Annotated in this window: 46 protein-coding genes (2 of these 46 cut by a window edge); 32 read left to right on the top strand and 14 right to left on the bottom strand. The window is 65.4% G+C overall.

Features of this window, described 5'->3' with window-relative positions:
- The 3 genes from GT590_RS07555 to GT590_RS07545 all read right to left on the bottom strand — a co-directional run.
- Nucleotides 1-33, bottom strand: the start of a protein-coding gene (locus GT590_RS07555; protein ID WP_009305051.1) for a peptidylprolyl isomerase. It extends 396 nt beyond the left edge of the window; 33 of the gene's 429 nt are visible here — the first part of the coding sequence; its start codon is at nt 31-33; the stop codon falls past the left edge of the window.
- A 205-nt stretch (nt 34-238) separates the two neighbouring features.
- Nucleotides 239-673, bottom strand: coding sequence for a peptidylprolyl isomerase (locus GT590_RS07550; RefSeq protein WP_009608716.1), 435 nt, complete (start codon nt 671-673; stop codon nt 239-241).
- Nucleotides 670-1953: a glutamate-cysteine ligase family protein gene (locus GT590_RS07545; RefSeq protein ID WP_161170986.1), complete on the bottom strand. Its 1284-nt coding sequence runs from the start codon at nt 1951-1953 to the stop codon at nt 670-672. The genes GT590_RS07550 and GT590_RS07545 overlap by 4 nt, the downstream gene beginning before the upstream one ends.
- Nucleotides 1954-2090: 137 nt before the next feature.
- Here GT590_RS07545 and GT590_RS07540 point away from each other — a divergent pair, with 137 nt between their 5' ends.
- The 23 genes from GT590_RS07540 to feoB all read left to right on the top strand — a co-directional run bounded on the left by GT590_RS07540 (nt 2091) and on the right by feoB (nt 33543).
- A complete protein-coding gene (locus GT590_RS07540) occupies nt 2091-3941 on the top strand; it encodes a nucleoside-diphosphate sugar epimerase/dehydratase (protein WP_114551493.1) in 1851 nt (616 codons plus the stop codon).
- A gap of 187 nt (nt 3942-4128) precedes the next feature.
- Nucleotides 4129-4404: a type II toxin-antitoxin system prevent-host-death family antitoxin gene (locus GT590_RS07535; protein ID WP_009305047.1), complete on the top strand. Its 276-nt coding sequence runs from the start codon at nt 4129-4131 to the stop codon at nt 4402-4404.
- A complete protein-coding gene (locus GT590_RS07530; protein WP_114551492.1) occupies nt 4379-4702 on the top strand; it encodes a type II toxin-antitoxin system RelE/ParE family toxin in 324 nt (107 codons plus the stop codon). The genes GT590_RS07535 and GT590_RS07530 overlap by 26 nt, the downstream gene beginning before the upstream one ends.
- A 271-nt stretch (nt 4703-4973) precedes the next feature.
- The gene (argC, locus tag GT590_RS07525) at nt 4974-6038 is read left to right on the top strand and encodes an N-acetyl-gamma-glutamyl-phosphate reductase (protein ID WP_114551491.1); all 1065 of its coding nucleotides are present in this window, start codon (nt 4974-4976) and stop codon (nt 6036-6038) included.
- 55 nt (nt 6039-6093) lie between these two features.
- Nucleotides 6094-7371, top strand: a complete 1278-nt coding sequence (gene argJ, locus GT590_RS07520) for a bifunctional glutamate N-acetyltransferase/amino-acid acetyltransferase ArgJ (protein ID WP_114551490.1) — start codon at nt 6094-6096, stop codon at nt 7369-7371.
- The gene (gene argB / locus GT590_RS07515; RefSeq protein ID WP_114551489.1) at nt 7368-8354 is read left to right on the top strand and encodes an acetylglutamate kinase; all 987 of its coding nucleotides are present in this window, start codon (nt 7368-7370) and stop codon (nt 8352-8354) included. Before argJ ends, argB begins: the two co-directional genes overlap by 4 nt.
- Before the next feature lie 21 nt (nt 8355-8375).
- Nucleotides 8376-9647: an aminotransferase class III-fold pyridoxal phosphate-dependent enzyme gene (locus GT590_RS07510; protein WP_114551488.1), complete on the top strand. Its 1272-nt coding sequence runs from the start codon at nt 8376-8378 to the stop codon at nt 9645-9647.
- A 361-nt stretch (nt 9648-10008) separates the two neighbouring features.
- Nucleotides 10009-10437, top strand: a complete 429-nt coding sequence (locus GT590_RS07505) for an arginine repressor (protein WP_009305040.1) — start codon at nt 10009-10011, stop codon at nt 10435-10437.
- A 265-nt stretch (nt 10438-10702) separates the two neighbouring features.
- Nucleotides 10703-12097 carry an argininosuccinate synthase gene (locus GT590_RS07500; protein WP_086414817.1) on the top strand — a complete coding sequence of 465 codons (1395 nt, stop codon included), beginning with the start codon at nt 10703-10705 and terminating at the stop codon, nt 12095-12097.
- A gap of 10 nt (nt 12098-12107) precedes the next feature.
- The gene (gene argH / locus GT590_RS07495) at nt 12108-13502 is read left to right on the top strand and encodes an argininosuccinate lyase (RefSeq protein WP_086414816.1); all 1395 of its coding nucleotides are present in this window, start codon (nt 12108-12110) and stop codon (nt 13500-13502) included.
- A gap of 281 nt (nt 13503-13783) precedes the next feature.
- Nucleotides 13784-16039: a transglycosylase domain-containing protein gene (locus GT590_RS07490; RefSeq protein ID WP_161170985.1), complete on the top strand. Its 2256-nt coding sequence runs from the start codon at nt 13784-13786 to the stop codon at nt 16037-16039.
- 111 nt (nt 16040-16150) lie between these two features.
- Nucleotides 16151-16657 (top strand): hypothetical protein, encoded by a 507-nt coding sequence (locus GT590_RS07485; protein WP_009305036.1) that lies wholly within the window; start codon nt 16151-16153, stop codon nt 16655-16657.
- A 225-nt stretch (nt 16658-16882) separates the two neighbouring features.
- Nucleotides 16883-17488, top strand: a complete 606-nt coding sequence (locus GT590_RS07480) for a hypothetical protein (RefSeq protein ID WP_086414814.1) — start codon at nt 16883-16885, stop codon at nt 17486-17488.
- A 99-nt stretch (nt 17489-17587) separates the two neighbouring features.
- Entirely contained in the window at nt 17588-18673 is a 1086-nt protein-coding gene (locus tag GT590_RS07475; RefSeq protein ID WP_035586491.1) for an isocitrate/isopropylmalate dehydrogenase family protein, read from the top strand.
- A gap of 22 nt (nt 18674-18695) precedes the next feature.
- Nucleotides 18696-21359 (top strand): aconitate hydratase AcnA, encoded by a 2664-nt coding sequence (acnA, locus tag GT590_RS07470; RefSeq protein ID WP_114557575.1) that lies wholly within the window; start codon nt 18696-18698, stop codon nt 21357-21359.
- 96 nt (nt 21360-21455) lie between these two features.
- Nucleotides 21456-23381, top strand: coding sequence for a Tat pathway signal sequence (locus GT590_RS07465; RefSeq protein WP_161170984.1), 1926 nt, complete (start codon nt 21456-21458; stop codon nt 23379-23381).
- A gap of 248 nt (nt 23382-23629) precedes the next feature.
- Nucleotides 23630-24151 carry a 50S ribosomal protein L10 gene (gene rplJ, locus GT590_RS07460; protein ID WP_009305031.1) on the top strand — a complete coding sequence of 174 codons (522 nt, stop codon included), beginning with the start codon at nt 23630-23632 and terminating at the stop codon, nt 24149-24151.
- 90 nt (nt 24152-24241) lie between these two features.
- Nucleotides 24242-24619, top strand: coding sequence for a 50S ribosomal protein L7/L12 (gene rplL / locus GT590_RS07455; protein WP_009305030.1), 378 nt, complete (start codon nt 24242-24244; stop codon nt 24617-24619).
- A gap of 190 nt (nt 24620-24809) precedes the next feature.
- Entirely contained in the window at nt 24810-25742 is a 933-nt protein-coding gene (locus tag GT590_RS07450) for a DUF4013 domain-containing protein (RefSeq protein WP_161170983.1), read from the top strand.
- 106 nt (nt 25743-25848) lie between these two features.
- Nucleotides 25849-27909, top strand: a complete 2061-nt coding sequence (locus tag GT590_RS07445; RefSeq protein WP_161170982.1) for a YgiQ family radical SAM protein — start codon at nt 25849-25851, stop codon at nt 27907-27909.
- A gap of 105 nt (nt 27910-28014) precedes the next feature.
- The gene (locus GT590_RS07440) at nt 28015-29421 is read left to right on the top strand and encodes a uracil-xanthine permease family protein (protein ID WP_161170981.1); all 1407 of its coding nucleotides are present in this window, start codon (nt 28015-28017) and stop codon (nt 29419-29421) included.
- Between the two features lie 16 nt (nt 29422-29437).
- Nucleotides 29438-29812: a VOC family protein gene (locus tag GT590_RS07435; protein ID WP_161170980.1), complete on the top strand. Its 375-nt coding sequence runs from the start codon at nt 29438-29440 to the stop codon at nt 29810-29812.
- A gap of 1154 nt (nt 29813-30966) precedes the next feature.
- Entirely contained in the window at nt 30967-33543 is a 2577-nt protein-coding gene (gene feoB / locus GT590_RS07430; RefSeq protein ID WP_161170979.1) for a ferrous iron transport protein B, read from the top strand.
- Here the strand turns inward: feoB and GT590_RS07425 are convergent.
- Together GT590_RS07425 and GT590_RS07420 are read right to left on the bottom strand one after the other, a co-directional pair.
- Nucleotides 33540-34448, bottom strand: a complete 909-nt coding sequence (locus tag GT590_RS07425) for an NAD(P)/FAD-dependent oxidoreductase (protein WP_009305024.1) — start codon at nt 34446-34448, stop codon at nt 33540-33542. The two genes, feoB and GT590_RS07425, sit on opposite strands and share 4 nt — an antisense overlap.
- 144 nt (nt 34449-34592) lie before the next feature.
- Entirely contained in the window at nt 34593-35759 is a 1167-nt protein-coding gene (locus tag GT590_RS07420) for an MFS transporter (RefSeq protein WP_009305023.1), read from the bottom strand.
- 307 nt (nt 35760-36066) lie between these two features.
- On the opposite strand from GT590_RS07420, the gene ahpC reads away from it, so the two are divergent.
- Nucleotides 36067-36630: an alkyl hydroperoxide reductase subunit C gene (gene ahpC, locus GT590_RS07415; protein ID WP_009305022.1), complete on the top strand. Its 564-nt coding sequence runs from the start codon at nt 36067-36069 to the stop codon at nt 36628-36630.
- A gap of 86 nt (nt 36631-36716) precedes the next feature.
- Here ahpC and GT590_RS07410 read toward each other — a convergent pair whose 3' ends face one another.
- From GT590_RS07410 to GT590_RS07390, 5 genes are all read right to left on the bottom strand, one after another.
- Nucleotides 36717-37373: a DUF6320 domain-containing protein gene (locus GT590_RS07410; RefSeq protein ID WP_009305021.1), complete on the bottom strand. Its 657-nt coding sequence runs from the start codon at nt 37371-37373 to the stop codon at nt 36717-36719.
- Nucleotides 37370-38752 carry a hypothetical protein gene (locus GT590_RS07405; RefSeq protein ID WP_015761072.1) on the bottom strand — a complete coding sequence of 461 codons (1383 nt, stop codon included), beginning with the start codon at nt 38750-38752 and terminating at the stop codon, nt 37370-37372. The genes GT590_RS07410 and GT590_RS07405 overlap by 4 nt, the downstream gene beginning before the upstream one ends.
- The gene (locus GT590_RS07400) at nt 38725-39747 is read right to left on the bottom strand and encodes an alpha/beta hydrolase (protein ID WP_009608742.1); all 1023 of its coding nucleotides are present in this window, start codon (nt 39745-39747) and stop codon (nt 38725-38727) included. Before GT590_RS07400 ends, GT590_RS07405 begins: the two co-directional genes overlap by 28 nt.
- 115 nt (nt 39748-39862) lie before the next feature.
- Nucleotides 39863-40891 (bottom strand): LCP family protein, encoded by a 1029-nt coding sequence (locus tag GT590_RS07395; RefSeq protein WP_161170978.1) that lies wholly within the window; start codon nt 40889-40891, stop codon nt 39863-39865.
- A 114-nt stretch (nt 40892-41005) separates the two neighbouring features.
- The gene (locus GT590_RS07390) at nt 41006-41476 is read right to left on the bottom strand and encodes a C-GCAxxG-C-C family protein (RefSeq protein WP_161170977.1); all 471 of its coding nucleotides are present in this window, start codon (nt 41474-41476) and stop codon (nt 41006-41008) included.
- Nucleotides 41477-41597: 121 nt separating this feature from the next.
- Between GT590_RS07390 and GT590_RS07385 the strand changes: the two genes are divergently transcribed.
- The 4 genes from GT590_RS07385 (at nt 41598) to GT590_RS07370 (ending at nt 45066) form a co-directional block, all read left to right on the top strand.
- Nucleotides 41598-42311 carry a response regulator transcription factor gene (locus tag GT590_RS07385; RefSeq protein ID WP_161170976.1) on the top strand — a complete coding sequence of 238 codons (714 nt, stop codon included), beginning with the start codon at nt 41598-41600 and terminating at the stop codon, nt 42309-42311.
- A 109-nt stretch (nt 42312-42420) separates the two neighbouring features.
- Nucleotides 42421-43341 (top strand): ABC transporter ATP-binding protein, encoded by a 921-nt coding sequence (locus tag GT590_RS07380; protein ID WP_009305015.1) that lies wholly within the window; start codon nt 42421-42423, stop codon nt 43339-43341.
- Nucleotides 43338-44111 carry an ABC transporter permease gene (locus GT590_RS07375; RefSeq protein WP_009305014.1) on the top strand — a complete coding sequence of 258 codons (774 nt, stop codon included), beginning with the start codon at nt 43338-43340 and terminating at the stop codon, nt 44109-44111. Before GT590_RS07380 ends, GT590_RS07375 begins: the two co-directional genes overlap by 4 nt.
- A 25-nt stretch (nt 44112-44136) precedes the next feature.
- Nucleotides 44137-45066, top strand: coding sequence for a sensor histidine kinase KdpD (locus tag GT590_RS07370; RefSeq protein WP_139912413.1), 930 nt, complete (start codon nt 44137-44139; stop codon nt 45064-45066).
- Nucleotides 45067-45194: 128 nt separating this feature from the next.
- Here GT590_RS07370 and GT590_RS07365 read toward each other — a convergent pair whose 3' ends face one another.
- Together GT590_RS07365 and GT590_RS07360 are read right to left on the bottom strand one after the other, a co-directional pair.
- Nucleotides 45195-46892, bottom strand: a complete 1698-nt coding sequence (locus GT590_RS07365) for an FAD-dependent oxidoreductase (protein WP_009305012.1) — start codon at nt 46890-46892, stop codon at nt 45195-45197.
- Between the two features lie 162 nt (nt 46893-47054).
- Complete coding sequence (locus GT590_RS07360; RefSeq protein ID WP_009305011.1) at nt 47055-48536, bottom strand: helix-turn-helix transcriptional regulator; 1482 nt, start codon at nt 48534-48536, stop codon at nt 47055-47057.
- Between the two features lie 705 nt (nt 48537-49241).
- Between GT590_RS07360 and GT590_RS07355 the strand changes: the two genes are divergently transcribed.
- The 4 genes from GT590_RS07355 (at nt 49242) to cysK (ending at nt 56009) form a co-directional block, all read left to right on the top strand.
- The gene (locus tag GT590_RS07355; RefSeq protein WP_114555398.1) at nt 49242-51779 is read left to right on the top strand and encodes a ribonucleoside-diphosphate reductase subunit alpha; all 2538 of its coding nucleotides are present in this window, start codon (nt 49242-49244) and stop codon (nt 51777-51779) included.
- Between the two features lie 364 nt (nt 51780-52143).
- Nucleotides 52144-53187 (top strand): ribonucleotide-diphosphate reductase subunit beta, encoded by a 1044-nt coding sequence (locus GT590_RS07350; protein WP_114551858.1) that lies wholly within the window; start codon nt 52144-52146, stop codon nt 53185-53187.
- A 429-nt stretch (nt 53188-53616) separates the two neighbouring features.
- Nucleotides 53617-54729, top strand: a complete 1113-nt coding sequence (locus GT590_RS07345) for a DUF3810 domain-containing protein (protein ID WP_229116982.1) — start codon at nt 53617-53619, stop codon at nt 54727-54729.
- Nucleotides 54730-55079: 350 nt separating this feature from the next.
- On the top strand, nt 55080-56009 hold the full coding sequence (gene cysK / locus GT590_RS07340) for a cysteine synthase A (protein ID WP_114551856.1): 930 nt from the start codon (nt 55080-55082) through the stop codon (nt 56007-56009).
- A 152-nt stretch (nt 56010-56161) separates the two neighbouring features.
- Here cysK and proC read toward each other — a convergent pair whose 3' ends face one another.
- Entirely contained in the window at nt 56162-56962 is an 801-nt protein-coding gene (proC, locus tag GT590_RS07335; protein WP_114551855.1) for a pyrroline-5-carboxylate reductase, read from the bottom strand.
- A 140-nt stretch (nt 56963-57102) separates the two neighbouring features.
- Nucleotides 57103-57671, bottom strand: partial view of an AAA family ATPase gene (locus GT590_RS07330; RefSeq protein WP_114551854.1) — the 3' end only. The gene runs 1837 nt beyond the window's last position; 569 of the gene's 2406 nt are visible here — the last part of the coding sequence; the start codon falls outside the window, past its right edge; the stop codon is at nt 57103-57105.

Genomic DNA, 57671 nt, shown 5'->3' with positions numbered 1-57671 from the left:
GTGGACCTTGACCTTCTTACCTTCGTTGCTCATCAAGAGCTCCTTTCGAGAGAATGCAATGCCCATCAGTCTACCCGAGGCGTTCCGGCTTTCCCGTTCGCGGCGCGAAACTTGCTCCAAGTCGCCACAAGTCCGTAACCGAGCCTTCTGCCATCCTGGAAGGAGGTTGCGAGGCCCCTGCTCCCTTCGCCGCTGCGCTCAGGATGACAACTCGCCCCAGCTCCAGTCTCCCGCGGTGCTACCGTTTCGGGAGATCGCGCACGTCGAGCAGCGTGATCTCGAAGTTCAGCGCCTTGGCGATGGCATCGTGGTTGAGGTCGAACACGGCGCGTTCCTCGTCCAGCTCCACGAGTCGTGCCGGATACGTCTGCCCGTCCGGCCGTTCGAGGCTCATCACGTCGCCCACGGCGAGCTTGATATCGGCGGGGATCTTCGCGCGCTCCACTTCGATGACGCGCTCTTCGGTGCGCTTCTCGTACGCCTCGTCGGCTCCTACGCGGACGCGTTTCGTTTCGCCCACGGCCATGTCGCGCACCGCGTCGACGAACGCGGGCGGCATCCACCCGTCCGCGCAGGGAAACTCGATGGGCTGCCTCGTCTGATCGATGAAGGTGGCGCCGTCGTCGAAGTAGCCGCGGTAGGCCACCTTCACCATGCGATCCTCGTTGCTCACGCCCGTTCGCTCCGTTCCGCGAGGCCGGCCAGCGTCACGCGGCGCGCGACGAGGTCGGCGAGCGGCTCCAGGAAGCCCTGCTCCTCGTCGGCAAGGCCGTCGCGCGCGATCTTCACGATGCGGTCGCACAGCTCGGCGACGGGCCGTCCGTACACATCGGCTTCGTAGCCGCTCTCCATGAGCGCGTCCTGCGCCGCCAGGTAGTCGTCGCGCCGCACGTCGGCGAACAGCCCGTCCATCGCGTCGAGGCTCGTCGGCGCGTAGAACAGCCCCTTGATCAGCGCCGCGTAAGCGATGACGTAGGGGATGGGCATGGCGTCGGCGGGGCGGATCTCGATGTAGGTCTTGAGGCGCACGTCGGTGAAGAACATGGACACCGCGTGCTCCACCTCGGCGCGCGTCATCGTGCGCGCGGCGTAGATATCGCCGAACGTGCGGTCGGAGTAACACCACCGCTGCTGCTGGCAGGGGATGAGGATGGCCACGGTGTCCAGGATGTACTCAGCGTAACGGCGCAGGTCGAACGAGGGGTCCAGCACGTCGGGCACGAGGCCGCATCGATCGTTGTCCACATGCTGCCAGATGTCCGTGCGCACCAGCTGATGCTCGCGCGGCTTGCCCTCGAACACGGGTGCGTTGTCGCACATAAGCGAGAGCATCGGCACCAGCGCGAACGCCAGCCGCAGCTTGCGCAGGCAGTCGGCCGTGCTGGTGTAGTCGATGGACACCTGCGTCGAGGCGCTGCCGCGCATCATGCAGGGGCCGTAGATGTCGCGCTCGCCCAGATAGAGGTTCATGAACTGGTAGCGGCGCTTCGGGATGAGCTCCAGCGAGCGCGCCGTGGCGGAGGGATGGTAGCCGATCGCCAGCGCCTTCTCTCCCGCGGGCTCCAGCACGTCGGAAAGGCGCTGCGCGAACCCTTCGAACGTGTCTCGCGCGGTCGCGAGATCGGCGAAGGGGCCGGCGGACAGCTCGATCTGCGCCGCGGGCTCGATGGTGACCGCCTCGCTCGGGCGGGCGACTCCCAAAAGGTCGCCGTGCTCGTCGGTGGTGGTGCGAGGATAGTCCGCCTCCAGCTGGCGCAGCACCCACGCCACGCCGTGCTCGCCGCTGTACGAGACGGGGCTCATGTCGTCGTGCACGATGATCTGCTCCAGCTCGATGCCCAGCTCACCCGGGCCGCCGAAGGCTTTGATGCCGCTTTCGAAGTAGCTGACGATGGCGTTGATGTTGCTTTCGCGTGCAGGCTGCCCCTGCCCGGCTGCGGCTGTTTTATTCATGTAGCAAGCTCCTGAACTTCGCGTGTCCTGTGCAATCGTGCGTTACTTTGTATACAATACCGCTTTGGTCGCCGCGCATGGCGACATGTCGGCAAATCCATATCGTTTCGCTGCCCTACTCGAAGACGAGGCCCGGTTTGGACGCTCATATCACAAAACGCACAGCGATTCTGCTGCTGCTCGATATCGTTGCGACGTACGCCGCGTACTGGCTCGCATCGCTGCTCACCGACGTTGAGGGCGAAGTGTTCGTCAACAACGAGATCTACTTCATGCTGGGCATCCTCGCGCTCATCAACGTGGCCGTGTTGGGCTTGTTCCACCTGTACAACAACCTCTGGGAATACGCCAGCGTCGACGAAGCCATCCAGATTGTGCTGGCCGTGGTGCTGTCCACCCTGGTGGGAGCTGTGTTCTTATGGATCATCGACGTGCGGCTTCCCATCCGCGTGTTCTTCGTCTCGTGCTTCATGCTCATATTCTTCATGGGCGGCATCCGTTTGATCTTCCGCGTCATGCGCCAGAAAAGACGCGCGCTCGTCTCCACGCAGCGCATGTGCGACCGTCCGCGCACGCTCGTGGTGGGCGCGGGGGAGACGGGCTCGCTGGCAATCGGACGCATGGCCTCGAAGGACCCGCTCATGCCGGGCATACCCATCGTGGCCACTGACGACGACCCCACCAAGCGCGGTTCGCGCATCCACGGCGTAAGGGTGGCCGGTTCCACGGACGACATCGTCGACTTGGTGGACAAGCACAACATCGACCAGATCGTCGTGGCCATCCCGTCCTCCACGCCCGAGGAGCGTAAGCGCATCTACGGAGAATGCACGAAGACCGACTGCAAACTGCGCACCCTGCCCAACGTGCGCGAGCTGTCGCTCGACGAGATCGGCGACGTGCGCCTGCGCGACGTGGACGTGGCCGACCTTCTGGGCCGCGAGGAGATCATCCTCAACACGCGCGCCGTGTCGGGCTACATCGCCGGCGAGACCGTGCTGGTCACGGGCGGCGGCGGCTCCATCGGCAGCGAGCTGTGCCGCCAGCTGTGCAAGGTGGCGCCCGCGCGCATCGTCATCTTCGACATGTACGAGAACGACGCCTACATGCTGCGCAACGAGCTGCTGGCCGAATACGACGACATCGACCTCGTCATAGAGATCGGCAACGTCTGCGACGAGGCGCGCCTCAACGAGGTGTTCTCGAAGTACCGACCCGGCGCCGTGTTCCACGCGGCCGCCCACAAGCACGTGCCTCTTATGGAGCAGTGCCCGCGCGAGGCGCTGCACAACAACGTGTTCGGGACGCTCAACGCGGTGCGCGCTGCCGACGCCTACGGCGCTGCGCGCTTCATCTTCATCTCCACCGACAAGGCCGTGAACCCCACCAGCGTCATGGGCGCCACGAAGCGCATGGGCGAGATGGTCATGCAGTACTACGCGCGCACGTCGAAGACCATTTTCTCCGCCGTGCGCTTCGGCAACGTGCTGGGCTCGAACGGCAGCGTCATCCCCGTGTTCCAGCGCCAGATCGCCGCGGGAGGCCCCCTCACCGTCACCCATCCCGACATCGAGCGCTTCTTCATGACCATCCCCGAGGCGTCGCGTCTGGTCATCCAAGCAGGCGGCATGGCGAAGGGCGGCGAGATCTTCATCCTCGACATGGGCGAGCCGGTGAAGATCGTCGACTTGGCGAAGGGCCTCATCCAGCTGCAGGGCCTCACGCCCGACGTGGACGTCAAAATCGTGTTCACCGGCCTGCGCGAGGGCGAGAAGATGTACGAGGAGCTGCTCATGGACGAAGAGAGCACGCTGCCCACCGACAACCACTCCATCCTCATCTCCACCGGCCAGGAGATCAGCTACACCGAAGTGGCCGAGAAACTGGACGAGCTGGAAGCCGCACTCACCCTCACCGACGAGGAAGCCGTCCACGTGCTGGAGAAAACCGTCTGCACCTATCGCCACACCCCCAACAAAGCATCCTAAAGAGGAGCGCTCCTTTCGAGACGCGTTCGAACGTGGACGCGTCGCATGCCCGGCGCATCATCGCCCGAAAAACACGGAAATCGCCCGAAAAGCGTGTTTTTCGGGCGATGATGCATGTGCAGTTGATTCTCGTTAAGAGGTGATCATGATATAATTACGATAAAATTTTATCATGAAGGAGGTGCCTATGAACATCAGGCCGATATCGGATCTTAGAAACCGCTACGCGGACGTCGAGCGGGATGTCATCGAGGGCGGTCCCGTTTTCCTGACGAAGAACGGGTACGGCTCGATGGTGGTCATGAGCGTAGAGCAATTCGAGCATATCAACGGCGGTGTCGAGTTCGCTCTCGATGCGGCCGACCGGCAAGCTGCGACGACGTCTCTGCGCTACACGCATGAAGAAGTGTTCGGTTCCATTCGGGAAGGGCTTCGCAATGGACGAGAAGCCGCGGCGCTATAGACTTGAGTACCTACCTCTTTTCTGGGACGACCTCAATGAGGCCGTCTCCTATATTGCCGATGTGCTCAAGGCTCCGGAAGCTGCCGAGCGCTTGATCGACGCAACCGAAGCGGGCATCTTGGCTCATTCCCGAAATCCCACGCTTGCGACGACGTACAAGACGGCGAAGCCCAGACCTCTTCCGTACTACTGGTTCGAGGTGGGGAACTACATGGTGTTCTACGTCGTGCTCGACGACGTGATGGAGGTGCGCCGGTTCCTGTACGGCGCGCGCGATTTGACGAAAATGCTTCTGTGAGGCACAGTTGCCGTTTCCGCGCCTCGAGCTCGCCCGCCGCATTATCGGCCGAAAAACACGGTTTTGCGCATAAATCCGTGTTTTTCGGCCGATAATGTGTATGGGGGAGCCGTCAATTTGCGCCCGAATCTTGTCAAACGCGCCGTTCTTTCATAGGATGGACAGCAGCATTCAAAACGCCTCATTTTTGTGCATATGCACAAATCGCAGGCGACGCAACGGCTTGAGCGTCGCGTCCGGGCATCGGACGACGGGTACGAAGGGGATCGACATGGCGATCACGACAGGCATCGTTGGAGCGGCCGGTTTTGCCGGCATCGAGCTGATTAGGCTCGCGCTGCGCCATCCCGATCTCGATCTGCGCGTAGTCACGTCCAACGAGCTGGCCGGCACGCCCGTCGTCGCGGAGTATCCCGGCTTCACCGGCGCCACCGATCTCGCCTTCGCCACGCACGACGACCCTGCGCTCGACGCGTGCGACCTCGTGTTCCTGGCCGTGCCGCACACCGCGGCGCTCGCCATGGCCCCGCGCCTGGTCGCGCGCGGTGCGACGGTGGTCGACCTGTCGGCCGACTTCCGCTTGAAGGACCCTGCCGTCTACGAGCGCTGGTACGCCACGCCGCATACGGCCACCGACCTGCTGCAGCGTGCTGCCTTCGGCCTGCCCGAGCTGTTCCCGGACGACCTCGCGCGTGCCGCAGGCGCCCGTGCAGCGGGCGAGGGCGTGCTCGTCGCCTGCGCGGGCTGCTATCCCACGGCCACGTCGCTTGCGGCGGCGCCCGCCGTCCGTGCCGGGCTCGTGCGGCCTGACGGCGTCGTGGTGGTCGACGCCATCTCCGGCGTCACGGGCGCGGGCAAGAAGGCCTCGACGCGCACGCACTTCTGCTTCGCCGACGAGAACCTCGAAGCGTACGGCGTGGCGACGCACCGCCACACGCCCGAGATCGAGCAGATCCTGGGCCTGGAAGGCCGCCTCGTGTTCACGCCGCATCTCGCGCCGCTCAATCGCGGCCTGCTGTCCACCGTGAACCTGCCGCTCGCGCCCGACGCGCCCGTCGACGCGGGCGAGATCGTGGAGCTGTACCGGGACTTCTACGCCGACGACCCCTTCGTGCACGTGCTGGATGCCGGCACCATGCCGAAGACCTCGTCGGTGGCGGGCACGAACTACGCGCACCTGGGAATCGCCGTCAATGCGACGGCGCGCATGCTGGTGGCCGTGGGCGCTATCGACAACCTGGGAAAGGGCGCGGCCAGCCAGGCCGTGCAGTGCGCGAACGCCGTGCTGGGCCTGCCCCAGGCTCGAGGGCTCGAACCGATCTCCGTACCCGTGTGATGCGAATCGTCCTAGTAAGCTACAGCCGCACCAGCCGCAACAGAAAGAAGCCGCTATGACCGACCAACCGATCGCTGCAACGCATCCCGCCCAAGGCGGCGTGACGGCGGCGCGCGGGTTCCGCGCGTCCGGCGTGCACGCGGGCTTCCGTAAGGATCCCGAGCGCCTCGACCTCGCGCTCGTGGTCGCCGACGAGCCCTGCGCGTGCGCGGCCGTGTTCACCAAGAACGTGTTCTGCTCGGCGCCGGTCATCGTATCGCGCGCGCAGCTGGGCGCCGACCAGCCGGGCGAGCCCGCCTACGGCACGGCGCGCGCCGTGGTGGTGAACTCGGGCAACGCGAACGCGGCCACCGGCGAGCCCGGTTTGGAAGCCGCCCGCGAGACGGCGCGCATCGCGGGCGATGCCGTGGGCTGCCCCGCATCCGAGGTGCTGGTGGCGTCCACGGGCGTCATCGGCGTGCAGCTGCCCCTGGCGCCGTTCGGGACCGGCCTGCCTGCGGCGGCGTCGCTGCTGTCTGCAGGCGGCGGCGCGGATGCGGCGCGCGCCATCATGACCACCGACACGCGTCCGAAGGAGGCCGCCGTCACGTTCTCGGGCGACGGGGTCGGCTACGACGGCTGCACGTTCACGGTGGGCGGCATGTCGAAGGGCTCGGGCATGATCATGCCGAACATGGCCACGATGATCGCCGTCCTCACCACCGACGCGCCGGTGTCCGCGCCCGCCTTGCACAGGGCGCTCGTGCACGCCGTGAATCGCAGCTTCAACAAGGTGACGGTGGATTCCGACACGTCGACGAACGATTCCTGCTTCCTCTTCGCCAGCGGCGCCGCAGCACCTGCGGGCGCAGGCGCGTTCGATCCGGACGGCCCGGCCTTCGCCCGCTTCCAGGCAGCGCTCGTCGAGGTGTGCGAGACGCTGGCCCGCATGATGGCGGCCGACGGGGAAGGGGCCACGCGCCTGGTCACCGTCAACGTGACCGGTGCTGCCAACGACGCCGACGCCGATCTGGCCGCGCGCGCCGTGGCGAACTCGCCGCTCGTGAAGACGGCCGTCTGCGGCCGCGACGCGAACTGGGGCCGCATCGCGGCGGCCATCGGCAAGTCGGGCGCGGTCTTCCGCCAGGAGGATGCGTCCATCGACATCATGGGCCTGCCGGTGTGCCGCGGCGGGCTTGCGCAAGCGTTCGACGAGGACGAGGCGCTGCGCCGTTTCGAGCAGCCCGAGATCGTCATCGACGTCGACCTCGGCGCAGGCGAGGCGAGGACCACGGTTTGGACATGCGATTTCACACACGAGTACATCACGATCAACGGAGACTATCGCTCATGAAGTACGCGAAGGACACCCGCCCGAAGGGCGTAGCGAACAAAGCGGCGGAGGTGCTGGTTGAAGCGCTTCCCTGGATCAAGAACATCACCGGCAAGACCGTCGTCATCAAGTACGGCGGCTCGGCCATGGTGGACGAGCAGCTGCGCGCCGACGTGATGAACGACATCGTGCTGCTGAAGATCGTCGGCGTGAATCCCGTCATCGTGCATGGCGGCGGCAAGGCCATCACCGAGGCCATGGATTTCCTGCAGCTTCCCGTGGAGTTCAAGGACGGTCAGCGCGTCACCACGCCCGAGGCCATGGACCTCGTGCGCACCGTGCTCATGGGCAAGGTGAACCAGGAGCTGGTGGAGGCCCTCAACGAGCACGGCAACTTCGCCGTGGGCGTCAGCGGCGCCGACGCAGGCGTCATCGTGGCCGAGCAGGCCAGCCCGGAGCTGGGACGCGTGGGCCGCATCACGCGCATCAACAGCCCGCTTCTGGACGATCTCGTTGCCGGCGACTACATCCCTGTCGTGGCGTCGGTGGCGCTGGGCGAGGACGGCGGCTTCTACAACGTGAACGCCGACATGGTGGCGGGCCATATCGCGGCCGCCATCGGCGCGCACAAGGTGGTGTTCCTCACCGACGTGGACGGCCTGTACGAGAACTTCGAGAACAAGGATTCGCTCATCTCGAACCTCACGCTGTTCGAGGCGCAGTACATGGTGGAGAACAACATCGTGTCCACCGGCATGATCCCGAAGCTGAAGTCGTGCATCCACGCGCTGGATTCGGGCGTGTTCCGCGCGCACATCATCAACGGCATCACCCCGCACTCGCTGCTGCTGGAGCTTCTGACCAGCACCGGCGTGGGCACCACGATGCACTCCACGGAGGAGTCGTGCACGTTCGACACCCATCCTTTGGGCAACTTCGCCTCCAAGTTGCTGGAGAATCGCCAGCATGCTGTCAGCGCGATGCCGAACAACAAGATCTTCTAAGCGAGCGAAAGAAGGACGACCATGGGCTTTATCGAGGAACAGCAGCTTGAATCCGCATACGTGATGGGCACGTACGCCCGCAAGCCGGTGGAGCTCGTGCGCGGGCGCGGCATGCAGGTGGAGGATTCGGAAGGCCGCACGTACCTCGACTTCGTGTCGGGCGTGGGCGCCGTGAGCCTGGGCCACTGCCATCCGGCGCTCGTGTCGGCTATCGAGGAGCAGGCGAGCACGCTCGTCCATGTGAGCAACTACTACTACATCGAGCATCGCGGCGAGGTGGCGCACCTCGTATCCGACTTGCTGAACGAGTGCGTCGACGAAGGCGAGCGCACGCCGTGGCAGAGCTTCTTCGCGAACTCGGGCGCCGAGGCGAACGAATGCGCCTTCAAGCTGGCGCGACTGCACGCCAAGAAGCGCGCGATGGCCGCGGCCGAGGCGGCCGGTGCCGACGAGGACGGCGTGCGCGCCGCCGCAGCCGCCGCGCCGCGCCTCATCGTCACGCTCGACGCCAGCTTCCACGGCCGCACGCTGGCCACGCTGGCCGCCACGGCGCAGCCCGCCAAGCAGGAGGCGTTCCAGCCCCTGCCCGACGGCTTCGTCCGCACGCCCATCAACGATATCAAGGCGCTCGAGTCGCTGTTCGCCTCCCAGGGCGACGGCATCTGCGCCGTCATGGTGGAGTGCGTGCAGGGCGAGAGCGGCGTGCATCCGTGCACGGCAGAGTTCCTGGCCGCGGTGCGCCGCCTCACCGCCGAGTGCGGCGCGCTGTTCATGTGCGACGAGATCCAATGCGGCATGTACCGCTGCGGCACGCATCCCTTCGGGTTCCAGCACTTCGGCGTCACGCCCGACGTGGTGACCATTGCCAAGGGCATCGCCTCGGGCTTCCCCATGGGCATGTGCGCTGCGCGCGCCCAGGTGGCGGCGTCGTTCGATCCGGGCGACCACGGCTCCACCTTCGGGGGCAGCTGCCTGGCCGTCGCGGCGGCTGAAGCCACCGTGCGGGCGCTTGCCGCCGAGGACGCCGCCGGCAATGCCGAGCGCACGGGCGCGTACCTGCGCGAGAAGCTGACGGCGCTGCCGCAGGTGGAAGAGGTGCGCGGCCTAGGGCTCATGGTGGCCTGCGACCTCGCCGAGGGCGTGAGCGCCCCCGACGTGGTGCTGGCCGGCCTGGACGAGGGCCTGCTGCTCAACTTCACCGGCCCGCGCACGCTGCGCTTCCTACCTCCGCTGGTGTGTTCGAAGGAGGACGTGGACGTGCTGGTGCAGAAGCTTGCGGCGCTGTTGTCCTGAAAGGGCAGCTGTCATCCTGAGCGAGGCGCCGTAGGCTGTCATCCTGGGCGAGGCGCGAAGCGCGGAGTCGAAGGATCCCGAGCGGCGACAGCAGGAAGTCTCACGGTTGGCACCTTGCGGGATCCTTCGACTCGCTTGGGATGACAGGGCCGCTGCGCTCGTTCAGGATAACGACTGCAAGGACGATCGTCGAAAATCTTTCTGCACTTTTTGAAATTCTGGGGTCGGAACGCTCACGGATAGGGTACTATTTAATGCATATTTTCGTTGGGTCTTGCGCAATTCTGCATACCCCGCGAAGGTACTTGTGATCGGAACCGTATGTGATCGTTCTTGAACGGGAACAGAGAGTATCGAGGGCATGAGAAAACGTCAACAACGGCACGACATCATTCGCGACATCATTCGCGAACATAATGTCAAGACGCAGCGCGATCTCGCCAATCAGCTGCAGGCCGCTGGCTACGAATGCACTCAAGCCACGATCTCCCGCGACATCATGGACATGGGCCTGGTGAAGTCTCGTGAGGGCTATTACGTTCTCCCTGAGGAAATGCGGCTCCAGCGCATGGTATCCGAATTGGTTGAAGAGGTGCACGTGGCAGGCAACATGGTCGTAGTGAAGACGTTCTCCGGCGGAGCAGCCGGCGTCTCTGCTGCGCTCGACAAAGCCAGCCTGCGCGGAGCACTCGGCACGGTGGCCGGCGACAACACGATCATGATCGCGGCGGAGAGCCCTGAGGCTGCCGTTGAAGTCGAGCGCGCCATCGACCGACTGCGACGACGCTAGTCGTCGACTATATTTCTTGGCGGGGACGCTTTTCTCCCTGCACTCATCCCCACGCTTAGTACAAGCAACAGCGTCCGAGCCGCCCGGCTCTGATGCCTGTCACCACGAAAAGCCGTGGTGCGCACGACGACAGCCTTGCGCGGTGAGAACCGCGATGGGCGCGCGCATACCCCTACCGCCCGGCGAGCACCGGGGGAGGCGCCTTCGCAGCCGCACCATGACCGGGCATCCCGACGACAACCGAACACGGGGGAAGGACCCTACCATGGCTCAGCAGCAGACTCAGCAAACCCAGCAGAAGGACAAAGCGGTACTGGCGTATTCCGGCGGACTGGATACGTCCGTGTGCATCAAGTGGCTCCAGGAGGAGAAGAACCTCGACGTCATCGCCGTGGTCGGCGACGTGGGGCAGGAGCATGAGGGCCTTGAGAAGATCAAGCAGAAGGCGTTGAAAACCGGCGCCGTGGAATGCCTGGTCGTGGACATGCGCGACGTGTTCGCCCAGGACTTCCTGTCCAAGGCGCTGGCCGCCAACGCCCTGTACGAGAACAAGTACCCGCTCGTGTCCGCGCTGTCCCGGCCGCTGATCTCCAAGCACCTTGTGGACGCGGCGCACAAGTTCGGCGCGAAGTACATCGCGCACGGCTGCACGGGCAAGGGCAACGACCAGGTGCGCTTCGAGGCGAGCATCCTCATGCTTGATCCGGACATCGAGATTATCGCCCCGGTGCGCGAATGGGATCTGCACACCCGCTCCGAGGAGATGGAATGGGCCCAGGCGCACGGCATCGAGGTTCCCACCACGAAGAAGTCGCCGTACTCCATCGACGATAACCTGTGGGGCCGGGCCATCGAGTGCGGCGTCCTGGAGGATCCCTGGATGGAGCCGCCGACGGACATCTACACGATGACGGTCGATCCCACTGAAGCTCCCGACGAGCCGCAGTACGTGGAGCTCGAGTTCGCGCGCGGTCTGCCGTACGTCATCGACGGGAGCCAGAAGAGCTTCCTCGGTATCATCTACGCGCTGAACGAGATCGCCGGCAAGCACGGCTACGGCCGCATCGACATGATCGAGAACCGGCTGGTGGGCGTGAAGAGCCGCGAGTGCTACGAGGCGCCGGGCGCGCTGTCGCTCATCCAGGCTCACAAGGCGCTGGAAGACCTGGTGCTGGAGCGCGAGGTGCTGCACTTCAAGCTGGGCATGGAGCAGGAGTGGGCGAAGTGCGTGTACAACGGCCAGTGGTTCTCGCCGCTCAAGGAAGCCGTCGACGCGTTCCTCGCCTCCACGCAGCGCTGTGTGGCCGGCACGGTGAAGCTCAAGTTCTACAAGGGCTCCTGCACCGTGGTGGGCCGCAAGAGCGCCTACTCGCTGTACGATTACGCGCTGGCCACCTACGACAAGGACGACTCGTTCGACCACGCGGCGGCCAAGGGCTTCATCCAGCTGCAAACGCTCTCTGCCAAGACGTGGGCCTCGAACCGTCGGCAGGAGGGCGCGCCGGCCGAGCTGTTCGACGCGCAGAAGAAGGTCGGCCCGTTGACGAAGGGTGCGTACGAGGACGTGACGCCGGTGTGGAAGCAGGTGGCCGAGGCTGAGAACGCGGCGGTCGTCGAAGAAGCGGAAGCGGCCTTGCAGGGCGCTGCCGAGAAGGCTTAAGGGGGACGCTATGGCTTTGTGGTCGGGCAGATTCACCGAGAACGTGAGCGAGTTCACCCAACGCTTCGGCGCATCGCTGCCGGTCGACAAGGCGCTGTATGCGCAGGACATAGCCGGGTCGCAGGCGCACGCGCGCATGCTGGCGTCGGCGGGCGTCATCGAGCCCGCCGATGCCGCGGCCATCGTCGAGGGGCTCGACCGCGTGAAGGCGCGCATCGAGGCGGGCGACTTCGCGTTCGACATCAACGACGAGGACATCCACATGTCGGTGGAGCGCGCGCTCATAGCCGACATCGGCGACGCGGGAGCGCGCCTGCACACCGGCCGCAGTCGCAACGACCAGGTGGCCACCGACACGCGCCTGTTCGCCAAGCAGCGCTGCGAGGACCTCATGGCGGCGAACGTGGCGCTGCGCCAGGCGCTCGTCCAGCAGGCCGAGGCGCACTTCGACGTCGTCCTGCCCGGCTACACCCATCTGCAGCACGCCCAGCCGGTGCTGTTCTCGCACCATATGCTGGCCTACGTGTGGATGCTCGCGCGCGACTTCGAGCGTTTGGCGGCTGCGCGCGCGGCGGCCGATGCGAGCCCGCTGGGTTCGGCGGCGCTCGCGGGCACCACGTACCCGCTCGATCGGCAGATGACGGCGGCCGAGCTGGGCTTCTCGCGGGTGATCCCGAACTCGCTGGACGCCGTGTCCGACCGCGACTTCCTGCTGGACCTGTCGTACGCGTGCAGCGTGTCGTGCATGCACCTGTCGCGCCTGTGCGAGGAGATCGTGCTGTGGTCCAGTTCGGAGTTCGGGTTCATCGAGCTGTCCGACGCGTTCTCCACGGGCTCGTCCATCATGCCGCAGAAGAAGAACCCCGATTTCGCCGAACTCATCCGCGGCAAGACGGGCCGCGTGGTGGGCGACCTCGTGGCGCTGCTGGTCACCATGAAGGCGCTGCCGCTGGCGTACAACAAGGACCTCCAGGAGGACAAGGAGGGCGCCATCGACGCGGCCAAGACGCTGGAGGATTGCCTCGTGTGCGCGGCCGGCATGATCGAGACGATGCGCGTGGTGCCCGAGGCCATGACGGCGCAGGCGAAGAAGGGCTACCTGGCGGCCACCGACGTGGCCGACTACCTGGCCAAGAAGGGGATGCCGTTCAGGCGCGCCCACGAGGTGGTGGGGCATCTCGTGCTGGTGTGCGAACAGCGCGGCTGCGACTTGGACGACTTGACGCTGGCCGACTTCAAAGCCGAAAGCGACCTGTTCGAGGAGGACATCACGGCCTCGCTCGATCTGGAGAGCATCGTCGCGGCACGCACCACCGAGGGCGGCACGGGCCATGCTGCGGTGCGCGCGCAGCTGGCGCTTGCGAAAGACGCCCTCGCGGCCGACGAGGCGGTGCTTGCGGGATAAGCGCAGCGCCTTTTGGCGCGGGGGCACCGCCTGAGGCCCGAGCGTCCTTCGCCGCGCCGATCGCACGCTGCGAGCGTCTCGAATCGGCGCGGCACGCGCGCAACGGACCGCAAGCGGGCTCCCGCGCCCGAGAAAAAAGCGCTGCACCCTGCTTGCATCAACCACGTTTTGAGCTCCCGACCGGGCATTTCTCCTTATGACCTTTTTCCAACAAACTTGTGTTGTTTCATGGGGGCCTAACCCCCGATGTTACAATGGGCGGAGTTTTTTGGAGGTGACACGTGGCTTCACGTTCTATAAAGAATAGGCCGGGGATCAAGAAAAAACATCCTTCCATCGGCTTCCTTGCGGTGTTCACGGTCTTTTTGGCCGTGATCGTCGCCGGCTTCTCAGGCGTCTACGCCCTCGGTTCGTCGTGGATCGGCGACCTTGAGGACTACGACGTGTCCGATGCCGGCCAGCTCAACTCGTCGCTGCCGTCGATCATGCTGGCGTCGGACGGTACGGAGCTCGCCCGCTTCCAGGTCGAGTACCGCGACCCCGTCGAGCTCGACCAGATCAGCGAGTACGTGCGCGAGGGCACCGTGGCCACCGAGGACGAGCGCTTCTACGAACACGGCGGTTTCGACCTCGCGGGCATCGCGCGCGCGGTGTACGTGAACCTCACCGGTTCCGGCAAGGAGGGCGCGTCCACCATCACGCAGCAGCTCGTGCGCAACACTATCCTGGCCGACGAGATGAACGATATCTCGTTCAAGCGCAAGGTGCGCGAGATGTACCTCTCCGTCAAGTTGGAGGAACAGTACTCCAAAGACGAGATCCTGCTCATGTACCTTAATACCATCAACTACGGTTCCGGCGCCTACGGCATTGAAGCCGCGTCGCAGCGCTACTTCTCGAAGCATGCAAGCGAGCTCACGCTGGCCGAAGCGGCCGCGCTCATCGGCATTCCGCAGTCGCCGACGTACAACAATCCCATCGACCATGAGGACAACTGCCTCGCGCGTCGCAACCTCGTGCTGGATCGCATGCTGACGAACGGCTACATCACCCAGGAAGAGCACGATGCCGCCCAAGCGGAGGGCATCGTGCTCAACCCGACCGAGACCACGGTGGATGGCCTGGAGAAGTATCCTTATTTCAGCAGCTACGTGCGCGACCTGCTCATGGATCCCGACGGCGACTACCGCTACTCCGAGGACGAGATCTTCAAGGGCGGCCTGACCATCCAGACGACGCTGGACGTCGACTCTCAGGAGGCCGCCGAGGCCGCCATCAAGGAGAAGCGGGAGAGCCTCGATCCGGCCATCAACGGCGCGCTCGTGGCCATCGAGCCCGAAACCGGCTTTATTAAGGCGATGGTGGGCGGCGACGACTGGGAGAACAACAAGCTGAACCTGGCCACGGGCGAGCGCGGCGTTCCCAATCCGGGCCGTCCGTCCGGCTCCTCGTTCAAGGTGTTCACGCTCATCGCAGCGCTCGAAGCGGGCATCAGCCCGCAGACGATGGTGGACTGCTCGTCGCCGGTCACTATTCCCAATACGGGATACACGGGAGCCAACGCCCTGCAGAACATCGACAACAACAATTACGGTACCATAAGCATCCAGCGGGCTTTCGCGAAGTCGTCGAACACGGGTTTCGTGCGCCTTGAGATGGCGCTCGGCATCGACAAGGTGATTGCGACGGCCAAGAAGATGGGAATCGGCTCGACGCTCGAGGCTAATCCGTCGCTCACGCTGGGCCAGTCGAACGTGACGATGCTCGACATGGCCAGCGCCTACGCCATCATCGCCAACGGCGGCGTGCGCGTCGATCCCACGCCCGTCCTCACCATCACGAACTCGAAGGGCGAGGTGATCGTCGACAACACCACGCCCGACGCCTCGCTTTCCAAAACGCATAGCGAGCAGGTCATCTCGCCCGAGGTCGCCCATGCGGCTGTCGAGGTCATGAAGACCGTCGTGAACAGCTCGGACGGTACGGGTACGGAAGCGGCGCTGCCGAATGGGCAGGTGGTCGCTGCGAAGACGGGCACGTCCACCGAGTACAAGGACATCACGTTCTGTGGCATCACGCCGCAGATGGCGGTGGCCGTCTGGTTGGGCGATCCCGCGAATGTCAAAACGCTGCCGGCCCGTGTGGGTGCCGGCGACGTGTTCCGCACCTTCATGAGCGCGGTGCTCGACGGCCAGCCGACCGAGCAGTTCCCGCAGGCGGCCGATCCCACGTACAAGAACTTCTCCGATCCGACCTACCATGTGGGAGGGTCCGCTAGCTCGTCGAACACCGACGACGAGAAGGATGACGAGAAGAAGAAGGACGCCGAGGACAAGGACGCCGACAAGGGCAAGGACGATCCTGCGCCGACGCCTACTCCCACGCCGACGCCCACGCCGACGCCCACGCCCACGCCCACGCCCGATCCGACTCCTACTCCAACCCCCGATCCGACGCCGAAGCCGGATCCCGATCCGACGCCCACTCCCACGCCGACGCCCGACCCCGGAGGCACGACGGACAAGCCGGCAAGCTAGGTTGCGGACCCGGAAACCGTTCCGATACGAACGCGTCGCATCCCCGGCGCGACGGCGGGCGAACCGCTACGATAGTTCAACGATGATTCGATGCAAGAGAGCAGGTAAGACATGAAACATACGAGATTCGCCAAGGTGCTGGTCGCCATGTTCGCAGGCGTCTTGATGGTGGCGGCTCTGGGCGGATGCGCGCAGCAGGATACGGCGGCCGCGCAACAGCAATCCGAGAACCGTCAGTACATGACCCAGGTCAACCAAACTATGGACGACCTGAAGAGCCGTCTGGAGAGCTTTACCGATGCGGTATCGCGCGGCGACGTGGTGGGCATGCGCACGCAGGCCGACAACGCGTTCAAGGCTATCGACGACCTGAACAACCTCAACGTCCCCGACGCCCTCAAGGATATCCAGAAGGAGTACGTCGACGGCACGGCCGATCTCAAGGACGCGCTGAACTCCTATATCGACCTGTATACGGAAATCGACAGCGCCACCGAGGAACAGCCCTTCGACTACTCCACGTACGATCAGCGCATCCAGGATATCAAGTCGAAGTACGACGAGGGCATCGGCAAGCTCCAGTCGGGCGACAACAAGGCCAGCGAGCTGCCGGAATAACCTCGACTGACACGCACACTGCCTTGAGCGGCGGCCCTTTCGGGCTGCCGCTTTCGCATTCGACCACGCTTGCGTCCGCTCAGTCGTATTGCCGGGTTTTCGGCTGCCGCCTATCGGTTTCGCTCATGTTAATTCTGCGCTTGCTGCGGGGGCGCTTGGCGGCCGAGGGTATAATGGAAAGGGAGAATACTATACATTTTCCCACATGAGGACGAGGAGCGAGCGGTGAGCGAAAAGACACAGGGAGCCAGGAACATCGCCGAAGAGGCATTCGGAAACGAACGCAAGTTCAAGCAGCTGGTGGGTGCGCTGTCGGGTCCGTCGAGGCGCGAGCGCCAGAACGCAGCAGCGGCGCTCTCCTTCTTTGCCAAGGATCATCCCGATTTGATGATCCCGTTCGGCGCTGCCGTCATCGACGCGCTGAATCGCCCCGAAGCCCAGACGCGCTGGGAGTGCCTCGATATCCTCACCACGATGGTCGACCACGATTCCCGCACGTGCGACAAAGCGGTTCCCGGAGCCGAAACCGCGTTGTTCGACGAGGAGAGCGGGCCGGTGCGTTTGGCGGCCATGCGGTTCCTCTGCAAGCTGGGCGCTACGACGGAGAACCGTTCTGAGCGTGTGTGGCCTCTCATCGACGAGGCTATCCAGTGCTACCATGGCGACCTGGAGTTCCAGGATATGCTGGTGTCGGTTATCGACTTTTCGGCGGGCAAGCTGGCACCTTCCGTGAAGAAAGAGCTGGGCGCGCGCATGGCCTTCGACGCCTCCAACGGCAAAGGGCCGCTCAAGCGCCGTGCGCAGCAAATCATCGACAACGTGCAGGACTAGCGCACGGCATTCCGACGAGCCTTCCGGGCTCGTTTCGTCGCGTCGACCTAGAAGGCGGCGCAAAGGGGTATCGTTCGAACAATTGCAGAAGGAGAGAACATGGCATCGCATACCGTGGCCCTCGTACCCGGTGACGGCATCGGCCCGGAGACGTCGGCCGCCATGCAACGGGTGGTGGAGGCCAGCGGCGCCGATATCGTTTGGGATGTGGCCGAGGCGGGGGCGCATCTCGTGGAGGAGCACGGCACGCCGCTGCCTGCTTCTACCATCGAGGCGGTCAAGCGGAACAAGGTTGCCATCAAGGGTCCCGTCGCCACGCCGGTGGGCACGGGATTCCGCAGCGTGAACGTGGCGTTGCGCCGGGAGCTCGGCCTGTACGCGTGCCTGCGTCCCGTGCTGTCCATTCCGGGGGCGGGCGGCCGCTACGACGGCGTGGATATCGTCATCGTCCGCGAGAACTCCGAAGACCTGTACGCGGGCATCGAGTTCGAAGAGGGCTCCGAGGGCGCCCGCAAGCTGATCGCGCTGTGCGAGGAAGAGGGCGCGGGCGCTATCCGTCCCGATTCCGGCATCTCCGTCAAGCCGATCTCGAAGGCGGCGTCCGAACGGATCGTGCGTTTCGCGTTCGACTACGCGCGCAGGCACGGACGCCGCAAGGTGACCGCCGTGCACAAGGCGAACATCATGAAGCATACCGACGGCTTGTTTTTGCGCGCGGCGCGCGAGGTTGCCGCAGAGCGCGCCGAAGATGCGGCGTTCGAAGAGCGCATCGTCGACGCGTTCTGCATGAACATGGTTATGGATCCTGCGCAGTTCGACGTGGTCGTGTTCCCGAACCTCTACGGAGATATCGCCAGCGACCTGGCCGCAGGTCTCGTGGGAGGCCTCGGCATCGCGCCGGGCGCGAACATCGGCGACGAGTACGCTGTGTTCGAAGCGGTGCACGGCTCGGCGCCCGACATCGCGGGGCAAGACAAGGCCAACCCCACCGCCCAGATACTGTCGGCGGCCATGATGCTCGACCATCTGGGCGAAGCGGAGGCGGCCGAGCGCATCCGCCGCGCGGTGCGCGCCGTGTACGCGGAGGGCGCGCACCTGACCGCCGACATTCGCAAGGCCACCGGCTCGTCCAAGCCGGCGGCAAGCTGCACGGAATTCACCGATGCCCTGATCGCGGCATTCTAAAACGTTGGAGTAAGGAGAACCTATGAGCCAAGAGAACAGCCGATTCGCTTCGACGCTGAACGTGAACGGCACGACGTACGCCTACTATCCGGTCTCGGCCGTCGCCGGCTCGGAGCAGCTGCCGTACTCGCTGACGGTGCTGCTGGAGAACGTGCTGCGCAACGCCGAAACGCCGGAGGCGGCCGAGGAGCTGGCCGCGCGCATCGTGGAAGCGGGGCGCGCGGGCGTCGTGGGCAGCGAGATCGAGTTCTCGCCGGCGCGCGTGCTGTTCCAGGATTTCACGGGCGTGCCCGTGTTCGTGGACTTCGCCGTGATGCGCGAGGCCTGCGCTCAGCTGGGCGGCGATCCGACGAAGATCAACCCGCAGATTCCCTGCGACCTCGTGATCGACCACTCGGTCATCGCCGACGTCGCCGGCTGCGCGGGCGCGCTCGCGCAGAACATGGAGCTGGAGTTCTCGCGCAACAAGGAACGCTACGACTTCTTGAAGTGGTCGCAGGAATCATTCGAGAACGTGCGCATCGTGCCGCCCGGAGCGGGCATCTGCCACCAGCTGAACATCGAGCAGTTCGCCCACGTGACCATGACGGCCGACGGCGCGCCCGGCGAGCCTCCCACGGCGTACTTCGACACGCTCGTGGGCACCGACAGCCACACGCCCACGGCCAACGGCATCGGCGTGCTGGGCTGGGGCGTGGGCGGCATCGAGGCCGAAGCGGCTGCGCTCGGCCAGCCCATCACCACGCTCGTGCCGAAGGTGGTGGGCGTGCGCCTGACGGGCGAGCTGGGCGAGGGCGTGGCAGCCATGGACGTGGCGCTGTCGTTCGCGCAGATGCTGCGCGCGAAGGGCGTGGTGGGCTGCTTCGTGGAGTGCTTCGGCCCGGGCCTCGACGCGCTCAGCGCCACGCAGCGCACGTGCATCTCCAACATGACGCCCGAGTACGGCAGCACCTGCACGCTGTTCCCGGTGGACGAGCAGACGCTGACGTATCTGCGTCTGACCGGCCGCAGCGAGCAGCAGGTGGCGCTCGTGGAAGCTTACGCCAAGGCGCAGGGCTTCTGGAACGACGCGGACGCGCCCGCCCGCACCTACGCCGAGGTGATCGAGTTCGACCTGGGCGCCGTGGAGCGCTCGCTGGCCGGCCCGTCGCGCCCGCACGACCGCATCCCGTTGTCGGCGGTGCAGGAGGGATTCCGTTCCGTGTGCGACGAGCGCGGCCTCGACCTGTCCAAGCGCGTGGCGGTCGATCTCGACGGCGAAGCGTACGAGCTGACCCACGGCGCGCTGGCCATCGCGGCGGTGACCAGCTGCACGACGGCTACCGACCCCTCGATGATGCTGGCCGCGGGCCTCGTTGCGAAGAAGGCTGCCGACGCCGGCCTCAAGCCCCAGCCTTGGGTGAAGTGCGTGCTGGCTCCGGGCAGCAAGGCCACCGAGCTTCTGCTGGAGCGCGCCGGGCTGCTGGACGGGCTGCGGGCGCTGGGCTTCTACACGTGCGGCTTCGGCTGCATGAGCTGCATCGGCAACTCGGGTCCCATCCTGGACGAGCTGCACGAGGTGGCCGAGGACATCGAGCTGGCCAGCGTGCTGTCGGGCAACCGCAACTTCGAGGGTCGCATCTCGCCCGATGTGTCGCAGAACTACCTGGCGGCTCCCGCCGCGGTCATCGCCTACGCGCTGGCGGGCACCATGGACGCGGACCTCGAGCACGACGCGCTGGGAACGCGCCCCGACGGCACCCCGGTGCTCTTGGCCGACATCTGGCCCAGCGACGAGGAGATCGCCGCGCTGGTGGCCCAGCATGTGGATCGCTCTCTGTACGAGGAGGGCACGCGCGGCCTGTACGACGGCGATGCGGCCTGGGCCGCGCTGGGCAGCGAACCCAGCGACACGTTCAGCTGGGACGACGCGTCCACCTACGTGCGCCGCGCCCCGTACTTCGACGGCATGGAGCGCGAGCCCTCCGCGCCGAAGCCCGTTGAGGCCGCTCGCGCGCTGGCGCTGCTGGGCGACTTCATCACCACCGACCACATCTCGCCGGCGGGCTCCATCGCCGCCGACTCGCCCGCGGCCCGCTACCTGGAGGAGCGCGGCGTGGCTCCGGCCGACTTCAACACCTACGGCGCGCGCCGCGGCAACCACGAGGTGATGATGCGCGGCACCTTCGCCAACGTGAAGCTGCAGAACAAGCTGGCCGAGGGGAAGAAGGGCGGCTGGACGCGCGACTTCGCCACCGGCGAGGTGCGCCCGCTGTTCGACGCGGCCATGGACTACGAGGCTGCGGAAACGCCGCTCGTGGTGGTGGCCGGCAAGATGTACGGCAGCGGCTCGTCGCGCGACTGGGCGGCGAAGGGCCCGGCGCTTCTGGGCATCCGCGCCGCGTTCGCCGAGAGCTTCGAGCGTATCCATCGGTCGAACCTCATCGGCATGGGCATCCTGCCGCTGCAGTTCCAAGAGGGCGAGAGCGCCGAGAGCCTGGGACTGGACGGTTCGGAGCTGTACACGGTGGCGCCCATCGACTTCTCGCAGGGGCTGCCCGAGCCGCGCGTGGTGGACGTGACCGCCGAGCGCGCGGACGGCCAGACGACGACGTTCCGGGCGACCGTCCGCGTGGACACGCCCACCGAGGGCCGCTACTACCAGCACGGCGGCATCCTGCCGTTCGTGCTGCGCAGCCTTTTGTAAAGAAGAGGTAACGTCGGCGCCCGATTGCGAAGAGCGGTCGGGCGCTTTGTCGTATACTGGATACTTTAACTATCGGTACGCTTGGGAAGGGATGCCGTGAAACAGACATCCGGATTCGATGCGCTGATCGAAGCGCTCAAACAATCAGGGGTAAACGTGGACGGTCGGTTCGATGCCGACCATGAAGCGCCGTCGGGCGGGGCAGGACGCGCCGGAGGCGGGGGAGGCGGCGCTCAGCCGCCGCACGTGAACGTGGAGATCCCGTTCGCCGACCGCATGGCCTCGTGGGGCAAGCGCGCGCTCATCGTGGCCGCCATCGTCATCATCCTCGTGGGTCTCGCGGCCTACTGGTGGTTCCATCCGCCCATCAACATCCACTCGACCGACACGTGGATGTTCGTGGCCGTGTTCATCCTGCTGCCGTTGTTCCTGCTGTTCTGGAGCAAGTCGCACAGCTACAAGAACGGCACGGGCAAGGTCGAGCCGAACGAGGGCAAGGCGAAGGCCTTCAAGTGGGCGTCGTACCTGCCGGTGCTGGTGGCCGTCGTCGGCGTGCTGGGCGCCGTGGCGTCGCTGTCGATCTTCCCGGGCAACGCGGCGAAGTACGCCAACGTGCTGCAGACGGTGGAGGAGACGTTCGCCGACGACATCAAAGAGGTGAACTACTCGGAGATCCCCGTCATCGACCGCAGCTCGGCCATTTTGCTGGGCAACCGCGAGATGGGCTCCATCCCCGAGTACGTCAGCCAGTTCGAGATCTCGCCTTTGTACAGCCAGATCAACTATCAGAGCGCGCCGGTGCGCGTGAGCCCGCTGGGCTACGCCGACCTGTTCAAGTGGTTCACAAACCGCGAGGGCGGCATCCCGGCGTACGCCCTGGTGAACATGACCACGCAGGACGCCGAGATCGTCAAGCTGGGCGACAGTCCCATCTACTACTCGGAGTCCGAGCCGCTCGTGCGCAACATCGACCGTCACGTGCAGCTGAGCTATCCGTTCTACATGTTCGACCAGAAGTCGTTCGAGATCGACGACGACGGCCATCCGTGGTGGATATGCCCGGTGCAGACGCGCACCATCGGCCTGTTCGGCGGCACCACCATCAAGCGCGTGGTCATGGTGGACGCCACCACGGGCGAGACGCAGGACCTGGCCATCGAGGACGTGCCGCAATGGGTCGACCACGCCTATCCCACCGACCTGCTGCTTGAGCAGTACAACTGGTCGGGCAAGTACAAGGACGGCTGGCTGAACTCCGTGCTGGGCCAGCGCAACGTCGTGCAGACCACGCCGGGCACCGACGGCAACCTGGGGTACAACTACATCGCCAAGGACGACGACGTGTGGGTGTACACGGGCGTCACCTCGGCCACGGCGGACAACTCCATCGTGGGCTTCGTGCTGATCAACCAGCGCACGGCCGAGTCGCACTTCTACTCGGTGTCGGGCGCGACCGAGGACTCGGCGATGCAGTCGGCCGAGGGCCAGGTGCAGAACCTGCGCTACCGCGCCACGTTCCCGCTGTTGATCAACGTGTCCGGACAGCCGACGTACTTCATGGCGCTCAAGGACGACGCGGGACTGGTGAAGCAGTTCGCCATGCTGGACATCCAACGCTACCAGAACGTGGCCGTGGGCAACACGGTGGCCGAGTGCCAGAAGGCCTACCAGGCGCTGCTGGCCACGAACGGCGTGCTGGCCGATTCGAACGTGGACACTGGCTCGCTTGAGGCGCAGGGCACGATTAGCCACATCGCGCAGGCGGTGGTGGAAGGCAACTCGCACTTCTATGTGACGCTCGAGGGCGACAAGGGCATCTACGACTTCGCGTTGCCCGGTCTCATCGAGATCGTCGGGTACAAGGAAGGCGACGCCATCGCGTTCAAGTACGTGGAAGCCGAGCCGACGAGTCCCGTCGAGGAGATCATCGGCAACACGAAGACGAACATCGGCGAGAAGGCGGCCGAGGAAACCGCGAAGCAGGCCGAGGATACGGCCGACGCCAAGGGCGACGCGGCGTAAGGAAAACGCTTGACATTCGTTTTGGGCGGGGTACAATAGACAAGTTGTTTAGTTCGTTCCGCTGCCCAAGACAGCTGGCACCGCAAGGTTTAATCGCAGAGATGCGGCCCGCCGAGGTGGTTCTGATAAGTTTCGCGCTTTGACGACCCCTGCTGTCACGAGACGGCGGGGGTCGTTTCTTGTTTTCAAGCGACGATTCCCACCCGCGAGGGGCGGAACCCGAGTTTGAAAAGAAGGAGGTGTACTACATGCCCAACGTGAAGAATCAAGAGACGCTGGTCAAGATCAAGGAAGATCTAGATGGCGTTTCCGCCATGTGGGTCGTGGACTACTGCGGTCTTACCGTGAAGGACATCCAGGCCCTGCGCACGGCTATTCGCGAATCCGGTGCGAGCCTGAAGGTGTACAAGAACACGCTCATGCACATCGCTCTGGAGGAGTCGAACCTGCCCACGCTCGACGACATGCTTGCCGGCCCGAGCGCGTTCGTGTTCGCCGGCAACGACGTCGCCGCGGCCGCCAAGGCCGTGAAGACGTTCGCCAAGGCCAACAAGAACCTTGAGATCAAGGGTGGCCTGATGGAAGGCGAGCAGGTGTCCGCCGCTCAGGTGGAGGCCATCGCGTCGCTGCCGTCCCGCGAAGAGCTGCTGGCCCAGATCGCCGGCGCCATTTCCGGTGTCGCCCGCGGCCTCGCTGTTGCCCTCAACGGCGTTCCCAGCGGTCTCGCTCAGGTCACGAAGGCCGTGGCCGACCAGAAGGAAGCTGCTTAAACGCAGTGCTGGCAGCGTGATGAACGCTGCCTAAACCGAACGTTACACATACCGGTCGGGGAGACCCGGCCACTTTGAAAGGAAACTAACATGGCTGTTACTCGCGAAGAGATCATCGAGGCCCTCAAGGAGATGTCCCTGCTCGAGGCGTCCGAACTGGTGAAGGACATCGAGGAGACGTTTGGCGTTTCCGCCGCCGCTCCCGTGGCCGTGGCCGCTGCCGCTCCGGCCGAGGGTGGCGCTGCCGCCGAGGAGAAGACCGACTTCGACGTCGTGCTCGAGGGCTTCGGCGACAACAAGATCGCCGTCATCAAGGTCGTCCGTGAGATCACGGGCCTGGGCCTGAAGGAAGCCAAGGAGGCCGTCGAGGGCGCTCCGAAGGCCATCCAGGAGGGCGTGAACAAGGAGAAGGCCGAGGAGATCAAGGCCAAGCTCGAGGAAGCCGGCGCGGCCGTCACCCTCAAGTAACTTCCGTTTCGTTGGTCTTACGACCGTCGAACATGCTTGTAGAAGAGACCCCCAGATCCTGGGGGTCTCTTAACGTCTGACGGCATTCGAGAGCGGGTTTCGTCTTACTGACGGAATGGCAACGAAACGGATTCTGGGGAATACGCGCGCTTATAGTGGTGGCAAACGCAAACGGAAAAGAAGGTCGCTAATGCAAACCGGTTACTTCAACGCTGCTTGGCAGGATATCAAGAACACGCCGGGGTGGTTCGGCAAGCTCATTCTGCTGTCGTTGCTCAGCTTCGTGCCCATCTTCGGCTGGCTGGTCGTGCTGGGCTACCTGTACGGATGGGCGCGCGACATCGCATGGGACGTGCACGGTCCCATGCCGAAGCACATCTTCGGCAACGAGGACGGCAAGCTGTACAGCCGCGGCTTCTTCGCGATGGTCATCGGCTTCGTGTTCATGCTGGCTCCGTGGGTGCTGGAAGCGGTATGGGGCGGCGTCATGGGCCTGGGTACCGCATGGTCGGGCGGCAGGCACGGCGGCGTGTTTCTGTTCGTCGGGCTGTCGACGATGGTATTCTCGCTGCTCATCATTGCGGCGGCGTTTTTCGCGACGCTGTTCTCATGGGTGGGTTCCATGCGCATGAGCATATACGGCCGCCTGGCCGCGGGGTTCCAGTTCGGTAAGATCTGGGCCATGATCCGTCACGATTTCGGCGGCTTGCTGCGCATTCTCGGCATGGCTCTCCTGCTGGCCATCGCCATCGGCATCGTCGCATCCGTCCTCATATTCGTTCTCGTGTTTATCGGACTGTTCGTCGGCTTCGCGATGACTGGCGGCAACCTGAACATCCAATCGGCGCATCCCGGTGCCGCCGTCTGGGCCATCGTGTTCGCCACGGGCGGCATCGTTCTCGTGCTCGCAGTCCTGTGCGGTGTTCTGAGCGCGGGCATGTACGTGTTCGTTGAGATGATGATCGTGCGTGCGCTGGGGTACTGGACGCGTCAGTTCGACGTGCCGGCTTGGCGCGGCCAGGACGACCCCATGCCGTTCGAGCTGGCGGGAGCGGCGGGCTGCCCGCCTTCTCAGCAGCCGCCGCACGTGCCGCCCGCCGGTCAACCGCCCATGCAGGGCTGAATCCCTCTCGTTGTTGTGCGATTTTGGGCCGTCGAAGCGTTGTGCTTCGACGGCCCGTTCGTTTAAGGTAGACTCGAATCGCATACTAAACGGGAGGGTTGGTGCCATGAAAGCGGCGTTTCTGCCGGTAACGCGCGAGGAAATGCTCGAACGCGGCTGGGATCGGGTCGATTTCGTATACGTGTCGGGCGACGCCTACGTCGATCATCCTTCGTTCGGCATGGCCATCATCACGCGTCTGCTGGAGGCGAACGGCTACAAGGTGGGCGTCATCGCGCAGCCCGATTGGAACGATCCGGAAAGCGTCGCCGTGTTCGGCGAGCCGCGGTTGGCCTTCCTCGTATCGGCCGGCAACATGGACTCGATGGTGAACCACTACACGGTGGCGAAGAAGCGTCGACGCAGCGACGCGTACTCGCCGGGCGGCGAGGCGGGCCGGCGTCCGAACCACGCTGCCGTGGTGTACGGCAACCTGATCAGGCGCACGTTCAAGAAGACTCCGCTCATTCTGGGCGGCATCGAGGCCAGCCTGCGGCGGCTTTCGCACTACGACTACTGGTCGGACAAGCTGAAGCGCTCCATCCTGCTGGACTCGGGGGCCGACCTCGTGTCGTACGGCATGGGGGAGCATTCCATCATCGAGATCGCCGACGCGTTGAACGCGGGGCTGGCCATCGAGGACCTCACGTTCATCGACGGCACGGTATACCGCGCCGCGTCGCTCGAGCACGTGTACGACGCGGTGACGTTGCCGTCGTTTCCCGCCATGCAGGATGACAAGCTGGAGTACGCGCGCAGCTTCGCCGTGCAGTACGAGAACAGTGATCCCTTCACTGGCAAGCGCCTCGTGGAGCCGTATTCCGACCACGAGTTCGTCGTGCAGAACCCTCCCGCCGCGCCGCTTACGCAAAGCGAGATGGACGCCGTGTACCGACTGCCGTACGCGCGCACGTACCACCCGATGTACGAGGCGGCCGGCGGCGTGCCCGCCATCAGCGAGGTGAAGTTCAGCCTGACCAGCAACCGCGGCTGTTTCGGGGAGTGCTCGTTCTGCGCGCTGACGTTCCACCAGGGTCGCATCGTGCAGACGCGCAGCCACGACTCGCTGGTGGACGAGGCGCGGGCCATCGTCGAGGAGCCCGACTTCAAGGGCTACATCCACGACGTGGGCGGCCCCACGGCGAACTTCCGCGCGCCCGCCTGCGCCAAGCAGCTGAAGCACGGCGCGTGCCCGGGCAAGCGCTGCCTGTACCCCGAGCCCTGCAAGCAGCTGAAGGCCGATCACTCCGACTACCTGGGCCTGCTGCGCCGTCTGCGCAAGCTGCCCGGCGTGAAGAAGGTGTTCGTGCGCTCGGGCATCCGGTTCGACTACGTGCTGGCCGACCGCGAGCACGGCGACGCGTTTCTGAACGAGCTGTGCGCCCACCACGTGAGCGGCCAGCTGAAGGTGGCGCCCGAGCACGTGTCGGATGCCGTGCTGTCGGTGATGGGCAAGCCGCGCAACCTGGTGTATCAGCGCTTCGCGCAGCGCTACGAGCAGGTCAACCGCCAGCTGGGCATGAAGCAGTTCCTGGTGCCGTACCTCATGTCGTCTCATCCGGGCTCCACGCTGGACGAGGCCGTCGAGCTGGCTGAGTACTGCCGCGATCTTGGCTACATGCCCGAGCAGGTGCAGGATTTCTACCCGACGCCCTCCACCATGTCCACGGCCATGTACTACACGGGCGTGGACCCGCGCACGATGGAGCCGGTGTACGTGCCGAAGAGCCCGCACGAGAAAGCCCTGCAGCGCGCGCTCATCCAGTACCGCGACCCGAAGAACCGCGAGCTGGTGCTGGAGGCTCTGCGCCGCGCCGGGCGCATGGACCTGGTGGGGTTCGGGCCGAAATGCCTGCTGCGGCCGCAAGGCGAGGGAGGCGGCAAGGGACGCAAGCCGGCGGTAAGCGGCAAGGGCGCCCGCACGAGAGCCGACGTGCGCGCGAAGGCGCAGTCGAAGCCGAACGACTCGGGCAAGGCACCGTCGAAAGCGCGGCCGAGCGGGCCGGGAAAGGCTCGGCCGAAGCCGAAGCCTTCGTCTGGAAAGACCTCCTCGCAAGGCGGAGGGCGGTCGGGCAAGTCGGCGGGGGAACGCCGTCCCGGGAAAAGTAAGGGGACTCGTCGGCATTGATGCCGCACGGCGGGCCGTGTTGTGGCAAAATACTACCGGTCGGTCCGCGTGCTCCAGGGGTCGGACGGGCCATCAGCCGAAGGCTCGACAGACAAGGGGTATCACGTGAGCGAGAGCAAATCGACGCCGACGATGGGGGCTCAAGACAGCCCGGAAGCGATCTACGACGCACGAAAGCTCGGCAAGCCGAAGATGGCGGTGTTCGGGCTGCAGCACATGTTCGCCATGTTCGGCGCCACCATCCTGGTGCCGACGCTAACCGGCCTGTCCGTTTCCGCGACGCTGTTGTTCGCGGGCCTGGGCACGCTGCTGTTCCATTTCGTCTCGAAGGGCAAAGTGCCCGCGTTCCTGGGCTCGTCGTTCGCGTTCATCGCGGGCTATGCGGCCATCGCGCCGAACGGCGAGGCCGATCTGCTGCCGTACGCCTGCCTGGGCGTGGCGTGCGCGGGCCTTCTGTACCTCGTGTTGTCGGCGCTGTTCAAAGTGTTCGGCGCCACGCGGGTCATGCGTTTCTTTCCGCCCGTGGTCACCGGTTCCATCGTCATCTCCATCGGGCTCATCCTGGCCAGCTCGGCCATCACGAACGCGTCCACGAACTGGCCCATCGCATTGGTGGCCATCGCCATCATCGTCATCGCCAACATCTGGGGCAAGGGCATGGTCAAGATCATTCCCATCCTCTTGGGCGTGATCGGAGCGTACCTCGTGGCTGCGGTCTCGGGACAGGTGGACTTTACGGGCGTGGCCGAGGCGGCGTGGATCGGCTTGCCGTTCGCCTGGGATCAGACGGTGTTTTCGATCTTCGGTGCGAACTTCGATGCAGGGCTGGCCATCACGGCCGTCATCACCATCATGCCGCTGGCGTTCGCCACGATGATCGAGCATATCGGCGACGTGTCGGCCATCAGCTCGACCTGCAACCGCAACTACATCGCCGAGCCCGGCCTACATCGCACGCTGCTGGGCGACGGCCTGGCCACCATCCTCGCGTCGCTGTTCGGCGCCCCTGCCAACACCACCTACGGCGAGAACACGGGCGTGCTGGCGCTGACCAGGGTGTTCGACCCGCGCGTCATCCGCATCGCTGCCTGCTTCGCCATCGCGTTCTCGTTCTGCCCGAAGTTCGCGGCCGTCATCGCGGCCATGCCGGCCTGCGTCATCGGCGGCGTGTCGCTCGTGCTGTACGGCATGATTTCGGCCGTGGGCATCCGCAATCTCGTGGAGAACCACGTCGACTTCATGAAGAGCCGCAACGTGCTGATCACCGCGCTGATCCTGGTGCTGTCGCTGGGCATCGCCTATAGCGCTGCCGGGGCCATCGTGGTGCCGGTGGGCGGCATCGTCATCTCTCTGTCGGGTCTGGCGGTGGGCTCGGTGGTTGGCATCGTGCTGAACATGATCCTGCCCGGCCACGAGGACGTTGCCGGCATGGAGGCTGCGGAAGACGAGGAGATGGACGGCCCGTTGCCGTTGGAGGGCAATCTCGAAGAGCTGAGCACGCAGAACGGCTAGAGAAAAGGAGCACGCTATGATCGACCATGTGAGCATCAAGGTGAAGGACGTCGAGCAGGCGAAGGCGTTCTACGAGGCCGCGCTCGCCCCGCTGGGGTATGCGCGCGGCATCGAGTATCCCGGCGGCATGCAGCTTCTGGTGGAGGGCGAGCCGGGCGACGTGTGGGTGGCGCCGCTGCCCGAGGGCGCTGAAGCCGTTCCGACGCATGTCGCGCTGCGCGCCGCCGATGCCGCTGCCGTGGATGCGTTCTACGAGGCGGCGCTGGCCGCCGGCGGCACGGACAACGGGGCTCCGGGTCCGCGCGACTATCATCCGGGCTACTACGCCGCGTTCGTCCTCGATCCCGAGGGCAACAACATCGAGGCCGTCATCCACGACTGGGCCGAATAGTCGCTGTCGGCGCCGCGCCGTGTCGCGCTGTGCCGCGCCGCAGGTTGCAAGTCGTCGATCCAGGTGACGACAGGGAAAGGCCGCGTCCGAGAGGGGCGCGGCCCTTTTTTGTGCGCGCCGGGCGGCCCCGTGGGGCGGGGCGGCGTTCGGCGGTGGAGGGCGCGGTCGGCTGAGATGTGAAGGAAATGTATGCCTTGGCTAACTCGTATTGCGTCGTGACAATTGTTAGCTTAATATAACTTCCATCGAAAGCGAAGCGATCGAGCGAGCGGATCCCAAGCGGATAAGCTGTGGTTCCTCGATCATTGCAAGGCTTTCGATCACGATTCTGCTTACCCGGCGGCGGAAGCTCCTCTCGTCTGGCTATCCGTCGCGCTTGCAAGCGGAGGGAACCCCCCTTTCCCTCCGCTTTTTCATTTGGCGCGAAGAAGCGCTGCGAGCGAGCCCCCCCCTCAGCCAGTCTCGGCGAGCACCGGCCCGTCCTGTCGTCCCGCCCGCAGGATGTAGGGTTCAGGTTGTCATCCTGAGCGCAGGCCGTAGGCCGGAGTCGAAGGATCCCGTGCGGCGTCAGCCGGAGGGTTTTCCTGCCGGCGCCAGCTGCGCGTCTCCGCTGCAAGGCTTCTGCCATCGAAAAGGCCCGAAAACCACCAAGTCCCCGACTTATGCGCACTTCTGCCACACCTATTCCCGCGTTTCGCGCGCTTTTGCGGGGCCGAGTTTGGCCACGCGGGATGAAGGGGTGGAGAAACGCCTGTTCAGAGGGCTGCACGGTTTTCTAAGCGTCCGCAGCGGCGAATCCAGGCTTCCTGCCATGTGCGCATAACTCGCCTACATTGTCGTTTTGCCCCCTTTTCATGGCAGAGGTGCGCATAAGTCGGGAACTTCGCCGAAGCGGTCGGGCAGTGGGGCGCCGAGACGGCTTCGACGTGCGCTCAAGATGGCGAAGAGCATGCTGCCGGTCGATCCAACGCGAATGTTCTACCTGAAATATCGCCGGGAAGCTGCACGTGCCCGGCGGTTCGGTGCGTCAATCGTTCACCATGGGAAACTTTTTCGTGCGTCACGGGTTGTTTCGCGGTACCATGTGCTTCGGACTGTAAGCGAGCAAAGCGGCAGGGCGAGGGGGTTGCCCGGCCGTTGCGAGGAGACGGGCGTTGACAACTCTGAACGATCTTCCCATCGGGAAAACCGCGACCGTGGCCGCCGTGGGCGGCGAGGGGTCGCTTCGACAGCACTTCCTGGACATGGGCATCATCCCGCTGGTCGACGTGACCATGGTGAAGCATGCCCCTATGGGCGACCCGCTGGAGGTGCGCATCCATAGCTACGAGCTAACGCTCAGGCGCGACGATGCGCGCAAGATCGAGATCGTCGACATGCGCGACGCGGCCGACGCGCAGGAGAGCCGCCCGCTCGGCAAGCCCGTCCCGCATCCCGGCCTCGGCGAGGGCGGCAAGTTCCATGACCGCTCCGAGGAGAACCCCCTGCCCGAGGGCACACCGCTCACGTTCGCGCTCGTGGGCAACCAGAACTGCGGCAAGACCACGCTGTTCAACCAGCTGACCGGGTCGAACCAGCACGTGGGCAACTTCCCCGGCGTCACGGTGGACCGCAAGGACGGCTGCATCAAGGGGCATCCTGAGGCATGCGTCACCGACTTGCCGGGCATCTACTCCATGTCGCCGTACTCCAGCGAAGAGGTGGTCACCCGCCGCTTCCTGCTGGACGAGAAGCCGCGCGGCATCATCAACATCGTGGACGCCACGAACGTGGAGCGCAACCTGTACCTGACGATGCAGCTCATGGAGCTGGGAATGCCCATGGTGCTGGCGCTCAACATGATGGACGAGGTGGAGGGCAACGGCGGCACCATCGACGTGAACGAGATGGAGAAGCTGCTGGGCATCCCCGTCGTTCCCATCTCGGCGTCCAAGAACGAGGGCATCGGAGAGCTGGTGGACCACGCGCTGCACGTGGCGCGGTTCCAGGAGCCGCCCGTGCGCCAGGACTTCTGCGCACCCGACGAGCACGACGGCGCCGTGCACCGGTGCCTGCACGGCATCATGGCGCTCATCGAGGACCATGCCGAGCGCGCGGGGATCCCGCCGCGGTTCGCCGCGAGCAAGCTGGCCGAGGGCGACCGATTGGTGCTGGAGCGGCTCGACCTCGACCAGAACGAGAAGGACGCGCTCGAGCACATCATCAGCCAGATGGAGGCCGAGCGCGGGCTCGACCGTTCGGCGGCCATCGCCGACATGCGGTTCGGCTTCATCGGGCGGGTGTGCGAGCGGACGGTGGTGAAGCCCGGCGAGAGTCGCGAGCATGCGCGCAGCACGGCCATCGACAAGCTGCTGACCGGCCCGTTCACGGCCATCCCCGCGTTCGTCGCCATCATGGCGCTGGTGTTCTGGCTCACGTTCAACGTGGTGGGGGCGTGGCTGTCCGAGCTGCTGGACGCGGCCATCTCCGCGCTCACGGACGTGGTGGCGTCGGGGCTTGCGGCGGCGCACGTGAACGAGGTGCTGCAGTCGCTCGTCATCGACGGTGTGTTCAACGGCGTGGGCAGCGTGCTCAGCTTCCTGCCCACCATCGTCACCCTGTTCTTCTTCCTGTCGCTTTTGGAGGACTCCGGCTACATGGCGCGCGTGGCGTTCGTGATGGACAAGCTGCTGCGACGCATCGGGTTGTCGGGACGCAGCATCGTTCCCATGCTGGTGGGCTTCGGCTGCACGGTGCCGGCGGTCATGGCCAGCCGCACGCTGCCGTCCGAGCGCGACCGTAAGATGACCATAATGTTGACGCCGTTCATGAGCTGCTCGGCGAAGCTTCCCATCTACGCGTTCTTCACGGCGGCGTTCTTCCCGGCCAACGGCGCGGCGGTGATGGTGGGGCTGTACTTCGGCGGCATCGCGGTAGGTGTGCTGGCGGCGCTGCTCATGCGGTCGACGATGTTCTCGGGCGAGGCGGTGCCGTTCGTCATGGAGCTGCCGAACTACCGCATGCCCAGCGCGCGCAACGTGGCGCAGATGCTGTGGGAGAAGGCGAAGGACTTCCTGGAGCGGGCGTTCACCATCATCTTCTTGGCAACGATCGTCATCTGGTTCTTGCAGACGTTCGACTTCGGGCTGAACGTGGTGGCGGACTCGCAGGACAGCATGCTGGCCGTGGTGGCCGGCTGGATCGCGCCCGTGTTCGCGCCGCTGGGCTTCGACGACTGGCGCATCTCGACGGCGCTCGTGACGGGCGTGATGGCGAAGGAGAGCGTCGTGTCCACGCTGTCGGTGCTGTTCGGCAGCACGGCCAGCCTGGTGGCGGCCATCACGCCGCTGGCGGCGCTGGGTCTGCTGGTGTTCTGCCTGCTGTACACGCCGTGCGTGGCGGCCATCGCGTCGGTGAGGCGCGAGCTGGGCGGGAGATGGGCGCTGGGCATGGTGTTCGGGCAGCTGGCCGTGGCCTGGGCGGCGGCGTTCGCGATGCGCGGCGTGGGCCTTGCGCTGGAGGACGGCGTGGCGGGCGCAGGCACGCTCGCGCTGGGCGCGGCTGTCGCGGTCCTCGTGGCGCTCGCGGTTCGGCGCATAGCGCGCAAGCGGCGCGAAGGCGGTGCGGTGTCGGGGTGCGGCGGGTCGTGCGACGGCTGCGCGGGCTGCGGCGCCATGCCGGAGGCGCCTGTCGACCGTGCCTTCGAAGGCACGCCGGAACCCGAGGAGCCTTCGAAGGCGAGCGTGCGCTAGAGGGTTGCGGCGTTGACGGCGGCGATGGCGCCGTCGGAAACGGCGGTGGCTACCTGGCGCAGCTGCTTCGCGCGGATATCGCCCGCCGCGTACACGCCCGAGATGCTCGTCTCCATGCGTTCGTTCGTGGGAATGAAACCGTTCTCGAGGCGCAGCTCTCCGGCGTAGAGGGCGGTGTTTGGCTCCGACCCGGCATAGACGAACACGCCGCAGCCGTCGTCCTCTACCGTGCGCGTTCGGCCGTCCGCCAACGACACGAGGTCGAGTGCTTCCACGCGGTCCGCGCCGTGCAGCGCTCCCACGCGCGTGGCCGGAACCACCTGGATGTTCGGCGTTGCCGCCGTCTTGCGGCGGAATTCCGCGATGCAGGCGAGTTCATCTTCCACGCAGACGATGGACACCTGTCGGGCGAACCGGGCCAGGTAGAGCGCTTCCTTCACGGCTCCGTCGGCTCCGCCGATCACGTAGACGCTTTTGCCTTCGTACGTCGTCGCATCGCGTGCCGCGTTCAGTCCGCAGCCCTTGCCCTGCAGCTCGGCCTCGCCGGGCACGCCCAGCTTGCGCGGCGTGCTGCCGTTCGCGAGGACGACGCGTGGAGCTCGGTAAGATTCCGTGCCGGTGAACACCGTCTTAGTCTCTCCGGCAAGGGCGGCGCGCTCCACCTGGTCGTAGACGATCTCGATGCCGGCTTCCAACGCCTGGGCTTCGAGGCGGCGGGCGAAGGTGGCGCCCGTCTCGTCGTCGAGGATGCCGGCGTAGTGGGTGACGGTGGACACGCCGCCGATGATGCCGCCCACGGCCTTTTGCTCCAGGATGAGGGTTTCGAGCCCGCGGCTTGCGGCGTAGATGCCTGCGCTCACGCCGGCAGGGCCGGCGCCTACGATGACGATGTCGTACTCTTTCATGGCGTTCCTTTCGAAGATCGTCTTTCGCCGCTATTGTAGTCCTGCTCGCGGGGCGCGGTAACCGTCCGCTTGCTTATGCCCGGATAAGCAAGCGTTATGGCTGCCTTCGGGAAGCACCCTCTTTGGCGAAGCGGCCGATCGGCATCATCGGGTCGAAGGGCGGTAGCGGCGTTCGAATCTGGTGAAGAACACGGCAAGCAACACGACGGCGGCGAGCGAGCAGGGGACGCCCGCCAGGCTCGGCCAGGCATAGGACGCGCCCGCGTTGAGCACGGTTTGGCCGATCATGGCGCCGAACGCATTGCCCAGATTGAAGGCCACCTGCACGCAGGCCGAGCCGATCATCTCGCCTCCGCCGCGGCCCACCTTCACCATGAGCAGCTGCTGGGGGCTGGACACGAAGAACATGCCGAACGCGCACAGGAACATGAGCGCCGCCGCGGTGGCCGGCGTGCCCGAGAACAGGAAGATGAGCAGCAGCGCAGCGCAGCCGATGGCCTGACCGGCCGCAGCCATCTTTCCGGGCGACGTGCGGTCGGTGAGGCGTCCGCCCACGAGCGACCCGGCCACCATGCCGAACCCAGCCAGCACGAGCAGTGCGGGCAGCGCGTCGGCCGGGAAGCCGCCTATGTCGGTCAGCCACGGCGAGACGTAGCTCCACCAGCAGAAGATGCCGGTGTTGCCCAATAACACCGCGCCGATGACCAGCCACGGACCCGGCTTCTTTAGGAAGCGGAACTGGCCGGCCAACCCCGCGTCGGGGATGGGGCGTACGGCGGGCACGAAGCGCGCGATCAGCAAAAGCGAGCCGACGGCCCATACGGCGACGAACAAAAACGTCGCGCGCCACGACAAAAGGGCTGCCAGCAGCGTGCCGCCGGGCACGCCGACCATGTTCGCCACGGTCTGTCCCAGCACCATGATGGACACGGCTTGGCCTTCGCGGCCGGGGTCGGCCAGCTCGCGCGCCACGATGGTGGCGGTGCCGAAGAACGCGCCGTGCGGCAGTCCCGACACGAAGCGCGCCGCAACCAGCGCTTCGGCGCTCGGCGCGCAGGCGGCCGCGGCGTTGCCGACGGCCACGAGCGCGACGAACCCCAGCAGCAGCCGTTTCGGCGGCACGCGCCGTCCGAACACGAGGAACAGAGTGCCCGCACACACGCCCAACGCGTAGGCGGAGATGAAATCGCCGGCATCGGGCACGCTGACGCGCAACCCCGTAGCCGTCGCGGGCAGGATGCCCATCATCACGAATTCGGCGAACCCGAGCGCGAACGATCCGGTGGCAAGGGCGAGCAGGCTTTTCTTCATAGGATGGATGGTTCCTTCGGGACGGGGAGTATCGGATTGCGGCGAGAGGAGCGCTCTTTGCCGCGCGGGTTTCTCGCGAAGCCGGCTTAGTATGCCATCGCCGCGCTTCGGGCGGGCGAAACTTGTCGAGAATATGACAAACCTTCCATCGGACGGCCTCGGAGAGCCGGCGTGCTTTTGGAGATTGTCCGGAGACGTTAGAATACGATAGCTTGTGAGTAGCAATTATGAGAAAGTTCGCTTTGGATAACAACTTGGCGAAGACGGATCCCGCCGGAAGCGTCTTCAAGAGATAGGAGCAGCAACCATGTCCATGATCAACAAGGAAATCGACGACTTCACCGTCCAGGCGTTCCATAACGACGACTTCGAAACGGTGACGAAGGACGACGTGCTGGGGAAGTGGAGCGTGTTCTTCTTCTACCCGGCCGACTTCACGTTCGTGTGCCCGACGGAGCTGGAAGACCTCGGCGCGCTGTACGACAAGTTCCAGGAGGCGAACTGCGAGATCTACGCGGTGTCGTGCGATACGCATTTCGCGCACAAGGCCTGGCACGACGCGTCCGAGAACATCAAAAACCTGCCGTATCCGATGCTGGCCGACCCCACGCACAAGCTGGCCGACATCTTCGACGTGTACATCGAGGAGGAGGGTGTGGCCGAGCGCGGCAGCTTCATCGTGAATCCCGAGGGCAAGATCGTGTGCTACGAGGTGAACGCCGGCAACATCGGCCGTAACGCCGCCGAGTTGCTGCGCCGCGTGCAGGCCAGCCAGTTCGTGGCCGAGCACGGCGACTCCGTGTGCCCCGCGCGCTGGGTGCCGGGCTCCGAGGTGCTCCATCCGGGCATCGACCTGGTGGGCAAGCTGTAAGCCTGCATCGGCCGCGCATCATTGCTCGAGCGGAACCGATCGGCGCCCGATCCCCTGCGGGGTCGGGCGTTTTCGCGCTTACGTTCCTACGCCGAGAACAGCTTGCGGATTTCGGCTGTCAGCTGCTTGCGCGCGAATACCACGAGCCCAAGCAGGAACACGCTGGCGGTGAGCGCGCTCACGAGCGAGGGGACGTCCCACGTAGTGAGCCCCAGCGCCTGCAGCGCCAGCGGGATGAGGCCCAGCCCCACGTCGAACAGCAGGTACTTCGCGTAGCCCGAGACGAACGTGCCGCGGAACACCGCCAGCAGCACGCCGTCGAACACGAGCGCCACCAGGCAGATGCCGGGTATGACGAAGGTGGTGACCACCGGGTTGCGCGAAACGAGGAACCAGATGGCGGCGATGGCCAGCAGCACGAGGAAGTAGCGCGCCACGACGCGCAGGAAGTCGGGCGTGTGCGTGAGGATGTTGCGCACGAACAGGTAGTTCACCACGAGGCCGACGCAGACTGTGACCACGATGTCGCCCGGAAGCTGGAGCAGATGACCCAAGAACAGCATCACCAGCAAGCACGCCCCCGTGGCGAACGCCAGCACCGCCAGCGCGATGGCGCCCGACTTGCGCACCTCGTTGCGCGGGAACACCGCGGGCGACGCGTCGCCCGAAAGCTCGGCTTGGCACAACGGGCACCGGTCGAGGTCGCCCGAGAACTGCACGCCGCATTTCTCGCATCGTTTCATCGGCCGTCGTCCTCCCTCGCGTCCGTCTCGTTGTGCGCCGGCGCCTCGCTCTTCGCGCTCGCGCCTTCGCGTGCGGGGGTTTGCCCTCCCCAGCGCTTCACCGAGGCCTCGATCTTGGCTTCAAGACGGTCTTCCGCCACCTCTTCTTTTGTCTTGTTGATGTTGATGCGCCCCTCGATGCCTTGGCCGGAGAAGAACCTGCAGATGTTCTTGATGACGTCCGGGTTCGAGTACACCGTGGAGATGCCGATGCTCAGATCGTCGCCGAACGCGCACATCAGGAAGTTCAGGCCGGTGGTGGAGGTCAGGATGTTGACGTCGCGGATGTAGGGGGCCAGGCGTTCGTCGATGCGGATGGGGCCGAGGTTCGACATGGTGGTGGTCACGTCGCGCGCGGCAAGGCGGTTCGCCAGCCCTAGGATGAAGTCCTTCGCGAACAGCGGCGCCAGGCGCAGAAGCGGGTTCTTCTCCAGCGCGATCATGCGGTTCATGCGGCTCTTGAGCTCTTCGGCCTGCGTGGCGGTTTTCAGCTGATCCTGCACGATGCGGGCGATCGTCTCCACCGGCTCGTCCTCGTCGCCGGGCACGTAGGATACGAACGCCAGCCCGAAGAAGTTCTTGACGGTGGTGGATTTGAAGAACTGGCGCAGGTCGACCGGCACGTCCATGCGGATGGCGCGGCTGCGGTCGCGGCGCGGCATTTCGGCGCGGATGGCGCACATGATGACGGCGATCACGAGCGCGGTCACGCCTACGTCCCAGCTGCGCGCCAGGGCGAGCACGCGCTTCGCGGGGAGGTGGTACTCGAAGAACGTGGGATCGGCCTCGTCGCGCCAGCCTTTCAGCCGGTATACCTTCGGTGCCCGCGTTGCGGCGGCTTTGTCGCGTTCGAAGTATTTGTCGAAGCTGTTCTCGGACTTCTGGTGGTCTGAGCCGTCGTATTCTGCGGGCACGCCCTTCACGCCGTAGCGCTCCTCGATGTAGGCGTGCAGCAGGGCCTTGAAGAAGCTGAGCGAGCCCCGCCCGTCGGACACGATGTGCGACACCTCGAGGTTGATGCGCGCGGCGTGGTAGCTGACGCGGAACAGCACGCTTTTCGCGTGGACGTGCAGTCCGTAGCAGATGGGGAGGTTCTCCTGCTGCACGACGGGGACCTGGGCGGACTGTTCAAGGTAGTGCCAGAACATGCCGCTGCGCAGGCAGACGTTGAAGTTGGGGAAGACGCCTGCCGTCTTCTCGAGGGCATGCTGCAGCGCAGCGGGATCCACATCGTCTTGCATGGTGGCTGCGTAGCGGAACACCGTCTGGGCCGAGCTGCCCGCCTGGGACGAGTAGAACTTGCCGACGTTGTCTAGTCGGTACCAAGTATCCCGAGCCATGCGGGTTCGCCCTCCTGCGTGAGATCGTCGCCGTCCAAGAAATGCTTGATGATGCGGTACGTGTCCTTGACCAGGCTGAGCACCGACGGATACAGAAGGTAGCCGTGCACGGCGTCGAGCATGCGGTAGCACTGCACCTCCTGGTCGCCTTCCAGCTCCAACCGCGCCGCGTACGCTTCTCCCTCGTCGCGCAACGGGCAGTACTCGGCGCTGATGACCAGCGTGCGCGGTTGCCGCGACAGGTCGGGGTCGAGCAGCGGCGCGAAGTAGGGGTCGTCGAAATCGGCGGGCGCCGAGCGGTACAGGTCCATGTAGCCCTCGATGTCGCGCCAGGTGAGCAGGTAGTCCTCGCCGTTCTCGCGCACCGAGTCGAACCACGACGTGAACGGGTCGTGGTCGTTATACGTGACGGGGTACAGCAGCATCTGCGTGCGCGGCTGGAAGTCGCCGCGGTCGCGCGCCATGAGCGACAGCACTGCCGCCAGGTTGCCGCCCGCGCTGTCGCCGAACAGCACCACGTTCTCGGGGTCGACATCCTCCAGCAGCGTGCCCGCGTACAGCTGGCGCGCCACCTCGTAGCAGTCCTCGGCCGCCTGGGGGAAGCGGTGTTCGGGTGCACGCCGGTAGTCGACCGACACCACGCGCCGCTCCAGTTGTATGGCCATGGTGGTGCACGCGTCGATGTAGAAGTCAACCGTGCCGTTCACCCAGCCGCCGCCGTGGAAGAACAGGACGGTGCCGCGCGAGTCCTCGGATACCTTCAGCCCCTCGGCCAGCGAGAAATCGAAGTCGAGCGGCGTGAACACGCGCAGCGGCACCTCGAAGCCGTCGGGCATCGTGGCGAAAGCCTCGTCGATGCGGCAGCGGGGGTTGGGCAGCACGAGCTTGGCGCTGACGTCCTCGGCGAGGCGCTGCGTTTTGTAGAACTCCCTGATGTCGGGCCGAAGCCGTGTTGCCGCCTTGAACGCGGCAAGAACCGCCTTGTTGATGGGCATGCATGCCGTCCTTTCTCTGAACCTCATCGTAGCATAAGCGAACCCTGCCGAGCAGGGCGTTACGCAAGGCTCATCCAGGTATCGGGCAGATGTTTTTATCTTGTCGAGAGGAGATTTACCCCAGGTCGATCACCGTGGTGACGCTGACGGGGGCTTCCGGGGATTCCGTCTCGGCGCTCCAGACGCTCACGGCGGGGGCTGGATCCTCGCCAGCGTCGACGGCCTTCATGACGGCTTTCCATTCCTCGCGGCTTTCGGGCACGAGCCATAGGCCGCCGGCTTCCTCCAGGAAATCGCCGTAGTAGGGGCCGGTGGTGCTGTGCACGGTGATCTCGTCGCCGCTTGCCAGCTCGTCCGCCCAGGCCAGCTGGTCATCGAGCGGCACGTTCGTTTCCACGAAGCCCTGCAGAAGCGTCAACAGGGCGCCGGTCTGCGCAGGGTCGTCGTACGCCAGCTCGATGAACCGCGTCATCATCTGGCGATCCACCACCTGCCGGATCATCTCCTGCTGGTAGCCGGTGTCGCCGTAGCCGGTGCGCGCACGTGACAGCGCCATGGCGCGCCACGGCGTGAGCGTCTGCGGCCCGGCTTCGTACGCCTCGTCGGGATGGTCCTTCGTGTAGAAGTTGTACGTCAGCCCGTAGGGCAGGTCCACGTCGAGGCCGCCGAAATGCTCCACGATGCTCTGCAGCCCGTCGAAGCCGACCACCACGTACTGCGAGACGTCCACGCCGACGACGTCGGACACGGCTTGGCACTGCGCTTCGGGACCGGCGTTGGTCAGCATCTGGTTGAGCTTCGCGGTGTTGCCGTCAGGGAAAACGTAGGCGGTATCGCGAGGCACGCTGACGAGCGTGATCAGATGCTTCTCGAAATCGAGGCGCATGAGCATCATGAGGTCGGCGTGGCCCGGCGTGTACTCTTCCCAGGAGTCGTCGCCGATGACGAGGATATACTCGGGGTCGGGCACCGGGGGCGCCGGCGTGTCGTTCACGACGAGCGGCTCCGGCTGCGCTTGCTGCGCCTTTTCTTGCGCGGGCGGAGCAGAGCAGGCGCCGAGGGCGGCTGCGAGCGCGATGGCGGCGAGGAGCGCGACCGTCCGGAGGGTCTTAGTCAACTTGACGTTGGAAGCGATGGGGGACATGTGGACCGCCTTCTTTCCGCGTGCGTTTCGTTTCGATCTCCTCCATGATACCGGATGGCCCGTTCGCCGAGCGCGCCGTTTCGTCGGACGACGCGAACCGCGTGCATCGTCCGGCTACGCGTCGAGCGGTTTGTCGGCGGGGAGGCCGGCCAGGGCGTCCGCAGCCAGCTGGAGCGCGTCGACGATGCAGCCGTCGCAGCTGCGCAGGGGCTGCTTGGTCTTGATCCCCTTGAGCTCGGGGCACAGGGTGGAGCCGTTTTGCTCGCGGAAATCGCTCACGAGCTTCCGCACGATGCGGTACGTCGCCTGTTTGCTGGTGCGGTCGTCTCGTCCGTTGCTGTTCGCCAGGCCGATGGCCATGGCGGCGCCCGATACGGCTCCGCAGGTTTCGGTGAGGCCGCCCATGCCGCCGCCCAGTCCCTCGGCAGCGCGGAAGCACAGCTCCTCGTCGGCGCCGATCAGCGGGGCGAGCGTGCAGGCGACCGCCTGGGCGCAGTTGTACTTCATGCCGTGCAGCTCCAGCGCGCGGCGACCGAGCGCTTCGCGGTCGAAGGGGCGTTGCGTGCAGGCGTTATCGGTGGTCATGAGTCGTTCCTTTCGTTCAGTCGCAGCTATGATAGCGCGTCGCGGGCTCTCCGTGGCCGTGCGGTTCCCTTTCGGGTATCCTGAAACGGTTACGGAAGGACGGCGCCGGAAGGGGCAGGCTGTGGGCGAGCGCACCATTCTCGTCGTAGAGGACGACGCGGATATCAACGCGCTGCTGGCGAAGATCGCGGCGCGCGAGGGATTCGGCTGCGTGCAGGCGTATTCGGGCACCGAAGCGCTGCTGCAGATGGAACGCGCGGCGTTCGATCTGATCTTGCTCGATATGATGCTGCCGGGCATGGATGGGCCGACGTTGATGGCGTGCATGCGCGACGAGCTGGAATCGCGCGTGCCGGTGATCGTGGTGTCGGCGAAGGCGGGCTCGGCCGACAAGGTGGGCATGCTCGCGGCCGGCGCGGACGACTACGTGACGAAGCCCTTCGACCCCGACGAGGTGGCCGCGCGCATTCATGCGGTGCTGCGCCGCGCTGCGGGGGCGACGACGGCTGCGGGCTCGGGCGGCGTCTGCCCCGACGACGAGGTGCACGTCCATCGCGATCTGCGGCTTGACGTCGCGCGCCGCCGCGTGACGCTCGGGGATGCCGAGGTGGCGCTGACCGCGCACGAGTTCGACATCCTGCACGTGCTCATGCGTTCGCCCGACAAGGTGTTCTCGCGCGAGCTGCTGTACGAGCTGGTGTGGAAAAACGGCTATTACGGCGAGCAGAACGCCGTCAACGTGCATGTCAGCAACATCCGCAAGAAGCTGGCGGCGGCCGGAGGGGCGGGCGACTACATCAAAACCGTGTGGGGCATCGGCTTCAAGCTGGCATGATGCGGGCCTTTACGCTTTCCTTAACCTTTCTTGAGGACTTATTTCCAGGCTGCATCGTATCGTTTCCCCAAGACGACAAGGCAAGCGGAAGAAAGGGAGAAACGATTCCATGGACACGGTGATCGAGACGAGGGGGCTGACGAAACGCTACGGCGGGGACGTCTGCGCGCTGTACGACGCGGACGTGAGCGTCCGCCGCGGCGACATATTCGGCGTGGTGGGCGACAACGGCGCGGGCAAGACGACGCTGTTCAAGCTGCTGTGCGGGCTGGCGTTTCCCACGGAGGGCGAGGTGCGCCTGTTCGGCGCGCACGAGCCGCGCGAGTTGGAGCGCCAGCGCACGCGCATCGGCTCCATCATCGAGAGCCCCGGCTTCTACCCGGGTTTGAGCGTGGAGAAGAACCTGGAATGCTGCCGCATACGCAAGGGCGTGCCGGGCAAGGACGCGGTGGCGCGCGTGCTGGACACCGTGGGGCTGGCGTATGCGAAGGATCGGCGCTGCCGCACGCTGTCCCTGGGCATGAAGCAGCGTCTTGGTTTGGCGATGGCTCTTTTGGGCGAGCCGGAGGTGCTGATCCTCGACGAGCCCACGAACGGCCTCGACCCCAGCGGCATCGTGGAGATGCGCGCGTTCCTCCAAGGGCTCAACCGCGACAAGGGCATTACCATCGTGATATCGAGCCACCACTTGGCGGAGCTCGAGCAGATGGCCACGACCTACGCGTTCCTGAAACGGGGTTGCGTGGTGGAGCAGGTGAGCGCGCGCACGCTGCAAGAGCGGTGCGCCGACTACGTGGACATCGCCGTGTCGGATGCCGCGCGCTTCACCGCGCTGCTGGAGAAGGAGCTGCGTCATGAGCGCTACCTGGTGCTGCTGGACGGCACCGTGCGCATCTTCGACCCGGCGGCGGGCATCGAGGCGTACAGCGGCCTGGCAGCCCGAGCGGGCATGGACGTGTCCAAGCTGGAGCGCAGGAAGATGTCGCTCGAGCAGTACTATCTCGAGCTGAAGGAGAAGGGGGTCGCATGATGCTGAACTACATGAAGAGCGAACTCTACCGCATCGTGCACGGCCGGGAGCTGTACCTGTTCACCGGCGTGCCGTGCGCCATCGTGCTGGCATCGAGCGTATTGCTGTGGGCGATGGCGAGCACGCCCGACTTCCCCTACGCCACCGTGCGGTTCTCGCTCAGCAATCTGATCTCGATGCTGCCCTCGCTGTTTCTGCTGGCGGGGCTGCTCGTCTGGGTGCTGTTCGCCGACGATAGGAAGGACGGCACGTTCAAGAACGCCGTCGCGGACGGCTGCTCGCGACGCGATCTGTTCGTGGGCAAGTGCCTTGTGTCCACGGGGCTGGGGCTGGCCAGCATGACGGTGATCCTGGCGGTGTACGTGGGCAGCGCCGTGCTGCTGCTGGAGGGGCCCGCGGACGCGGTGTCCATCCTGCTCAAGGGCGTGGCGGCGGCGCTGCCGTTCACCGTCGCCTGCGTTGTGCTGGGCGTTGCGGTGTGCTCCGTGCTGCCGAAGACGAGCGCTGCGTTTCTGGTGTGGTTGGCCATCGTGGCCATCGTGCCTTCGGCGCTGCACGCGGTGGGAATGGTCGTGGAGCCGGTTGGCGCGCTGGCCAGCTGGTTGCCGTACAACTTCTTCTCCAACGAGGTGGCCATCAACCAGAGCGGCCTGGCCGAGTTTCTGTGGGACACGCCGGCGGGTTTGGCGAAGTGCCTGATCGCGGGGTTCGCAGGCGTAGCGGTGTTCGGCATCGCGGGTCTGTGGCGCGCAAGCAAGACGGAGCTGTAGGGGCGCGACGGGAAAGGATGCGGCAATGACGGCAGTCCTCGGGGCGGTGGCGGTTCTGGCGCTGGGATCGGCGGTGTTCTTCGCTGTGCGCTGTGCGCTGCTCAAGCGCTCGCTTCGGCGGGCGAACGGCGAGCTGGCCGAAATCGTGCGCGGCCTCGAGGACAACCGCATCGTGAAGCTGCCGCAGCCCGACAAGGACTTGGAGGCGCTGCTGGGCACCGTGAACCAGGCGCTTGCGGCCGTGCGCGAGCAGGGGGTTGCGTACGCGCGCCACGAGGCCGAGCTGAAGGCCCAGGTGGAATCCATCAGCCACGACCTCCGCACGCCGCTGACGGCTATCGTGGGGTACTTGGCGCTTCTGGATGAAGAGGGCATGGACGCCGATACGCGCGCGTCGCTTGCCACGGTGCGCCGCAAAGCCGACGCGCTGCAGCGGCTGATCGCGCAGTTCTACGAGCTGTCACAGGCACGCAACGAGGATGCGCCGCTGGCGTGCGAGCCGGTGGAGGCGGGCCGTTTGGTGCGCGAGTCGGTGGCGGGGCGCTACCGGCTGTTCGAGGAGCGCGGTTTGGAAGTGCGCCTGCGCGTGCCCGACCGGCCGGTTCGCGTGCGGGGCGACGAGGGCGCGCTGGAGCGGGTGGTGGAGAACCTCGTGCACAACGCCGGCAAGTACGCGCGCTCGACCTTCGACGTGGAGGTGGGGGAGTCGGTCGGCGGTCGCGTGACGGTGACGTTCGCGAACGATGTCGACGCGGCGTTCTCCTGCGAGGTCGATCGGCTGTTCGAGCCCTTCTACACCGCCGACGCGGCGCGCTCGGGCGAGCGGTCGGGCCTGGGGCTGGCCATCGCGCGCTCGCTGGTCGGGCAGATGGGCGGTACGCTGGACGCGTGCCTGGAACAGCGCGGAGGCGAGCGCTGGCTGTGCTTGCGGCTGGAGCTGGCGGCGATCGGCTGACAAGAGCCTCCGGTATCGGCGGGAACCCTGTGGGTCGCGAAACGACCGCGGCCGCCCCGGAGGACGGCCGCATCGAGAAGAAGGCGGAAGAGGGAGGGGTCCCGCCTTCGTGGGTCGGTCGCTCGCGCTTAGGCGAAGTCGAGCTCGCCGATGGTCGTGTCCTTGGCGCACGCTTCGCCGACCAGCTGGCCGAACGTCACGCAGCGGCCGTGGCTGACGCCGGGGCAGTGCACCGGGTAGTCCTTGCCGAAGAAGTCGCCCTGCACGTTGCCGATGGCGAACAGGCCGGGAATCGGCTCGTCCTCGGCGGTGAGCACCTGGGAGTCGGCGTTCACGTGGAGGCCGAAGGGGATGGTCAGCGTGGAGCACACGTTCTTCGTGGCGTAGAACGGCGCGGTCTTCACGGGCGCGAGCCACTGCGCGGGCACGTCGAAGTCGACGTCCTCGCCGGCCTCGGCCATGCTGTTGTAGCGCTCGACGGTGGCCTTGAACGTGTCGGCCGGGATGTCCAGCTGCTTGGCCAGGTCATCCAGCGTGTCGGCCTTGATCAGCTTGCCGTTGCCCAGCCACTTCTCCATGACGGCGTCCAGCCCGTCGGTGAAGCGATCGTAGCGCTCGGGCTGCTGCTGCATGATGTAGGTCTCGTAGTCCGAGTCGAAGATGGACCAGGCCACGTTGCCCGGGGTGTTCATGCGGGCGTTCGTCAGCATGGGCTCGAAGGGCATCTCGGCGCCGTAGCGCTCGCCGTTGGCGTTCACGGCAAGCCAGCTCATGATGAACGAGGTCAGGTTGAACTCGAGCGTGTCCAGCGTGAACTGGTGGATCATCGGGGCGGCTTCGCTCTTCGACATGGCCGCGCCGGCCCACATGCCCATGAGCAGGCCGTCGCCGTTGTTGAACCCGGCCGGCGCGTAGCAGTTGGAGTCCGAGCGGTTCGAGATGGGGCAGAACGCGTCGACCATCTCCTGGTTGCCGCCGATGTCGCCCGTGGCCAGGATCACGCCCTTCTTGGCGTTGTACTGCACGTGCTTGCCGTCCTTCGTGGTGGCGACGACGCCGGTGATGCCGCTTGCCGCGTCGCCCACCAGCTGCTCGGCGCGCGCCTCGAACACGAACTCGGCGCCGTTGTCCACGGCGGAGTTGTACACGAGCTCGCCCAGCGTCACGTTGACCGGCTGGCCGTCATCGCGCATGTCGTACGTCTCGCCGCCGCGCACGAAGGAGACGGCATCGGGATAGACGCGCCAACGGTCGGACAACGTGGACCAGTTGCCGTACTTCGCGGTGCCGGACAGCGCGGGCACCATGCTCACGCCGTTCTTGGATCCCAGATCCTCGATGTAGTCGAACACCTCGCCGGAGCGCGACGCCCACACGTAGATGAGGTCGTAGTTCGTGGTCTGGTGCGACGCCTGGTGCAGGAATCGCGCAGCCACGCGCGGGTCGAGGTCGAAACCGTTCGATTTGTGGTACTTGCTGCCGATGTGCCCCACGTCCACGCCGCGCACGGAGAACGTGGTGTTGCGCTCGATGACCACCGTCTTCGCGCCGTTGCGGGCGGCGGCTTCGGCGGCGTTGATGCCCGCCAGACCCGCGCCTACGACCACCACGTCGAAGTCCTGCGTCTCGGCGATGTCGGCGATGGGCTCGGGCGCGACTTCCCACGTGTGCTTCGCGCCGGTCGTCTCGCCGCCCTTCGACGAGCTCTTGGCGTCGGATGCGTCGGACGGCGCGGCCGGGCTGCATGCCGGAAGCGCGACGGCGGCGGCTGCGGCGGCGCCGGTGACGAGCGCGCCCTTCAAGAAATTCCTGCGGTTGATATCCATCCAGATACCCCTTCCCTCGGGACCCTTCGCGGGCCCTCTCCCTTTGCGCCCGCGGGGCGGGCTGCGCAACGGTGCGTTGCGCTGAAAGCAGGGTGCGGGAAGACGCGCGGCCGCACAACGCGCAAATGACCTTATTTGCGAATATCAGGCAGGTCCCGTGATCTAGCGGGCTTGATCACGTGGTTCGGGTGATGCCGTCTGATCAGGTGAAAGAACCGAATCTATGAATTGCTGGCGATCGTGCACGTCCGCCTTCTGGTAGATGTGGCGCACGTGGGTGCCCACAGTGTTCTCCGATATGCTGAGGCGCTCGGCGATCCAGGGCTGCGTGCGGCCGTACGCCAGCAGCAGGCCGATCTCGCGCTCGCGCGCAGTGAGGCCGATGCTGTCGAACCAGGCGTCGATGCGCTCTTCCTGGGTGGCGCGGTCGTCGCCGGAAAGGCTCGGCTGCTGGCGCCCCGTCAGCATCCACATGTCCTCGCTGCTGAGCAGCAGCACGGTGGCGATGACCACGAGGTAGCCAACCACGGTGGTCTCGGCCGCCACGTTGCCGTGCATCGTCTCGCCGTTGCCTACCAACATGATGCCCGCGACGGCGCCCACCGGGTAACACAGCACGGCCAGCAGCCGCATGAGCGCGATGGTTTTCAGCGGGTCGCGCGACTGCGCGTAGGCGATTTGCGAGAAGGCGACCCAGATGAGCAGGTCGAGGATCGTGTAGCCGCTGATGATGATGGCGCCCGACACCCAGAACAGGTTCGTGCCGAACAGAAACGCCATCAGCATGAAGCCGGCGATCATGGCCAGGAGCCCCACGCGGTACACCGCGCTTGCCCGGCGCCGTCCCAGCACGACGATGGCGAACACGAGCACCGCCGTGACGCCGCGCGCGACTTGCACGAGGATGCCGTTGGGATAGCCGTCGCTGGCGATAGGCGAGAACGAAACGAGGTGCTGCAGGTAGCCGAACCCGGTCATGACGAGGGCCACGGCGCACAACAGCATCATCGAGGTTCCGAGGTGCGCTTTCAGGCGCGAGCGGACGCTCCGCTTCGGCAGCGGGTCGACGGGGGCGGTGCGGCGGTACGTGCGCAACTGGGGGTCGATGCTCGCGAACAACGCGCCCGAGACGAGGGGCAGCAGCGCCGAGAACACGGCGGCGGCCTCGGGTATCATGAACAGAAGCGGCGCGTCGACGACGATGGCGCAGGCGAAGCCGCCGGCCACGTAGGGCGTCGCGCTCCGCTCGCCGTCGTGGCAGTACGCAGCGCCCCATGCCAGCTGGTAGGCTGCCATGAACGCGCCGGCGCAGGTTCCGCCGGCGACGAGCGCGATCCAGTTGAGGTTGATGCCGGCAAGCAGGAGCAGCAGCGAGCCCGCCGTGCCCAGCGCGGCGAACGCGAGCGGCACGCGCTTCTTCGCCAGCAGGCCGTTGCATGCGGCCGGCTTGGCCAGCGACAGCGCGAGCCACGGCAGGCTCAGACCGAACACGGCTATAGTGGCCATCTCGGCCATGAAGCCCTCGGCCTCCGGCCGGACGAAAAACATGCTCATGAACAACGCGTCGAGCCAAGCCCAGAAAAAAGCCGAGCCGATGATGATTTTGATGCCGGTCGTCCCGTGCACCCGTTCCAGCGATTTCATGCATCCCCTTCCCACGTATGCAGGATTATACCCCAGCAGCCGAACCGCACCTTCGCGCTTGGCAAGGCGTGCACTGCTCGTGACGGTTCTCGGAGCGAGGAGGCAATCGCCCGCAGGCGCAGGAGGTGGCCGACGAGTTGGGCATCGAAACCGTCGAGCCCCTCGTGGAGGGGATGTCGTGGGGGACGGGAGCTCCGTGGAAGTGGTCGTCGGCGCCGACTAGTACGATCGCGCGAAGAAGTAGGCGACCGCCCTGCTCGGTCGGGTTGGTTTCGTGACGGGTGCGACGGTTCCGCTCGCTTGATGTGCGGCGAAATCGGGTTTTTGGCAGTCATCGGGTTTTTATCCGGAATGCCGCGAGGAAAAACCCCAGGTCGCGTTTTCCTGCGGTTTCGAAACGGCGAAAGAAACCGGGCTCAGACTGCCAAAAGCTCGATTTCGCCGCACGTCGATCCTCCGGCTCGTCGCCCGGGGTCGCGTTCCCGTCGGCTGCGCGCTGCTTTCGGCCGTGAAGCTGCAGGTTGGCGGGCGACCGTTCTGCGTCGCCTGCCGTTTTTTGCGCGCTCGGCGGGTCAGTCGCCTTCGTCGATGTGGTGGGCGTTGCCTATCCGTTCCCCAATATGTTGCGATTTTTGTAACATATTATGATACGATGGTCGCTCTCAAAACGCACCGCAATCGGAGAACGAAGGGCGAGACGACATCATGCAGATTTCCAAGCGCAACGGCACCGTGGAAGCCTACGAGGCCGGCAAGATCAAGCGCGCCATGGGCGCGGCCTTCGCCAGCGTGGGCACGGTGCTAGATGATGACGAGGCCGACCGCCTCATCGCGCGCATCGAGCGCGCGATGGCGAGCGCGGAGCAGGGCGAAGGCGGCTCCGTCTCGGTGGAGGACGTGCAGGATCTCGTGGAGCGCGCCCTCATGGAAGCGAACCATTACGAGGAGCTGAAAAGCTACATCCTGTACCGCGAGGACCGCGCCCGCAAGCGCGCCGCGCGCGAGCGTTTGTGCGCCCAGCTGCCGAGCGTGCCCGCGCTGCCGGGCGTGCTGGCGTCGGTGCAGAAGGAGTTCCCCGGCGAGGAGTACGAGCTTGCCCACCTCAGCGCCAAGTTCCAGTCGTTCGCCAAGCCCGACGCTGCCGACGGCCAGTTGCTGGCCATGCTGGTGAAGGCGGCGGTGGAGCTGACCACGCAGGAGGCGCCGCGCTGGGAGATCATCGCCGCGCGCCTGCTGATGGTGCAGTTCGATCGCGCGTTGGCCGAGCGCCTGGCCGCCCGGCACATCGAGACGTTCGCGCAGAAGGTGGCCTTCCTCGCCGAGGAGGGCCTGTACGGCGACTACATCCTGCAGCATTACACGCCCGCCGAGCTGGACGAGGCGGCCGGCTTCATCGACCTTAGCCGCAACGACCTGTTCACCTACGCCGGCCTGCAGCTTTTGCTCGACCGCTACGTCATCCGCACGCATCAGGGCGCGCCGCTGGAGTCGCCGCAGGAGATGTTCCTCGGCATCGCGCTGCACCTTGCCATGGAGGAGCGCCCCGACGAGCGCATGGGGTGGGTGCGCCGCTTTTACGACATGCTGTCCACGCTGAAAGTGACCATGGCCACGCCCACGCTGTCGAACGCGCGCAAGCCGTTCCATCAGCTGTCGTCGTGCTTCATCGACACGGTGCCCGACAGTCTGGACGGCATCTACCGCAGCATCGACAACTTCGCGAAGGTGAGCAAGTACGGCGGCGGCATGGGCCTGTACTTCGGCAAGGTGCGCGCGTCGGGCAGCGCCATTCGCGGCTTCGACGGGGCGGCCGGCGGCGTCATCCGATGGATCCGCCTGGCGAACGACACGGCCGTGGCGGTGGACCAGCTGGGCATGCGCCAGGGCGCCGTGGCGGTGTACCTCGACGCGTGGCACCGCGACCTGCCCGAGTTTTTGGCCCTGCGCACGAACAACGGCGACGACCGCATGAAGGCGCATGACGTGTTCCCGGCCGTGTGCTATCCGGACTACTTCTGGCAGCAGGCGCGCGACAACATCGAGGGCGACTGGTACCTCATGTGCCCGCACGAGATCCTCACGGTGAAAGGCTACGCGCTGGAGGACTGCTACGGCGAGGAATGGACGCGCAAGTACCTGGAGTGCGTGGCCGACGCGCGCATCAAGAAGCGCGCGATCCCCATCAAGGACGTCATCCGCCTCATCATCAAGAGCGCCGTGGAAACGGGCACGCCGTTCACCTTCAACCGCGACGCGGTGAACCGGGCGAACCCGAACAAGCACCGAGGCATGATCTACTGCAGCAACCTGTGTACCGAGATCGCGCAGAACATGGGCGCCATCGAGCAGCTCGAGCAGCGCATCGAGGACGTGGACGGCGAGCAGGTGGTGGTTACCGTGACGAAGCCGGGCGCGTTCGTGGTGTGCAACCTGGCCAGTCTGTCGCTGGGCCATATCGACATGGGCGATCCGCACGAGCTTGCGCACGTCACCGAAAGCGCGGTGCGTGCGCTGGACAACGTCATCGACCTCAACTTCTTCCCGGTTCCCTACGCCCAGATCAACAATCGGCAGTACCGTCCCATCGGCCTGGGTGTGAGCGGCTACCACCACTTGCTGGCGAAAAGCGGCATCCGGTGGGAGAGCGAAGAGCATCTGGCCTTCGCCGAGCGCGTGTTCGGCGACGTGCATTACGCGGCGGTGCGCGCGAGTTGCGCCATCGCGCGGGAGAAAGGCGCGTACGGTTTCTTCGAGGGAAGCGGCTGGCAGACGGGCGAGTACTTCCGCGACCGCGGCCTTACGGACGGGCGCTGGGCCGAGCTCGCGCGCGACGTGGCCGAGCACGGCCTGCGCAACGGCTACCTGCTGGCCGTGGCGCCCACCAGCTCCACCAGCATCATCGCCGGCACTACCGCGGGCCTCGATCCTGTTATGAACCGCTACTTCCTCGAGGAGAAGAAGAACGGCCTCATGCCGCGCGTGGCGCCCGAGCTGTCAATGGACACGTTCTGGTACTACAAGAACGCCCACCTCATCGACCAGGCGTGGTCGGTGCGCGCCTGCGGCGTGCGCCAGCGGCACATCGATCAGGCGCAGAGCATGAACCTGTACATCACGAACGAGTACACGTTCAGACGGGTGCTGGATCTGTACCTGCTGGCCTGGGAGGAAGGCGTGAAAACCATCTACTACGTGCGGTCGAAGAGCCTGGAAGTGGAAGAGTGCGAAGTGTGTTCATCGTAGGTTGAACCTGGGGGGGGGGCGGGAGGGGGTCCGGCATGTTCAGTCGCTGAGCTCCACCTGCGCGACGGCAGCCGGGGTGCGGTGCCCAGTCGCCGGGTTCCACCTGTGAGATGGGGCTGGGGGCAATGCCCAGTCGCTCAGACAGTCCTCGCTTCGCTGCGGAACTCGCTTGGTGGGCACCGCCCCCAGCCCCGACGTGATGGAACTCGCTTGGTGGGCACCGCGCCCCGGCTGCCTGCAAGCAGGTCGCTTGGTGAACACGCCGGACCCCCTCCCTGATCGTGGTTCAACCTGACGGGCGTCGCTTCGCTCGCCCTTTGCGCCATTGTTCGTCCGTAGCTGATTTTCTGGAAGGAAGAGTTTTATGAGCCAGTTGAAGAAGAAGCCGCTGTTCAATCCTTTGGGGGATACCGATGTGCTGGATCGGCGGATGATCGGGGGGAATACGACGAACCTGAACGACTTCAACAATATGAAGTACGAGTGGGTGAGCGACTGGTATCGCCAGGCTATGAACAACTTCTGGATACCCGAGGAGATCAACCTCGGGGTGGACATCAAGGACTACCGCAAGCTGCCCGCGCCCGAGCGGCGCGCTTACGACAAGATCCTGTCGTTCCTCATCTTCCTCGACAGCTTGCAATCGGCGAACCTGCCTGCCGTGGGCGAGTACATCACGGCCAACGAGGTGAACCTCTGCCTGGCCATCCAGACGTTCCAGGAGACGGTGCACAGCCAGAGCTATAGCTACATGCTGGACACCATCTGCGAGCCGCAGGAGCGCAACGACGTGCTGTACCAGTGGAAGGAGGACGAGCACCTGCTGGCGCGCAACGAGTTCATCGGCAACCTGTACAACCAGTTTCAGGACGACAAGAGCCCCGAGGCGCTCGCGCGCGTGCTGGTGGCGAACTACATCCTGGAGGGCGTGTACTTCTACAGCGGCTTCATGTTCTTCTACAACCTGGGGCGCAACAACCTCATGCCGGGGTCGGTGCAGGAGATCCGCTATATCAACCGCGATGAGAACACGCACCTGTGGCTGTTCCGCAACATCCTGCTGGAACTGAAGGAGGAGGAGCCGGAGCTGTTCGCGCCCGAGCTGGTGGAGGAGTATCGCGCCATGATCAAGGAAGGCTGCGAGCAGGAGATACGTTGGGGCCATTACGCCATCGGCGACGACGTGGCCGGCCTCAACAAGCAGATGGTCACCGACTACATCCAGTACCTTGGCAACCTGCGCTGCGCCCAGCTGGGTTTCGAGCCGCTGTACGAGGGACACGAGCGCGAGCCGGAGAGCATGTCGTGGGTGAGCCAGTTCTCGAACGCGAACATGATTAAGACCGACTTCTTCGAAGCCCGCAGCACCGCCTACGCCAAGTCGAGCGCCCTGGTGGACGACCTGTAGGGTGCGAGTCGCTCCCGCTTGCGCACCCTCGTTGGCGGGAGTTTGGGCTTGCTCTCGGGTTGCCCGTCTCGGTCTGCCGTGCACGAAAAACGCTGCGCGCTGCACAAAAAACGCCGACGTATGGCTTTGGAAGGTCTTCGCGTCTATCTCCCGCATTGCGGCTGCGAGAGCCTGCGATCCTGATCGGGCATTTTGGGGACGCGCTGTCGACGGCTCTCAGCGTTCGGCCCCTTCGATATCAAACGTCGCGGGTTTTTGTGCAGAAACGCCCGGGTTTCTTGCAGCGGTCCCGTCTGCGTCTGGCGCTACCCGCTCATCGCTTTGGGTGATGCGGTGAGGATGGTGGCGGGGGAGCGGTGCGCGTGCTTCGTCGGGCTATACTGTCACCCTATGGAAACCGACGAATCGAAACGGGGCATACGGAAGTTCTTGCTCAAGCGGATGCTGTTCGTACCGCTCGGCATCGTCGCGCTTGCGGCGACCTCGTACGCGAGGCAGCATCCCGATTGGGCGGAGCACGTGTACGCCCAGGGCGTGTACCCGGCGCTGTCCAACGTCGTGGGATTTCTGCCGTCGCTTGTGAGCTTCTCGGTGGCCGAGTGGGTTGCGGCGTTGTTCCTGCTGTTCTGCGTGGGATACGTCGTGTACTGCGTCCGCAAGCTCGTCGTGAGCAAGGGCGAGCGCCTCGTGGTCGCCTACCGTGCCGTCATGGGGGCGGCGGCCATCTGCTGCACGGTGTATTTCCTGTTCACCGCTTTGTGCGGGCTGAACTACTACCGCTACACCTTCACCCAGCACACCGGCTACGATGTGGAGGAAGCCGACGTTGATGCGGCGCAGCGCCAGGAGGAGCTCGTAGCGCTCACTGCAACGCTCGCCGACGAGCTGGGCCAGGCGCGGGCGCAGCTGGGCGACGACGCGAACCTGTTCGACGCCGAACCCGGCCAGTTCGAGCAGTACGCGCAGGAGTCGGTGGAGGCCATGCGGAAGCTGGCCGAGCAGTACCCGGTGCTGGATCGGCCGCTGTACTCGCCGCCGAAGCCGGTGCTCGCCTCCGAGCTGATGTCGTACGCGAACATCGGCGGCATGTTCTTCCCCTTCACGATGGAGTCGAACATCAACGTGGACAACCCGTTCTTCGTCGTTCCGTGGACCATGACCCACGAGCTGGCGCATCAGTGCGGCTTCATGCGCGAGGACGAGGCGAACTTCATCGCGTATTTGGCCTGCAAGCAGTCGGACGACGCGCTGATGCGTTACAGCGGCTACTTGCTGGCGTACGACAACGCCGTATCGGCGCTGAGGAAGGTGGATCCGGAGGCGGCGAAGGCGATCGGCTCGGGGCTGTCGGCGGCGGTGCGGCGCGACCTCGCCCAGCGCGCGGAGCACTGGGCGCAGTACGAGGGCCCGGTCCAAGACGTCTCCAACGCGGCCAACGACACCTACCTCAAGGCGAACAACCAGGCCGACGGCATGCGCAGCTACGGCCGCATGGTGGATCTGCTGCTGGCCGAGCAGCGAGCCGAAGGGGAGGGCGCCTAGCCCCAGAACCCCGCCGCCTCCGCTTCTTGCAGGATGACCTCGGAGGCCAGCAGCGTGGCGTCGGCATCTCCTTGCATCCGGGAAGCTCGTTCTGCGCTCTCGCGTTGCGAGGGCTCGATCTCCTGTTCTTCCCGACGGGCTCCATCGAATGGAAGAGCTATAATGACCGCGGATCGGTGGAAAGCCTCGGTTGGATGCGGAAGGCTTCGAGATCGATGCTGTCGACAGCTGCTTGACTAATACATAGTGATACAGTAGGATTTAGTGCGACACATAGGGAGCCCGCCGCGCGCGGGCATCGGTCGGCGCCCGCGCGGCGCGCGATCGGAAGACGGGAAAGCAGGCGCATCATGACCGTGTGCAAAAGCGTATCGGAGCTGATCGGCGGCACGCCGCTCGTGGAGCTGACGAACTACGAGAAGAACAACAACCTGGAAGCCGTCATCGTGGGCAAGGTGGAGTCGTTCAATCCGGCCGGCTCCGTCAAAGACCGCGTCGCGAAGGCGATGATCGACGACGCGCTGGCGTCCGGCAAGATAGACGCCGACACCGTGCTCATCGAGCCCACGTCGGGCAACACCGGCATCGGCTTGGCCGCCATCGCCGCTGCACGCGGCATGCGCCTGATCATCGCCATGCCCGAGACGATGTCCGTCGAGCGCCGCAACCTCATGAAGGCCTACGGCGCCGAGCTGGTGCTCACCGACGGCGCGCTGGGCATGAAGGGCGCCATCGCGCGCGCCGAAGAGCTGGCGGCCGAGATTCCCAACTCGTTCATCGTGGGGCAGTTCACGAACCCGGCGAACCCGGCTGTCCACGAAGCCACTACGGGCCCCGAGATCTGGGAGGCTACGGGCGGCGACGTGGACATCTTCGTGGCGGGCGTGGGCACGGGCGGCACGGTGAGCGGCGCCGGCGCGTACCTCAAGCGCATGAACCCCGACGTGCAGGTGGTGGCCGTGGAGCCGGCCGCGTCGCCGGTGCTGTCCGAGGGGCGCGCGGGCGCGCACAAGATCCAGGGCATCGGCGCAGGCTTCGTGCCCGACACGCTGGACACCGCAGTGTACGACGAGGTGATCGCCGTCGCCGACGAGGACGCGTTCGCGGTCGGTCGCGAGCTGGCGGCGAAAGAGGGTCTGCTCGTGGGCATCTCGTCGGGCGCGGCCGTGGCCGCCGCCACCCAGCTGGCGCGCCGTCCCGAGAACAAGGGCAAGACCATCGTCGTCATCCTCCCCGACACGGGCGAGCGCTACCTGACGACGGCGATGTTCGGATTCTAGGGAGCCGCGACGCGAAGGGGCCTGCCGCGCGGCAGGCCCCGTCGTCGTGAGAGCCCGCTGTCGCCCGAAACGGACGGTTTTTCGCGAAAAACCGTCCGTTTCGGGCGACAGCGTTTTGAGGAGGCGGTTCTGCTGCGCGACGCGCCTAGAGACTACTCGCCTTCGATAGCGTCGATGGCGTCGATCACGCATCCGCGGAAGCCGTCCTTCTCGAGCGCGGCCACGCCCTTGATGGTGGTGCCGCCCGGCGAGCACACGGCGTCCTTCATCGCGCCGGGATGCGTGCCGGTTTCCAGATGAAGCTTGGCGGTGCCCATCATCATCTGCGCCGCGAGGCGGTAGGCGGTGGCGCGCGGCAGGCCGTGCTTCACGCCGGCGTCGCCGAGCGATTCCAGGAACATCGCGGCGAACGCGGGGCCGCAGCCGGCGATGGAGCTGGCCGTGGAAAGCAGCTTGCCGTCGACCCACTCGATGAGCGCGATCCGGCCGAACAGGTTCTCGAACGTCTGCAGCTGCTCGTCGGTGAGCGAGTGGCGCTGCTCGCAGGCGATCACGCCCGTGCCCACGGCGATGGGCGTGTTGGGGATGGTGCTGAGGTGGCGGCTGTTCGGGGCGAGGACGCCCTCGTAGAACGCGAAGTCGCGCCCGGCGGCTACTGAGATCACGGCTTTGTCGGCAAGCAGTTCGCGCACCGGCTCCACCACCTGCTCGATGAGGTAGGGCTTCACCGCCAGGACGACGAAGTCGCTGGCCTCCACCACCTCGGCCGCCTCGCGGTAGGCGTTCACGCCGAGCTTCTCGGCCGTGGCTTGCAGTTTGTCGAAGCGTCCCGCGCACGCGTGGATGTGCTCGCCCGAGAGCGCGCCCGAGTCCACGAGGCCCTGCGCCATCGCCTGGGCCATGTTGCCGAACCCGATGAAGCCGAGCTCGATGCTGCTTGTGGTGTCCGCCATTATGTCCTCTTTCCGTCGGGCGTGCGTTCGCCGCGCGATGCTTTTCATGTTGGATTCGATTGTACGCCAGCGGCGCCCCGGCACCAAACGCCGATTTCGTGACGCAGGATTCGGATCACGGGGAGGAGGCGGACGGGCTGCTATCGAGCTCGTTTTGCTTGAGCCAGCAGGTCTTCGGTCATGGAATTGATGCTGTCGAAGGTTGCGAAGACGTTTTGAAACCCTGCGGCGAGCGGTCTAAGCCGGGGCATCAGCGCCTGGATCATCTGCAATTGACCTACGAGCTCCTTTACGTCCGGCGGCATCTTGGATGATTGTTTTACTCCCTCCAGAGTGTTTTCGATGCCCGTGAGGAAATCCGACTTGCTGGATCCTGTTGGCAAATGGGAGGCGGTTTCGATGGCTTCTCTCATGAAGCTGTGAAGCTCGAGCCATACTTCGTTGATCTCGGCAAGATTCTCGCGCATCGATTCGAGGTCCACGCTCGTGTCGCGGGCTATATCCGCGCTCCATTTCACGAACGCGGCAGGCTGGTTCGCTGTCGGCGCAGGGTTCGCACCCATGGTCTTTGACACGCTGTTCATGCTGCCGACCAGGTTGGTGCACGCCACTTCGAAAGAAGGTATCTCTTGGGCGACCTCGTCCATCCTCTCTATAAGGCCTTTTTCGTCGACCGACTTCCCCAAGGCGTTGTTCGGAAGGGGGTGAT

Origin of the sequence: Eggerthella sp. BIOML-A1, assembly GCF_009875595.1 — a bacterium.
GTDB classification, from domain to species: domain Bacteria; phylum Actinomycetota; class Coriobacteriia; order Coriobacteriales; family Eggerthellaceae; genus Eggerthella; species Eggerthella lenta.
Note: the sequence above shows the minus strand (reverse complement) of the source record. Positions and strands in the feature narration are given on the sequence as shown.

Bases quoted from the DNA above. Each gene is read 5' to 3' on its own strand.
- GT590_RS07505 (WP_009305040.1), top strand. From the start codon at position 10,009: ATGAGAAAACGTCAACAACGGCACGACATCATTCGCGACATCATTCGC.
- GT590_RS07400 (WP_009608742.1), bottom strand. From the start codon at position 39,747: ATGCCCATCAACAAGGCGGTTCTTGCCGCGTTCAAGGCGGCAACACGG.
- argJ (WP_114551490.1), top strand. From the start codon at position 6,094: ATGACCGACCAACCGATCGCTGCAACGCATCCCGCCCAAGGCGGCGTG.
- GT590_RS07545 (WP_161170986.1), bottom strand. From the start codon at position 1,953: ATGAATAAAACAGCCGCAGCCGGGCAGGGGCAGCCTGCACGCGAAAGC.
- GT590_RS07365 (WP_009305012.1), bottom strand. From the start codon at position 46,892: ATGGATATCAACCGCAGGAATTTCTTGAAGGGCGCGCTCGTCACCGGC.
- acnA (WP_114557575.1), top strand. From the start codon at position 18,696: ATGAGCCAAGAGAACAGCCGATTCGCTTCGACGCTGAACGTGAACGGC.
- GT590_RS07485 (WP_009305036.1), top strand. From the start codon at position 16,151: ATGAAACATACGAGATTCGCCAAGGTGCTGGTCGCCATGTTCGCAGGC.
- GT590_RS07475 (WP_035586491.1), top strand. From the start codon at position 17,588: ATGGCATCGCATACCGTGGCCCTCGTACCCGGTGACGGCATCGGCCCG.
- GT590_RS07350 (WP_114551858.1), top strand. From the start codon at position 52,144: ATGAGCCAGTTGAAGAAGAAGCCGCTGTTCAATCCTTTGGGGGATACC.
- GT590_RS07420 (WP_009305023.1), bottom strand. From the start codon at position 35,759: ATGAAGAAAAGCCTGCTCGCCCTTGCCACCGGATCGTTCGCGCTCGGG.
- GT590_RS07380 (WP_009305015.1), top strand. From the start codon at position 42,421: ATGGACACGGTGATCGAGACGAGGGGGCTGACGAAACGCTACGGCGGG.
- GT590_RS07435 (WP_161170980.1), top strand. From the start codon at position 29,438: ATGATCGACCATGTGAGCATCAAGGTGAAGGACGTCGAGCAGGCGAAG.
- GT590_RS07360 (WP_009305011.1), bottom strand. From the start codon at position 48,536: ATGAAATCGCTGGAACGGGTGCACGGGACGACCGGCATCAAAATCATC.
- GT590_RS07410 (WP_009305021.1), bottom strand. From the start codon at position 37,373: ATGAAACGATGCGAGAAATGCGGCGTGCAGTTCTCGGGCGACCTCGAC.
- GT590_RS07425 (WP_009305024.1), bottom strand. From the start codon at position 34,448: ATGAAAGAGTACGACATCGTCATCGTAGGCGCCGGCCCTGCCGGCGTG.
- GT590_RS07370 (WP_139912413.1), top strand. From the start codon at position 44,137: ATGACGGCAGTCCTCGGGGCGGTGGCGGTTCTGGCGCTGGGATCGGCG.
- GT590_RS07375 (WP_009305014.1), top strand. From the start codon at position 43,338: ATGATGCTGAACTACATGAAGAGCGAACTCTACCGCATCGTGCACGGC.
- ahpC (WP_009305022.1), top strand. From the start codon at position 36,067: ATGTCCATGATCAACAAGGAAATCGACGACTTCACCGTCCAGGCGTTC.
- GT590_RS07355 (WP_114555398.1), top strand. From the start codon at position 49,242: ATGCAGATTTCCAAGCGCAACGGCACCGTGGAAGCCTACGAGGCCGGC.
- GT590_RS07500 (WP_086414817.1), top strand. From the start codon at position 10,703: ATGGCTCAGCAGCAGACTCAGCAAACCCAGCAGAAGGACAAAGCGGTA.
- proC (WP_114551855.1), bottom strand. From the start codon at position 56,962: ATGGCGGACACCACAAGCAGCATCGAGCTCGGCTTCATCGGGTTCGGC.
- rplJ (WP_009305031.1), top strand. From the start codon at position 23,630: ATGCCCAACGTGAAGAATCAAGAGACGCTGGTCAAGATCAAGGAAGAT.
- GT590_RS07450 (WP_161170983.1), top strand. From the start codon at position 24,810: ATGCAAACCGGTTACTTCAACGCTGCTTGGCAGGATATCAAGAACACG.
- GT590_RS07530 (WP_114551492.1), top strand. From the start codon at position 4,379: ATGGACGAGAAGCCGCGGCGCTATAGACTTGAGTACCTACCTCTTTTC.
- GT590_RS07405 (WP_015761072.1), bottom strand. From the start codon at position 38,752: ATGGCTCGGGATACTTGGTACCGACTAGACAACGTCGGCAAGTTCTAC.
- argC (WP_114551491.1), top strand. From the start codon at position 4,974: ATGGCGATCACGACAGGCATCGTTGGAGCGGCCGGTTTTGCCGGCATC.
- GT590_RS07510 (WP_114551488.1), top strand. From the start codon at position 8,376: ATGGGCTTTATCGAGGAACAGCAGCTTGAATCCGCATACGTGATGGGC.
- GT590_RS07390 (WP_161170977.1), bottom strand. From the start codon at position 41,476: ATGACCACCGATAACGCCTGCACGCAACGCCCCTTCGACCGCGAAGCG.
- cysK (WP_114551856.1), top strand. From the start codon at position 55,080: ATGACCGTGTGCAAAAGCGTATCGGAGCTGATCGGCGGCACGCCGCTC.
- rplL (WP_009305030.1), top strand. From the start codon at position 24,242: ATGGCTGTTACTCGCGAAGAGATCATCGAGGCCCTCAAGGAGATGTCC.
- GT590_RS07445 (WP_161170982.1), top strand. From the start codon at position 25,849: ATGAAAGCGGCGTTTCTGCCGGTAACGCGCGAGGAAATGCTCGAACGC.
- GT590_RS07395 (WP_161170978.1), bottom strand. From the start codon at position 40,891: ATGTCCCCCATCGCTTCCAACGTCAAGTTGACTAAGACCCTCCGGACG.
- GT590_RS07535 (WP_009305047.1), top strand. From the start codon at position 4,129: ATGAACATCAGGCCGATATCGGATCTTAGAAACCGCTACGCGGACGTC.
- argB (WP_114551489.1), top strand. From the start codon at position 7,368: ATGAAGTACGCGAAGGACACCCGCCCGAAGGGCGTAGCGAACAAAGCG.
- argH (WP_086414816.1), top strand. From the start codon at position 12,108: ATGGCTTTGTGGTCGGGCAGATTCACCGAGAACGTGAGCGAGTTCACC.